Origin of the sequence: Geminicoccus sp. (genome assembly GCF_035556675.1) — a bacterium.
Classification (GTDB): Bacteria; Pseudomonadota; Alphaproteobacteria; order Geminicoccales; family Geminicoccaceae; genus Geminicoccus.
This window is the reverse complement of the sequence record NZ_DATMFZ010000009.1, coordinates 1-42030: the sequence shown is the minus strand read 5'-3', so window position 1 is coordinate 42030 and position 42030 is coordinate 1. Positions and strand designations below refer to the sequence as shown.

45 protein-coding genes, 2 pseudogenes and 1 riboswitch are annotated in these 42030 nt (G+C 68.9%); of the genes and pseudogenes, 22 read left to right on the top strand and 25 right to left on the bottom strand.

What is annotated here, in order from left to right; genetic code table 11:
• The 7 genes from VNS22_RS00675 to VNS22_RS00645 form a co-directional block, all read left to right on the top strand.
• The coding region (locus tag VNS22_RS00675) for a glucan biosynthesis protein (RefSeq protein WP_325728632.1) at positions 1-255 on the top strand (255 nt) is incomplete at its 5' end.
• Positions 256-397: 142 nt separating this feature from the next.
• Positions 398-1000: an ABC transporter substrate-binding protein gene (locus VNS22_RS00670; RefSeq protein ID WP_325728631.1), complete on the top strand. Its 603-nt coding sequence runs from the start codon at positions 398-400 to the stop codon at positions 998-1000.
• A 116-nt stretch (positions 1001-1116) separates the two neighbouring features.
• The gene (locus tag VNS22_RS00665; RefSeq protein WP_325728630.1) at positions 1117-1284 is read left to right on the top strand and encodes a hypothetical protein; all 168 of its coding nucleotides are present in this window, start codon (positions 1117-1119) and stop codon (positions 1282-1284) included.
• Between the two features lie 215 nt (positions 1285-1499).
• Positions 1500-2522 carry a sugar ABC transporter substrate-binding protein gene (locus VNS22_RS00660; RefSeq protein ID WP_325728629.1) on the top strand — a complete coding sequence of 341 codons (1023 nt, stop codon included), beginning with the start codon at positions 1500-1502 and terminating at the stop codon, positions 2520-2522.
• Between the two features lie 198 nt (positions 2523-2720).
• Positions 2721-4253: a sugar ABC transporter ATP-binding protein gene (locus tag VNS22_RS00655; RefSeq protein ID WP_325728628.1), complete on the top strand. Its 1533-nt coding sequence runs from the start codon at positions 2721-2723 to the stop codon at positions 4251-4253.
• Positions 4250-5248: an ABC transporter permease gene (locus VNS22_RS00650; RefSeq protein WP_325728627.1), complete on the top strand. Its 999-nt coding sequence runs from the start codon at positions 4250-4252 to the stop codon at positions 5246-5248. The genes VNS22_RS00655 and VNS22_RS00650 overlap by 4 nt, the downstream gene beginning before the upstream one ends.
• A 3-nt stretch (positions 5249-5251) precedes the next feature.
• Complete coding sequence (locus VNS22_RS00645) at positions 5252-6247, top strand: ABC transporter permease (protein WP_325728626.1); 996 nt, start codon at positions 5252-5254, stop codon at positions 6245-6247.
• A gap of 218 nt (positions 6248-6465) precedes the next feature.
• Here the strand turns inward: VNS22_RS00645 and VNS22_RS00640 are convergent, their stop codons facing one another.
• The 8 genes from VNS22_RS00640 to VNS22_RS00605 all read right to left on the bottom strand — a co-directional run bounded on the left by VNS22_RS00640 (position 6466) and on the right by VNS22_RS00605 (position 13967).
• The gene (locus VNS22_RS00640; protein WP_325728625.1) at positions 6466-6600 is read right to left on the bottom strand and encodes a hypothetical protein; all 135 of its coding nucleotides are present in this window, start codon (positions 6598-6600) and stop codon (positions 6466-6468) included.
• A gap of 125 nt (positions 6601-6725) precedes the next feature.
• The gene (locus VNS22_RS00635; RefSeq protein ID WP_325728624.1) at positions 6726-7691 is read right to left on the bottom strand and encodes a HesA/MoeB/ThiF family protein; all 966 of its coding nucleotides are present in this window, start codon (positions 7689-7691) and stop codon (positions 6726-6728) included.
• Positions 7688-8290: a thiamine phosphate synthase gene (locus tag VNS22_RS00630; protein WP_325728623.1), complete on the bottom strand. Its 603-nt coding sequence runs from the start codon at positions 8288-8290 to the stop codon at positions 7688-7690. Before VNS22_RS00630 ends, VNS22_RS00635 begins: the two co-directional genes overlap by 4 nt.
• A 4-nt stretch (positions 8291-8294) precedes the next feature.
• Positions 8295-9068: a thiazole synthase gene (locus VNS22_RS00625; protein ID WP_349261670.1), complete on the bottom strand. Its 774-nt coding sequence runs from the start codon at positions 9066-9068 to the stop codon at positions 8295-8297.
• A 3-nt stretch (positions 9069-9071) separates the two neighbouring features.
• The gene (gene thiS / locus VNS22_RS00620) at positions 9072-9269 is read right to left on the bottom strand and encodes a sulfur carrier protein ThiS (protein WP_325728621.1); all 198 of its coding nucleotides are present in this window, start codon (positions 9267-9269) and stop codon (positions 9072-9074) included.
• Complete coding sequence (thiO, locus tag VNS22_RS00615) at positions 9266-10267, bottom strand: glycine oxidase ThiO (protein WP_325728620.1); 1002 nt, start codon at positions 10265-10267, stop codon at positions 9266-9268. Before thiO ends, thiS begins: the two co-directional genes overlap by 4 nt.
• A gap of 48 nt (positions 10268-10315) precedes the next feature.
• Positions 10316-10445: riboswitch (TPP riboswitch) on the bottom strand.
• 60 nt (positions 10446-10505) lie between these two features.
• Complete coding sequence (gene ligD / locus VNS22_RS00610) at positions 10506-13046, bottom strand: DNA ligase D (protein ID WP_325728619.1); 2541 nt, start codon at positions 13044-13046, stop codon at positions 10506-10508.
• Between the two features lie 12 nt (positions 13047-13058).
• The gene (locus VNS22_RS00605; protein WP_325728618.1) at positions 13059-13967 is read right to left on the bottom strand and encodes a Ku protein; all 909 of its coding nucleotides are present in this window, start codon (positions 13965-13967) and stop codon (positions 13059-13061) included.
• A gap of 143 nt (positions 13968-14110) precedes the next feature.
• Here VNS22_RS00605 and VNS22_RS00600 point away from each other — a divergent pair, with 143 nt between their 5' ends.
• The gene (locus tag VNS22_RS00600; RefSeq protein WP_325728617.1) at positions 14111-14881 is read left to right on the top strand and encodes a cytochrome c oxidase assembly protein; all 771 of its coding nucleotides are present in this window, start codon (positions 14111-14113) and stop codon (positions 14879-14881) included.
• Positions 14875-15372, top strand: a complete 498-nt coding sequence (locus tag VNS22_RS00595) for a CopD family protein (protein ID WP_325728616.1) — start codon at positions 14875-14877, stop codon at positions 15370-15372. The genes VNS22_RS00600 and VNS22_RS00595 overlap by 7 nt, the downstream gene beginning before the upstream one ends.
• Here VNS22_RS00595 and VNS22_RS00590 read toward each other — a convergent pair.
• Positions 15336-15836 (bottom strand): DUF2231 domain-containing protein, encoded by a 501-nt coding sequence (locus VNS22_RS00590; protein ID WP_349261668.1) that lies wholly within the window; start codon positions 15834-15836, stop codon positions 15336-15338. The genes VNS22_RS00595 and VNS22_RS00590 overlap by 37 nt on opposite strands.
• Between VNS22_RS00590 and coxB the strand changes: the two genes are divergently transcribed.
• From coxB to VNS22_RS00575, 3 genes are read left to right on the top strand one after another with little or no spacing between them, the layout of a single operon-like run.
• Positions 15765-16523: a cytochrome c oxidase subunit II gene (coxB, locus tag VNS22_RS00585; RefSeq protein WP_325728614.1), complete on the top strand. Its 759-nt coding sequence runs from the start codon at positions 15765-15767 to the stop codon at positions 16521-16523. The genes VNS22_RS00590 and coxB overlap by 72 nt on opposite strands.
• Positions 16520-19048, top strand: a complete 2529-nt coding sequence (gene ctaD / locus VNS22_RS00580; RefSeq protein WP_325728613.1) for a cytochrome c oxidase subunit I — start codon at positions 16520-16522, stop codon at positions 19046-19048. Before coxB ends, ctaD begins: the two co-directional genes overlap by 4 nt.
• The gene (locus tag VNS22_RS00575) at positions 19045-19407 is read left to right on the top strand and encodes a hypothetical protein (RefSeq protein WP_325728612.1); all 363 of its coding nucleotides are present in this window, start codon (positions 19045-19047) and stop codon (positions 19405-19407) included. The genes ctaD and VNS22_RS00575 overlap by 4 nt, the downstream gene beginning before the upstream one ends.
• 11 nt (positions 19408-19418) lie before the next feature.
• Here the strand turns inward: VNS22_RS00575 and VNS22_RS00570 are convergent, their stop codons facing one another.
• Positions 19419-19862, bottom strand: a complete 444-nt coding sequence (locus VNS22_RS00570; RefSeq protein WP_325728611.1) for a MaoC family dehydratase — start codon at positions 19860-19862, stop codon at positions 19419-19421.
• Positions 19863-19935: 73 nt separating this feature from the next.
• On the opposite strand from VNS22_RS00570, the gene VNS22_RS00565 reads away from it, so the two are divergent.
• From VNS22_RS00565 to VNS22_RS00550, 4 genes are all read left to right on the top strand, one after another.
• Positions 19936-20391: a helix-turn-helix domain-containing protein gene (locus VNS22_RS00565; protein WP_325728610.1), complete on the top strand. Its 456-nt coding sequence runs from the start codon at positions 19936-19938 to the stop codon at positions 20389-20391.
• Positions 20392-20421: 30 nt separating this feature from the next.
• Complete coding sequence (locus tag VNS22_RS00560) at positions 20422-21618, top strand: MFS transporter (protein WP_325728609.1); 1197 nt, start codon at positions 20422-20424, stop codon at positions 21616-21618.
• A gap of 54 nt (positions 21619-21672) precedes the next feature.
• On the top strand, positions 21673-23007 hold the full coding sequence (locus VNS22_RS00555; RefSeq protein ID WP_325728608.1) for an LLM class flavin-dependent oxidoreductase: 1335 nt from the start codon (positions 21673-21675) through the stop codon (positions 23005-23007).
• Between the two features lie 116 nt (positions 23008-23123).
• Positions 23124-24458: an MFS transporter gene (locus tag VNS22_RS00550; protein WP_325728607.1), complete on the top strand. Its 1335-nt coding sequence runs from the start codon at positions 23124-23126 to the stop codon at positions 24456-24458.
• 28 nt (positions 24459-24486) lie between these two features.
• Here the strand turns inward: VNS22_RS00550 and VNS22_RS00545 are convergent, their stop codons facing one another.
• From VNS22_RS00545 to VNS22_RS00535, 3 genes and pseudogenes are all read right to left on the bottom strand, one after another.
• On the bottom strand, positions 24487-24942 hold the full coding sequence (locus VNS22_RS00545) for a carboxymuconolactone decarboxylase family protein (RefSeq protein ID WP_325728606.1): 456 nt from the start codon (positions 24940-24942) through the stop codon (positions 24487-24489).
• Positions 24943-25177: 235 nt separating this feature from the next.
• Positions 25178-25303, bottom strand: a pseudogene (locus VNS22_RS00540) (transposase); the annotation flags it as partial.
• 51 nt (positions 25304-25354) lie between these two features.
• Positions 25355-26086: a superoxide dismutase gene (locus tag VNS22_RS00535; protein WP_325728605.1), complete on the bottom strand. Its 732-nt coding sequence runs from the start codon at positions 26084-26086 to the stop codon at positions 25355-25357.
• 258 nt (positions 26087-26344) lie between these two features.
• Between VNS22_RS00535 and VNS22_RS00530 the strand changes: the two genes are divergently transcribed.
• Complete coding sequence (locus tag VNS22_RS00530; RefSeq protein WP_325728604.1) at positions 26345-27613, top strand: Glu/Leu/Phe/Val dehydrogenase; 1269 nt, start codon at positions 26345-26347, stop codon at positions 27611-27613.
• 25 nt (positions 27614-27638) lie between these two features.
• Here the strand turns inward: VNS22_RS00530 and VNS22_RS00525 are convergent, their stop codons facing one another.
• Genes VNS22_RS00525 through VNS22_RS00515 form a run of 3 tightly spaced genes read right to left on the bottom strand, consistent with a single transcriptional unit; the run spans position 27639 to position 30746 of the window.
• On the bottom strand, positions 27639-29351 hold the full coding sequence (locus VNS22_RS00525) for an IlvD/Edd family dehydratase (protein ID WP_349261669.1): 1713 nt from the start codon (positions 29349-29351) through the stop codon (positions 27639-27641).
• A complete protein-coding gene (locus VNS22_RS00520; protein ID WP_325728602.1) occupies positions 29351-30076 on the bottom strand; it encodes a FadR/GntR family transcriptional regulator in 726 nt (241 codons plus the stop codon). The genes VNS22_RS00525 and VNS22_RS00520 overlap by 1 nt, the downstream gene beginning before the upstream one ends.
• A 10-nt stretch (positions 30077-30086) precedes the next feature.
• Positions 30087-30746 (bottom strand): RraA family protein, encoded by a 660-nt coding sequence (locus VNS22_RS00515; RefSeq protein ID WP_325728601.1) that lies wholly within the window; start codon positions 30744-30746, stop codon positions 30087-30089.
• A 482-nt stretch (positions 30747-31228) separates the two neighbouring features.
• Between VNS22_RS00515 and VNS22_RS00510 the strand changes: the two genes are divergently transcribed.
• Complete coding sequence (locus VNS22_RS00510; protein ID WP_325728600.1) at positions 31229-31453, top strand: hypothetical protein; 225 nt, start codon at positions 31229-31231, stop codon at positions 31451-31453.
• A gap of 23 nt (positions 31454-31476) precedes the next feature.
• Here VNS22_RS00510 and VNS22_RS00505 read toward each other — a convergent pair whose 3' ends face one another.
• From VNS22_RS00505 to VNS22_RS00490, 4 genes are all read right to left on the bottom strand, one after another.
• Positions 31477-32187, bottom strand: a complete 711-nt coding sequence (locus tag VNS22_RS00505; protein ID WP_414653285.1) for a ribonuclease activity regulator RraA — start codon at positions 32185-32187, stop codon at positions 31477-31479.
• Between the two features lie 49 nt (positions 32188-32236).
• On the bottom strand, positions 32237-35605 hold the full coding sequence (locus tag VNS22_RS00500) for an ATP-binding protein (protein ID WP_325728598.1): 3369 nt from the start codon (positions 35603-35605) through the stop codon (positions 32237-32239).
• A 174-nt stretch (positions 35606-35779) separates the two neighbouring features.
• On the bottom strand, positions 35780-36259 hold the full coding sequence (locus VNS22_RS00495; RefSeq protein WP_325728597.1) for a flavin reductase family protein: 480 nt from the start codon (positions 36257-36259) through the stop codon (positions 35780-35782).
• Positions 36260-36597: 338 nt separating this feature from the next.
• Complete coding sequence (locus tag VNS22_RS00490) at positions 36598-37032, bottom strand: hypothetical protein (protein WP_325728596.1); 435 nt, start codon at positions 37030-37032, stop codon at positions 36598-36600.
• A gap of 47 nt (positions 37033-37079) precedes the next feature.
• Between VNS22_RS00490 and VNS22_RS00485 the strand changes: the two genes are divergently transcribed.
• From VNS22_RS00485 to VNS22_RS00475, 3 genes are all read left to right on the top strand, one after another.
• Positions 37080-37664 (top strand): 2'-5' RNA ligase family protein, encoded by a 585-nt coding sequence (locus tag VNS22_RS00485; protein WP_325728595.1) that lies wholly within the window; start codon positions 37080-37082, stop codon positions 37662-37664.
• A 2-nt stretch (positions 37665-37666) separates the two neighbouring features.
• Complete coding sequence (locus VNS22_RS00480; RefSeq protein WP_325728633.1) at positions 37667-38515, top strand: EcsC family protein; 849 nt, start codon at positions 37667-37669, stop codon at positions 38513-38515.
• A gap of 258 nt (positions 38516-38773) precedes the next feature.
• Complete coding sequence (locus VNS22_RS00475; protein ID WP_325728594.1) at positions 38774-39202, top strand: hypothetical protein; 429 nt, start codon at positions 38774-38776, stop codon at positions 39200-39202.
• A 130-nt stretch (positions 39203-39332) separates the two neighbouring features.
• Here VNS22_RS00475 and VNS22_RS00470 read toward each other — a convergent pair whose 3' ends face one another.
• Positions 39333-39476 (bottom strand): hypothetical protein, encoded by a 144-nt coding sequence (locus tag VNS22_RS00470; RefSeq protein WP_325728593.1) that lies wholly within the window; start codon positions 39474-39476, stop codon positions 39333-39335.
• An 11-nt stretch (positions 39477-39487) separates the two neighbouring features.
• On the opposite strand from VNS22_RS00470, the pseudogene VNS22_RS00465 reads away from it, so the two are divergent.
• Positions 39488-40153 (top strand): annotated as a pseudogene (locus VNS22_RS00465) (hypothetical protein); the annotation flags it as partial.
• 192 nt (positions 40154-40345) lie between these two features.
• On the opposite strand, the gene VNS22_RS00460 reads toward VNS22_RS00465, so the two are convergent.
• The 4 genes from VNS22_RS00460 to VNS22_RS00445 form a co-directional block, all read right to left on the bottom strand.
• Positions 40346-40666, bottom strand: a complete 321-nt coding sequence (locus VNS22_RS00460) for a hypothetical protein (RefSeq protein WP_325728592.1) — start codon at positions 40664-40666, stop codon at positions 40346-40348.
• Positions 40667-40739: 73 nt separating this feature from the next.
• Positions 40740-41186, bottom strand: coding sequence for a TadE/TadG family type IV pilus assembly protein (locus VNS22_RS00455; protein WP_325728591.1), 447 nt, complete (start codon positions 41184-41186; stop codon positions 40740-40742).
• 4 nt (positions 41187-41190) lie between these two features.
• Positions 41191-41517 carry a hypothetical protein gene (locus VNS22_RS00450; RefSeq protein ID WP_325728590.1) on the bottom strand — a complete coding sequence of 109 codons (327 nt, stop codon included), beginning with the start codon at positions 41515-41517 and terminating at the stop codon, positions 41191-41193.
• A complete protein-coding gene (locus tag VNS22_RS00445) occupies positions 41477-41809 on the bottom strand; it encodes a hypothetical protein (protein ID WP_325728589.1) in 333 nt (110 codons plus the stop codon). The genes VNS22_RS00450 and VNS22_RS00445 overlap by 41 nt, the downstream gene beginning before the upstream one ends.
• Between the last annotated feature and the right edge of the window lie 221 nt (positions 41810-42030).

Genomic DNA, 42030 nt, shown 5'->3' with positions numbered 1-42030 from the left:
GAGTGGGACGGCGAGATCCTGAAGTCGATCCCCTGGGGCGTGCGCCCGACCGTGGAGGCCTCCGCGTCCCGCGGCGAGCTCAGCCTCCAGCGCGCCGAGCCGATCTGGTACACCGACCGCTGGCGTTCCGAGTTCGACCTGAAGTTCGACGGCGAGGATCCGGTCGAGCTGCGCTGCTTCATGAGCTTGGAAGGCCAGCCGATCACAGAGACTTGGCTGTTCCAGCTCCACCCCCAGGTGCTGGCCCATCGCTAGCTGCTGGTGCGGCAGGCACATAGCCGGATGTGCTGTGACAAAGATCACCCCGGATTCCGCAGGACGTTCTTAACCAGCAGCGGTCATGAAGGTCGGCAGATCCTGTGAAGATCCTGTACGGCCTTGCTGGAGTAGTCGCTGCATGTCGTCCCGCCGTTCCCTTCTCGCTGCCCTGCTGGTCGCGGGCTCCCTCCTGACCGGCGGGCCTCTGCCGCTCGCAGCGGCACAAACCCAGGCACCGGAAGCCTTGGTCGACCGGTTCGGCGAGCAGGCCGTGGCAGCGCTCGCCGCCACCCGGGACGATCCGGCCGCCCGCCGGCAGCGGTTCGCTGAACTGATGGAGGGCGACGTCGACATGCCGAGGATCGCGGCCCTGGTGCTGGGCCGGGCTTGGCGCACTGCCAGCCCGGAGGAGCGGGCCCGGTTCACGCAAGTGTTCCAGGAGCACCTGATCACCACCTACAGCCGCCGGTTCGACAGCTATGCCGGCGAAAGGCTGGAAGTCGGCGGCCAGACCGAAGCGGGCGACGACGTCCTGGTGAGCAGCCGGGTCACGCCCAAGGGCGGCGAGCCGATCGACGTGGTCTGGCGGCTGCGCGAGAAGGATGGCCGCTGGCGGATCATCGACGCCTCGGTGGCCGGGGTCAGCATGGTGGTCACCTGGCGCAACGAGTTCGCCGCCGTGATCGAGCGCGAGGGGCTGGACGGGCTGATCCGCCGGCTGGAGGAGCAGGCGGCCAGCTAGCCCGGCCCTGGCGGACGGCAAATGCCGCCCGATTCGTTGCGGTGCTAACGATGCCTTAACCCGGACGGGTCCAGGATGAGCGGGCAAGTCCCCCGCTTCTTCCGGGAAGGTCCTCGATGGCCCGTCTGTTCCGCCTGTTCCTCTGCCGGCGTGGCAGCACCACGCTTGAGTACGGCCTGGTCGCCATTCTGCTGGCGATCGCCGTGATCGGTACCCTGTCGACCTTCGGCAGCGAGTTGCAGAACAGCCTGGGCGACCTGCACTGGGGCAGCGGTACCGGATAGCTGTGTCCGGCTGCCATGCCGGTGGCCATCCCGTCCCTATCCTGCAGCACTTGTCCCAGCCGTATGGTCCCGCCGCTATCGGCCCGTCCAGACGCGTTTCGGATCCAGACCCAATTCTTCGTTAAGCCACCCGTAGATTTATCTTGCTTGCCGGCCGGCACTCCCGTCGGCACAGACAGCGGCACGCAAGAATTCGGGGTGGGAGGAACAGGCCAATGGATCGTTTCAAGCTGCTGGAACTGGGGCGGCGCGGGCTGCTGGGCGGCGGCGCGCTGGCCGCGGCCGGGCTCATCGGCCTGAGTGGCGGCAGGGGCCTGGTGCGGCCGGCCGCGGCCGCCGAGGGTGACGACGTGCCTTCGCTGGAAGGCAAGACGATCGCGATCAGCATCGTCGGCACCGACCATCACTGGGATCTCGAGGCCTACAAGGCGCAGATCGCCGAGGTCGAGCGGCTGGGCGGCACCGCCGTGGGCCTGGATGCCGGACGCAACGACCAGAAGCTGGTGGCACAGCTGCAGACCGTGATCGGGCAGAAGCCGGACGCGGTGGTGCAGACGCTGGGCACGCTCAGCGTGATCGAGCCCTGGCTGATCCGGATCAAGGAGGCCGGCATCCCCTTGTTCACGGTCGACGTGCCCACTCCGCACTCGATCAACAACACCACCTCCGACAATTTCATGATCGGCTCGTCGCTGGCCCTGCAGCTCGTCTCCGACCTGGGCGGCAAGGGCAATGTCGTGGTGTTCAACGGCTTTTACGGCGTGCCGGTCTGCGCCATCCGCTATGACCAGCTGAGGGCGGTGCTGAAATATTTCCCGGACGTGAAGATCCTGGAGCCCGAGCTGCGCGACGTGATCCCCAACACGGTGCAGGACGCCTACACCCAGATCACCGCGGTGCTGAACAAGTACCCGGAGAAAGGCTCGGTTGACGCGGTTTGGTCGGCCTGGGACGTGCCGCAGCTGGGCGCCACCCAGGCGATTGCCGCAGCCGGCCGCAACGAGGTGCGCACCTATGGCGTGGACGGCAGCCCGGAGGTGGTCGAGCTGGTGAAGGACCCGGATTCGCCGGCAGCGGCGGTGGCGGCCCAGCAGCCGGCCGCGATCGGCAAGACCTCGATCCAGAACGTCGCGCGCCACCTGGCCGGCCAGCCGGTGCCGAGCTTCACCTTCCTACCCTCGATCCTGGTCACCAAGGCGAACGCCGCGGAGGCACAGAAGCAGCTGGGCCAGGGCTGACGGCGGCCCAGCGGCCGGTTGGGCAAGCCCTCTCCGGCCGCAAGGCCGCAACGGAACCTGGGGCAGACGGGCACTGCCCGGTCCTGCCCCGCCCGGCCGATGAAGGGGTTGTGACAGGGCACGTCGCCCCCGGCCCAGTCCCGTCAGCCGGCCGGCCGGTACCCGATCCGGCGCTGATTTTTGGACATCGTCTACTTCATGCGGACCCAGATGCCCTCGACCGACCATTCTGCCGCGCCGCCAGCGCTCGCGATGCACGGCCTGATCAAGGACTTCGGCGGGGTGCGCGCCCTGGACGGAGCCGAGTTCGAGGTCGGGCCCGGCGAGATCCACGGGCTGGTCGGCCAGAATGGCGCCGGCAAGTCGACCCTGATCAAGGTCCTGGCCGGGATCTACCGCCCGGACGAGGGCCGGATCGCGATCGACGGCCAGCCGGTCACCGACCTCACCCCGCACCAGGTCGACCAGCTGGGCATCCAGTTCATCCACCAGGACCGCCTGCTGGTGCCGAGCTTCACCGTGGGCGAGGCCGTGTTCCTCGGCCGCGAGCACACGGCCGCCGGCCTGCTCGCCCGGCGGCGGATGGAGCGGGAAGCGCGAGCGCTGATCACCGAGCAGTTCGGCGTTGAACTGCCTAAGGGCGCGCTCATCTCCGAGCTGACCACCGCCCAGCAGCAGCTAGTCCAGATCGTGCGGGCGCTGGCGCAGAAGCCGCGCATCCTGGTGTTCGACGAACCCACCGCCGCCCTGGTCAAGCGCGAAGTGGACCGGCTGTTCGCCATCATCGAGCGGCTGCGCGGCCAGGGGATCACGATCGTCTACATCTCCCACTATCTCCAGGAGATCGAGCGGCTTTGCGACCGGGTCACCGTGCTGCGCAACGGCCGCCATGTCGGCACGGTCAGCCCCGCAGCCACGCCGGCGCGCGAGATCGCCCGGATGATGGTGGCGCGCGACCTCGGCGAGCTGTTCCCCAAGCGGCAGGTGGCACCGGGCGCCCCGGCGCTGGCCGTCCGCAACTTGGCCCGGCGCCCGCACCTCCAGGAAGTGTCCTTCACCCTGCGCCGGGGCGAGATCCTGGGTGTGACCGGCCTGCTGGGCTCCGGCGTGAAGGAGCTGGTCCGCCTGCTGTTCGGCCTGGACAGGCCCGATGCCGGCCAGATCGAGTTCGGCGGCCAGGTCGCGACGCTCGGCAACCCGGCAGCCGCGGTGGCACGGGGCATGGCCCTGGTGCCGGAGGACCGGCGCGGCCAGGGAGTGGCACTGGATGCCAGCGTGCGGGACAATACCACGCTCGCCAGCCTCGACCGCTTCGTCCGCGGCGGCCTGGTGCGCCGCGCCGAGGAGGACGGGGAGACCCGCCGGCTGATCGAGGAGCTGCGCATCCGCACGCCCGGGCCCGACACCGCCGTGCGCGACCTGTCGGGCGGCAACCAGCAGAAGGTCGTGATCGCCAAGTGGCTGGCCAGGCGCTCGGAGGTCTATCTGCTCGACGAGCCGACCGTGGGCGTGGACATCGCCGCCAAGGTCGAGATCTACCGGCTGATCGGCGAGCTGGTCGAGCGGGGCGCCGCCGTGCTGCTCGTGTCCAGCGACCTGGACGAGCTGGCCGGCATCGCTGATCGGATCCTGGTGCTCTATCGCGGTGCGGTCGTGCGCGAGCTGCCAGCCGAGAACGCGAGCTCGGATGCCCTGCTCGCCTGGTCGACCGGCGCGATGGAGGCGGCATGAGCACGGTCATCGAACAGGCGGGCGGCGAGCGTGCCGACCTGCGTCGCCTGGGCGCGCTGGCGCTGCGCGCCGGCTCGCTCCTGGCGTTCGTCGCCGTGCTGGTGTTCTTCTCGGCGACCGCACCCTTCTTCCTGAGCTTCTTCAACTTCACCAACGTGATCGCCCAGTCCGCCATCCTGGCGATCCTGGCCTTCGGCATGACGGTCGTGATCATCGGCGGTGGCGGCAACGTGGTGACCGGCGGGATCGACCTGTCGGTCGCTGCCAATCTCGGCCTGTGCGCCGCCGTCTACGCCGCGCTGATCCAGGCTGGCCAGGGCGACGCCACGGCGATCCTGACTACGATGGCCACCGGGCTGGCCGTGGGCGCCGCCAACGCCTTCGCTGTGGTGGCAGTCGGCATCCTGCCGCTGCTCGCCACGCTCGCGGTCATGAACGTCGCCGCCGGCCTGGAGCTGGTGCTGACCGAGAACACCGTGCTTTCGGCCTCCACCCCGTTCCTCATGGCGATCAACAATGTCGGCCCGTTCGGCGTGCCCAACCTCGCCTGGATCCTGCTGGTCGTGGCCGTCGTTCTGATCCTGCTGGTCCAGTTCACGCCGGTGGGCCTGCGCCTGCAGGCGGTGGGCGAGCATCGCGAGGCGGCGCGCGCCGCCGGCCTGCCGGTCGCACGTTATGTCGCCGCGACCTATCTGGTGAGTGGGCTGTTCGCCGCCTTGGGCGCGATCCTCTCGGTCGCCTACCTGAGCGGCAGCAGCACAGGCTCGGCCGAGCTGCTGCTGGGCGTGGTGGTGACGGCACTGCTGGGCGTGGTGTTCTCGCGCCGCCTGGTGCCGACGATCGGCGGCACCCTCCTGGCGGCCCTGTTCATCGGCTTTCTCGGCAACGGCTTCCAGCTCCTCAACATCTCCAGCTACTGGGTGAGCGGCGTCCAGGGCGCCCTCATCCTCCTGGTGGTCGCGGCCACCTCGGTCCTGCGACGCAAGGAGAGCTGAGCCATGGCCCAGGCAACCCTCCCCACGGCACAGCACCGGCGCCGCCTGCCGGACCTCGTCTTCCAGATGGGCCTGCCGCTGGCGCTGCTCCTGGTGGTGCTGTTCTTCGCCTGGTCCAGCCCGGCCTTCCTGGTGCCGAGCAACCTGGAAAGCGTGCTGGTCAACAACTTCACCCTGCTGGCGATCGTGTCGATCGCGATGACGCTGGCCGTGGCGTCGGGCGGCATCGACCTGTCGGTGGGCACCGCACTGGACTTCGCCAGCCTCCTGTTCGTCAGCCTGATCGCCGCCGGCCAGCCGTTCGGGATCGCACTGCTGGCGGGCCTGCTGGGCGGCCTGGCTGCCGGCCTGTTCAATGCCTTCCTGATCGTGGCGCTCGGCATCACGCCCTTCCTCGCCACGCTCGGCACGCTGTTCATTGGCCGCAGCGTCCAGCAGCTCACCACCGGCGGCGGCATCCCGATCTACCTGTCCAAGGCCAAGGTGCCCGAGGCCGCGACCTTCCTGGCCCATGGCGACATCCTCGGCATCGCCACGCCGCTCTGGGTGGTGGCGAGCCTGATCATCCTGTTCACGGTCCTGCTGCGCGCCACGCCGTTCGGCCGGCGGGTGACCGCGATCGGCGTTCAGCCGGCGGTGGCCTGGTATTCGGGCCTGCCGGTGCGCCGCGACCTGGTCCTGGTCTATCTCTTGAGCGCGCTCGTCGCCGCGGTGGCCGGCCTGATGCTGTCGGCCACGGTCAATGCCTATGTGCCCTCCTCGGGCAATGCCTTCCTCCTGAACGCGATCGGCGCCACCTTCATCGGCACCACGCTCGACCGACGCGGTCGGCCGAACGTGCCGGGCACCGTGCTGGGCGTGCTGCTGCTGGCCGTGGTCGCCAACGGCCTGCTCCTGATCGGCTGGAACTTCTACTGGCAGCAGGTCGGCACCGGCGTGCTGATCTTCCTGGTCCTGGTGGCGAGCTTCGCGAGCCGGCGCTGGCGCAAGGCCGCCTAGTCCGGCTCAAGGCGGCATTCGTGACAAAACGCCACGCGGCCCATCCTGCGGTGGAGCGCTGCCCGGCCGATCCCGGGCAGCCGAGGTGAACCTGCCACCGGTCTGACGCAGGCACCCTCGCCCGCTCGGCCGGTGTCACGGTGCCGGACTGCTCGGCGCAGCGCAGGCAGACATGCTGGTCACGATGCATCACCGCGGACCGCCAGTCGATCTCGGCCTCAGCCGCGCAGGAGCCGGGCCGAGCGGTTCCAGCCCCGGCGCACCACCAGCCCATCTCCGACCTGTGGCGGCCTGGCGCGCTCCGGATCGAGCCGGTGTCGATCGGACAGCGCCGCCACGATGTAGTCAGCCACGACCGGGCGTCGACCATTGCAAGCCAGCCTCGGCGGCCGAACTGATCGAGGAGGGCAGCCACTTCATGCCGGTCGAGGACCCGGCTGGATCAACCAGCGGATCCTTGCTTCCCCGACCGGAACCTCTAGCCGGCCGCCACCACCGCCAGGTCCCGCCAGCCGCGCTCCGCCAGGATCCGGGCCGCCCGGTGCGCCCGGATGCCGGCAGCGCAGGCCAGCACCACCCGGCGGTCGCGCGGCAGTTCGGCTGTGCCGATCTCCGCCGGCAGGATGCGCCGGGCGCCCGCGTGGACGGGCTCCGGCGCCTCCGCGGCGTCGCGCAGTTCGACCACGCAGTCGTCGCCTCGGATCGCGTCGGCCTCCACGAACGGGATGGCCGGCCCGTCGGGCTCGGGCGTGCCGAGGAAGGAGAAGCCGCCGAAGCCGAACCGGCGCAGGTCGACGGAGACCAGCCGGCCGGACGGCGACGGCTCCAGGCCCAAGACCAGTTGCAGGACCATGTGCGCCTGGAGCGCTCCCATGGTTGCCACCACCGAGCCCAGCACGCCATTGGCCGCACAGGAGCCGACGGTGGTCGGCATGTCGGGGAACACCGCACGATAGCTGGGTGCGGTCCCGCAGAACGTGCCGACATAGCCGCCAAGCCCGAGTACCGCGGCGGAAACCAGCGGCTTCCCAGCTGCTTGGCAGGCATCGCTCAGGATATAGGTGACCGCCAGACTGTCCGCCGCATCGACCACGATGTCCACCTGCCCCACCAGTTCCGGTGCCAGGCGCGGCGTGAGCTTCTGCACGAGCGGCTCGACGGAGATCTCCGGATTGTAGGCCAGAATGGCGTCCCGTGCGGCCTGGGCCTTGGGTCGGCCGACATCCTCCATCCGGAAGAGCGGCTGGCGGTGCAGGTTGGAGGTCTCGACATGGTCATGGTCGACCACGACGAGCCGCCCGATCCCGGCACCTGCCAGCGCCAGCAGCACCGGCGAGCCCAGCCCGCCGGCACCCAGCACCAGCACGCTGGCCGCCGTCAGCCGTGCCTGCCCTTCCGGGCCCACCTCTGGCAGCACCATCTGCCGGGCATAACGGTCGCTCATGCCGGCTGCCTCGTCACGTCCAGCCATTCCCGGCAGCGGGCCTCGGGATCGGCGTTGAGCAGCACGTCGGTGACCACGGCCACGCTGTCCGCCCCGGCCGCCAGCGCCGCGGTGCCGCGCTCCGGGGTGAGCCCGCCGATCGCGACCAGGGGCACTTGGCCGATCCGCCGCTTCCAGGCGCCGATCCGTTCCAGCCCCTGTGGCGCCCAGCGCATCTGCTTCAGGATGGTCGGGAAGATCGGGCCCAGGGCCACATAGTCGGGCTCGGTCGCGAGCGCGCGGTCCAGCTCGGCATCGTCATGGGTGCTGATCCCCAGCTTCAGCCCAGCCGCCCGGATCGCCGCCAGGTCCGCCTCCGCCAAGTCCTCCTGGCCCAGATGGACGAAGTCGCAGCCTTCCTCCAGCGCCAGCCGCCAGTAGTCGTTCACGATCAGCTGGGCGCCATGCGCCTGGGCGAGGTCGCGGCCCTGGCGAACCAAGGCACGCAGCTCCGCTTGCGGCAGGTCCTTCATGCGCAGCTGGACCAGGCGCACGCCCACCGGCAGGAGCCGCTCCAGCCAGCGCGGATGGTCGACGATCAGGTAGAAGGGATCGAGCATCGGATCAGCTCCGGAACGCCGTGCCGAGCACGGGCGTGGAGGGTGCCGCCATGTCGCGCGGCTCCATGGGATCGGCCTCGAACGCCAAGCGCCCGGCCTCGACCGCATGGCGGAAGGCTTTTGCCATCCGCACCGGATCGCCGGCCTTGGCGACCGCGGTGTTGAGCAGGATCGCGTCGTAGCCCAGTTCCATGGCGTCGGCGGCATGGGAGGGCAGGCCGATCCCGGCATCGACCACCAGCGGCACGTCTGGGAAATGGGCGCGCATGCTGCGCAGGGCGAAGCGGTTGTTCAGCCCCTTGCCCGAGCCGATCGGCGCACCCCAGGGCATCAGCACCTGGCAGCCCGCCTCCACCAGCTTCTCGGCCACGATCAGGTCGTCGGTGGTGTAAGGGAACACCTGGAAGCCGTCGCGTGACAGGATGCCGGCCGCCTCCACCAGCGCGAACGGGTCGGGCTGCAGCGTGTCGTGGTTGCCGATCACCTCGAGCTTGATCCAGGGCGTGCCGAATACCTCGCGCGCCATCTGCGCGGTGGCGACCGCCTCCTTGGCCGTGTGGCAGCCGGCCGTGTTCGGCAGGACCTTCACGCCCAGCGAGCGGATCAGCGACCAGAAGCCCTGCCCGGCACGCTCCACCCCGGATTCGCGCCGCAGTGATACCGTCACCACGTCGGAACCCGCCGCCTTCACCGCATCCGCCAGGATCGCCGGCGAGGGGTACTGCGACGTTCCGAGCAGGAGTCGCGAGGTGAGCTTCGTCCCGTAAACTTCCATGATCGCTCAACCTCCCTGCATCGGGGCCAGCACTTCGATCTGGTCGCCGTCCTTCAGCTCGGTCTCGGCGCGCCGTGCTGCCGGGGTGAAGTCGCCATTCACCGCCGTGGCCACCACGATCCCGCCATAGCCCAGCTCCTCCAGCAGGGCGGCCAGTGACCGGGCACCGGTCTCTACCGGCTGGCCATTGACGATGATCTTCATGTCCTTCCTCCGCTGATTTCGGTAATGCCTTCCACACGCTTGCCTTCCAGGGCGAAGTCCGCCGCGATCCGGGCCAGTGCCGGGGACAGGAGGAAGCCGTGGCGGTAGAGGCCGTTCAGAAGCAGGCGGCCGCCGTCCCGGCGCACCCGGGGCAGGTTGTCCGGGAAGGCCGGCCGGGCATCCGCGCCGATCTCGACCAGCTCGGCCTCGCCGAAGGCCGGATGCAGCGTGTAGGCGGCGTTCAGCAATTCCACCACGGAGCGGGCGGTGACGCGGGCACGCTCGGCGCTCTCGATCATGGTGGCGCCCACCATGAACAGCCCGTCCCCGCGCGGCACGATGTAGAGCGGGAAGCGGGGGTGGAGCATGCGCACCGGCCGGCTGAGCTGCACATCAGGGCAGCGCAGGATCAGCATCTCGCCCTTCACCCCGCGCAGGTCGGGCAGAAGGTCGGCGGCGGCGAGGCCGCGGCAATCCACCGTCAGGTCGACATCGGGCGGCGGCTCCGCCACCTCGGCGCCGAACCGGATCGGGACGCCCATGGCATCCAGCCGGCCGGCCAGCGACGGCAGGGCCGCGCGCGGGTCGAGATGGGCCTCGTCCGCAAAGTACAGCGCCCGGCCGAACCGGCCGGCAAGGTCCGGCTCAAGCTCGGCCAGGCCGTCGGCGTCGAGCAGGCGGTGGCAGACAGTTCTTCGCGCGAAGCGGTCGAGTTCCCGCTCATCACGACGCGGCGCCACCACCAGGCTGCCATGGCGCAAGGTGGCGGGATGCACCTTCGGCCAGTAGGCCAACGCTTCCTGGCCGAGTTCGACCACCGTCTCCTCGGCACTCTCGCGCTCGCACCAGGGCGCCAGCATGCCGCCGGCAAAGCGCGAGCAGGAGGCAGCCCCCAGGGCATCGCCCCGCTCGACGATACGGACGGTGCAGCCCCGCTCCGCAAAGGCATGGGCGGCGGTAAGACCCGCGACACCCGCACCGATCACCAGGACGCGCATGGAAGGCCACTCTCCCGGGCCGGCGCCGGGAGGGCGATTTGCTGCGTTTCGTGCAGGCACCACCATCCCTACGCCAGCATGAACTGGATCAGGTTCGAAGGGTCGTCATGCTGCGCCGGGCAGTCGCCCTTTGCCGATGACCTCTCAGCCCCCTCACGGGGCTCCCCTAGGTGCCTCATTAAGTGGGCGTGGTGGCCGCTTCTGTCAAACGCCTTCCGGAAGTCCGGCAGCTCGCTGTTCAGGAGCGCTTGCGCATTCGGCCGTTCGTGCGCGCCGTCGGCAGGGCCTGCTTCAGCCGGAAGAAGCCTGCCCAGGGGTTAGCGTCCAGATGGGCGAGCCGTCCCGGCAGGTTGGCGAGGGTGAAATGCCGGCCGCGCACGTCCAGGTTCAGCTCGTCCCAGCCGATCGGGGTGGACACAGGGGCGCCCGTCCTGGCCCTGGTCGAGTAGGCCGAGACCGCCGTGTTGCCCCGGCCATTGCGCAGCCAGTCGACGAAGATGCGGCCCTTGCGCTTCTGCTTGGACATGGTCGCGGTGAAGCGCTGCGGGCTGTCCACGGCCATCGCCTCGGCCAGGCCCTTGCAGAACGCCTTGGCGTCCTCCCAGCCGGCCTTGGGCTGGAGCGGTACGACCACGTGCAGCCCCTTGCCGCCGGTGGTCTTGAGGAAGCTCTCCAGGCCGTGGTCGCTCAGGCGCTGGCGGACCTCCAGTGCTGCCTCCTTCACCGCGTCCCAACCGATTCCCTCGTCCGGGTCGAGGTCGAAGGTGAGCTGGTCCGGCCGGTCCAGGTCGTCGACCCTGGCACCCCAGGCATGGACTTCCAGCACACCGCCCTGCACCAGCGCCACCATGCCGTCCAGGCTCTCGATCGCCAGCACGGTGTCGCCACCCTCGCCGGGGTTGTCGAGCACCGCCACGGCCTTGTCGATCCCGCGCCAGGGCGCCTTCTGGAAGAAGCACTTGCCGCCGACCCCATCCGGGCAGCGCAGCAGCGAGAGCGGCCGCGCCACCACATGCGGGGCCAGCCACTTCCAAACATCGGCATAATAGTCGGCCAGGCCCTGCTTGGTGATGCCGTCCTCGGGCCAGTAGATCCGGTCCGGATGGCTCAGCCGTACGGCGGGTGCGCCGTTCTGCCTGCGTCTTGCCGGCTTCTTCGGCGGCTCCAGCGGGACCGGCTCGGACGAGGTTGGCTCCGCAGCCTCCTCCCCGTCCGGCACCTCGCGCACGATCTGCCCGGCCGGCTTGTCGTCGCGCAGCCCGCGGAAGGAGGCATGGCGCAGCAGCAGGTCGCCGGTCCAGCCGCGGAACTCGACCTCTGCCACCAGTTCGGGCTCGACCCAGCGGACGTCCTTGTCGCTGCGCTCGGGACTGCTGGCGAACGGCATCTTGGTGCGCTCCAGCGCGTTCAGCCGGTCCCACAACTCGCGTGCGGTCGCCCGGCTGAAGCCGGTGCCGACCCTGCCGGCATGCACCAGCCGGCCGTTCTCGTGATAGGCCAGCACCAGCGAACCGATCGACTTGGGTGCTGCGCTGGACGGCACCCAGCCGGCGATCACGAATTCCTGCCGGTCCGAGCATTTCGACTTGATCCAGTCGCCGCTGCGGCCGGAGCGGTAGGGTGCGTCGCTCCGCTTGGAGACGATCCCCTCCAGGCTGAGCCGGCAGGCATGCTGCAGCACCAGTTCACCCTTCTCCGGGAAATCCTCGCTGAAGCGCAGGGGCTGGTCTGCAGCCGGGCGGCCGATCAGCTGCTTCAGCCGTGCCTTGCGTTCCACCAGCGGCAGGCCGCGCAGGTCCTGCCCGTCCAGGTGCAGGAGGTCGAAGGCGTAATAGCGGAACCGGTCGGTGCGGCCGGCCGACAGGTCCTCGCGCAGCGCCACGTAGTCCGAGGCACCGGCCTCGCTCTCGACCACCACCTCGCCGTCGATCACCAAGCTGCCTGCCGCCAGCGCGGCGATGGCATCGGGGATCGCCTGGCCGAACGTGTCGGTCCAGTCCTGCCCGGTGCGGGTCCAGAGCGTGACCTTGCCATCGGCGAGGACCGCCTGGATCCGGTAGCCATCGAACTTGATCTCGTGCAGCCAGCGATCGCCCGCAGGCGGGCTCGCCTCCAGTCGCGCCAGGCAGGGCGGCACGAACACCGGCTCGCCTCGCTTTGGCGCCCTGGCCTTCTTCACCGGCCGTTTCGCCGGCTTGGCTTGCTCGGCCGGCACGCCGCTGGCGACGTCGGCATTGGAACGCCCGCTCAGCACCGAATCCGGCCGTTCCTCGGTGATGTCGGGCGCGTCTTCCGGCCGTGCCGCCGCGTCGTCCTGCTTGATGAGCAGCCAGTTGTCGCGCTTCTCGCCCCGGCGCTTGTGCATGCGCACCAGGTGCCAGCCGCCCGCCAGCTTCTCGCCTTGCAGGGTGAAGGTGAGCCGGCCCTTCTTCAGCCCGTCCGCGGGATCGCCCTCCGGCCGCCAGCTGCCCCGGTCCCAGACGATCACCGAGCCGCCGCCATATTCGCCCTTGGGGATGTTCCCCTCGAAGTCGCCATAGTCGAGCGGATGGTCCTCGACCTGCACCGCCAGGCGCTTCTCGCCGGCCAGCAGGCTCGGGCCTCGCGTCACCGCCCAGCTCTTGAAGACCCCGTCCAGTTCCAGGCGCAGGTCGTAATGCAGTCGCCGCGCGTCGTGCTTCTGGATGACGAAGCGCTGCCCACCGGCCTTGCCCGGCCTGCCCTTCGGCTCGGCGGTGCGGGTGAAGTCGCGCTTGGCGACATATTCCTCGAGCGCCATTCAGCCGGGCCTTCAGCTGGCCTTGCGCCGCGGTTTCGCCGCGCTCTTGCGCTTGGTGCCGGCAGCGGACCCGGCCTTGGTGCTGCGGTTCTTGCGGGCAGGCTTGGCCGGCGCTTCGTCCTCCGAGCCCTCGCCCTCATTATCGTTGGAGGTGCCCAGGCTCTGACGCAATGCATCCATCAGGCTCACCACGTTGGGCGGCTTGCGCGCCGGCGGCGTCGGGATCTTCTTGCCCTTGGCCTTGGCCTGCACCAGGGCCTTGAGCGCTTCCTCGTAGCGGTCCTTGAACTGCCGAGGATCGAAGCGGCTCATCTTCGTGTCGATGATGTGGCCGGCCAGGTCCAGCATCTCCTTGGACAGACGCGTGTCCGGGATCTCGTCGAAATAGTCCTCCTGCGGCCGGACCTCGTTCGCATAGTGCAGCGTGGTCAGCAGCATGCCCTTGTCGCGCGGCTCCAGCAGCACGATGCGCTCGCGCCGGTACAGGACCAGCCGTGCGACCCCGGCCATCTTGCGGCTGCGCATCGCCTCGCGGATCACCGCGAACGCCTCCTCGCCGACTTCGTCGGTCGGGATCAGGTAGTAGGGCGCATCCACGTAGATCTCGTCGACCTGGGAGCGCGGCACGAACTTGTCGATGTCGATCGTGTGCGTGCTTTCCAGCGCTACCGCGTCGTACTCCTCGTCCTCGATCTCGACGAAGCCCTCGCCCTTCAGGTCGTAGCCGCGCACCTGCTCGTCCTGGTCGACCACCTCGCCGGTCTCGGCATCGATGAACTGCCGGCGCACCCGGTGCCCGGTCTCGCGGTTGTAGGTGTGGAACGAGATCCGCTCGGCGGTCGAGGCGGCGGTGAACAGGGCGACCGGGCAGGTCACCAGCGCCAGCTTCAGATAGCCCTTCCACAACGGACGCGGCGCCATGCCCGGCACTCCGTAAACTACACCGCCGCAGGAACATCAGGCGCCGGCACCGGGTTCCCTCCGGTCACCATCGGCGGGTGCTGCCGGCCAGTCCGCTTGCCAAGGCACCGGCACCGAACCAGTTCCGCATGGGAGATCCTCTCGTGCGCCAGGAATCCTCCGCCTTGCTTCCCGATGCCATTCCCTATTGCGGTCCAGCCCCGCTTCCGGCGGATCTCTGGTTCCGCTGGAACCTGGATCCCTGGCTGCTCCTGGTATTGATCCTGGTGGCACTGGCCTACCTGCTGGGGCCGGCCCGGCGGACAGACGGGCGCGGGCGCAGCTGCTTCGCGCTCGGCTGGGTGCTCCTGGCCCTGATCTTCGTCAGCCCGCTCTGCGCGCTCACCTCGGCCCTGTTTGCGGCACGGGTCGCCCATCACCTCGCAATGATCGGCGTCGCTGTGCCCCTGCTCCTGCTGGGCCTGCCCCGCCGCAACGAACTCCTCCCGGCAGGTCCGGCGGCACTCCTGCATGCGCTGGCCCTCTGGTTCTGGCACGCACCGGCACCCTATGCCGCGGCGCTGGCGAGCGACCTCCTGTTCTGGGCGATGCAGGCCAGCCTGTTCGGCACTGCCTGGTTGTTCTGGCAGGCGGTCCTGGCGGCACGCTCGCCCGGGCCTGCGGGACTTCTGGCACTGCTCGGCACGGTCGTGCAGATGGGCCTGCTGGGTGCCCTGATCACCTTTGCACCGGAGCCGCTCTACCCGCCGCATCTCCTCGTCACCGCGCCGTTCGGGCTGAGCGCGCTCGAGGACCAGCAGCTGGGCGGGCTGATCATGTGGGTGCCCTCGATCCTTCCTTATCTCATCGCGGCGCTGGCGCTGATGGCGCACGCGATGCGGCGCCGGGTCGAGGGCGGCAGCGCGTCGTGGTGACCTGGCTGAAGTTCATCCACATCATCGGGCTCACCGTCTGGACGGCCGGGCTGATCGCCATGCCCGGCATCTACCTGCAGCGTACCGGCCTGCCGGGCGACCGGCAGCTGTTCCGCCTGCACCGCCTGGCCCTGTTCACCTATGTCGCGGTCACCTGCCCGGCCGCCTTCGTCGCGGTCGGCAGCGGCACGGTCCTGGTCTTCGCCAACGACGTGTACACGCCCTGGTTCGCGCTCAAGCTCGCGGCGGTCGGCGGGATGGTGCTCCTGCACATGTACACGGGCTACCTCCTGCCCCGCCTGTTCGTGCGCGAGGCTCGGCTCACGCGCTGGCGCGGGGTTCTGGTGCTCCTGGGCACCCTCGCCATGATCGGCACGATCCTCTGGCTGGTCCTGGCCAAGCCCAGCCTGACGTTCGGCGGCCTGCCGCACTGGCTCACCGAGCCCGGCGGGCTTCAATCGCGGTTCGATATCCGCATCCCGATCCCATGATCGAACACCAGCTTGCCGCCATGCCAGCCGGCCACGCCCACGAACAGGCTGGCCAGGAACGACAGGAACAGGCCGACCGGCAGGACCACGCCCTCGTGGTCGCCGACCCGCACCCCCCAGTTGGTGCCCGCGATCGCAATCAGCGTCATTGCCGCCACGGCATGGCTCCAGCTCGCGGACCGGGACCTGATACCCTTGACCAGCAGGAGCTCGGCCGTGCCCGAGATCCCCGCGACGACGCCCATGGCGAACGCGAAGAAGCTCGACCACAGGGCGGCCCGTGCCCAGAACGGGTCGCCCGACCACCAGAAGAACAGATCGGCGCCCAGCGTCGAGATCACCAGGGCGATCGGGAAGGAGACGGTCATCGCATGGATCGGATGACCCGCGACATGGACCTGCGAACTGACATCGTGCTGCTCGATCTCGGCCACGACCGGGCTGTCGAAGTCGGCTTCCTGCATGGTGCGCGGCTCTTCCGTCGGCTGGCGGGGGCAATTGCCTGCTTAACTGTGCCGCTGCTGGCCGGTTGCACAGGCCCCCTGTCCACGCTGGACCCGGCCGGCCCCAATGCCGCCGCGGTGGCGCGGCTGTGGTGGGTCATGCTGGCGGGTGCCGGCCTGATCTTCGCCCTGGTGATGATCTGCCTGCTGCTGGCCTATCGCCGCCGTACCCGGGCACGCGGCTCGGTGGGCACTTGGGTGGTGGGCCTGGGCCTGGTGTTCCCGACCACGACCCTCACCCTGCTGCTGGGCTACGCGATCGTCACCGGCGAGCGACTCCTGCCCCATCCGGGCCAGGAGGTCCTGCGCCTGGACGGCACCGCTCGCCAGTGGACCTGGAACTTCGTCTATCCGGACGGCGGCCCGGCCATTCCCGATGGCGGCCCGCTGGTCATCCCGGTCGGGCGGCCGGTCGACATCCATGTCACCAGCGAGGACGTCATCCATTCCTTCTGGATCCCCAGGCTGGGCGGCAAGATCGACGCCCTGCCCGGCCATGTGAACGTGATCCGCCTTCAGGCGAGCGAGCCCGGCCGGTTCGGCGCGCAATGCGCCGAGTTCTGCGGCCTGGGCCACACGCAGATGTTCTTCTGGGTGGATGCCGTGCCGGAGGAGAATTTCCGGCAGCGCGCGGAGGCCCGGCGATGAACGAGCCCGTCCGCTCCGCTTCGCCCGTCGAGCTGCACCACGAGCTGACCCGGATCTGGGGGGCCAACCCCGGCCTCGGCCAGCTGGCCGCAGTCAACCACACGGCACTCGGCCGCCGCTTCATCGTCACCGCCTTCCTGTTCTTCGCGATCGGCGGGATCCTGGCGATGCTGGTGCGCGCCCAGATCGCGACCTCGCACAGCGCCTTCGTCGGGCCGGAGATCTACAACCAGGTCTTCACCATGCACGGCACGGTGATGATGTTCCTGTTCGCGATCCCGATGTTCGAGGGTTTCGCGATCTATCTCCTGCCCAAGATGCTGGGCACCCGCGACCTGGCATTCCCGCGCTCGGGCGCCTACGGCTACTGGTGCTACCTGTTCGGCGGCTCGATCCTGCTGCTGGCGCTGGCCATGGGTGCGGCGCCGGATGCGGGGTGGTTCATGTACACGCCGCTCAGCTCCAAGCCGTTCAGCCCCGGCATCAACGCCGATGTCTGGCTGATCGGCATCACTTTCGTCGAGATCTCCGCGATCAGCGCCGCGATCGAGGTGCTGGTCAGCATCCTGCTGATCCGAGCACCCGGCATGTCGCTCGACCGGATGCCGATCTTTGCCTGGTACATGCTGGTGGTGGCGGTGATGATCCTGGTGGGCTTCCCGCCGCTCATCCTGGGCAGCATCCTGCTGGAAGCCGAGCGCGCCTTCGGCTGGGCGCTGTTCGATCCCACCCGCGGCGGCGACTCCCTGCTCTGGCAGCACCTGTTCTGGATCTTCGGCCATCCGGAGGTCTACATCATCTTCCTGCCCGCCGCCGGGATGGTCTCGACCATCATCCCGGTCATGGCCGGGCGCGAGCTGCTGGGCTACCGCTGGGTGGTGCTGGCCGCGATCTCCGTGGGTTTCCTGAGCTTCGGCCTGTGGGTCCACCACATGTTCGCGGTGGGCATCCCTCACCTGGCGCTGGGTTTCTTCTCGGCGGCAAGCATGCTGGTGGCGATCCCCACGGGCGTGCAGATCTTCGCCTGGCTCGGCACGCTGATGAGCGGGCGGCCGCGCTTCAACGTGCCGATGCTGTTCCTGTGCGGCTTCTTCTTCATCTTCGTGCTGGGCGGGCTCACCGGCGTGATGGTAGCGGTGGTGCCGTTCGACCTGCAGGTCCACGACACCTATTTCGTGGTCGCCCATTTCCACTACGTGCTGGTCGGCGGCTTCGTCTTCCCGATCATGGCCGCGGCCTATTACTGGCTGCCGCACCTGACCGGCCGGCAGCCGATGTTCCAGCTGGGCCATGCCGTGTTCTGGCTGGTGTTCATCGGCTTCAACCTGACCTTCTTCCTGATGCATCTGACCGGCCTGCTCGGCATGCCCCGGCGGATCTGGACCTATGCCGAGAGCTATGGCTGGGACTGGCTGAACCTCCTGTCCTCGATCGGCGGATTCGTCATGACGATCGGCTTCGCCCTGTTCGTCCTGGACATCCTGCTCCAGGCGCGGTTCGGGCCGAAGACGGGGCGCAATCCCTGGGGCGCCGCCTCGCTGGAATGGGCGACGCCGATACCCCCTACCGACTACGGCTTCGCCTCCATCCCGACCGTCACCAGCCACCGCCAGCTGGCAGACGACCCCGACCTGCCGCGCAAGCTCGCCGCGGGCGACGGGCTTTTGGGCTTCGCCCGGCGCAACTGGCTGGAAACCATCGCCGTCGACATGATCACGGGCGAGCCACGCCAGATCGTGCTCCTGCCCGGCCGGACCTTCCTGCCGCTCCTGACGGCACTCGCGACCGGCCTGTTCTTCGTGTCCCTGCTCCTCCAGGTCTATCCGCTGGCGATCGCCGGCCTCGTGATCACGATCGCAATGTTCTGGCTCTGGACCAGGCACCCGGCACGCACCGCGGATCTCGGGCGCTTGCCAGTGGGCGACGGCACGACGCTGCCGGTTCATACCGAGAGCGGCCAGGCACCCAGCTGGTGGGCGGTCGTGTTCCTCCTGCTGGCCGATGCCGCGCTGTTCGGCTCGCTCCTGTTCGGGCTGGTCTTCCTCTGGGTGGTGGCGCCCGGCTGGCCGCCCCCGGAGGTCCTCTCCGACAGCACCGCCTTCGCCCTGATCGCCATGGCCTGCCTCGTGGCTGCCGCCGGCCTCGGGCGGCTCGCCTTGCGCGCGGCACGCCGGGGTGCCGTCGGGTGGGCGCTGGTCTGGAACCGTTTCCTCGCCGCCGCCCACGTGGCAACGGTCCTCCTGCTGGCAGCGATCCTGACCACGGCACCCGACCCCACCGCCCATGCCTATGCCGGCGTTACGGCCGCCATCCTCGTCTATGTCCTGGTCCATGCCGCCGTCGGCCTGATCCTGGCCCTGCATGTCTGGCAGGCCTGCCGGCGCGGCCATGTCTCGGCGGCGCGCAGCCTGGACCTGATGATCGGCCGGCTATGGCACGACTATACCGCGGTCGCCGGGGTGATCGGCCTCGGCACGATCCTGGGCGTCGCGGCCATGATCGGCCAGCCGGGAGCCGGGGGATGACGCTCGCCACCCGCCCCGTCATCCTGCTGGTGATCGCTCTCGGCTACACGCTCTGGGCCGGCGCCCTGGTGGCGCTCTACGGGGTCCTGTCGCTCGGCTGCGTGTTCGGCTGGGAAGAGGTGATGCTGGGCCCGCTCAACCTGCAGCGCGGCCTGCTCCTGCTGCTCTGGCTCCTGAGCGTGCTGGTGATCGCCTTGCTGGCCTGGCAGACCTGGAGCTGGCTGCAGTCCGCCAGGGGCGACAGGCCGCCGCCCCTGCCCCGGTTCACGCTCTGGCTGGCCGCCGCCTGCAGCATCGCCGCGGCAGGTGCCACCTTCTTCATGGGCCTGCCGATCCTGGGCGCCTCCGCCTGCATCTGAGCAGCCTCCACTCAAGGCCGCCGCGGCACCACCAGCTTCGCCACGAGGGTCTGCACCACCTCATCGTCCTGGTTGCGCGTTTCGCTGCGCAGCGTGACCATGCCGCGGTCGGGCCGTGAGCGCGACGGCCGGATCTCGATCACCTCGCTGGTCACGGTGAGCAGGTCGCCCGGCCGGGTGGGCCTGGGCCAGGCGACCTCCGCCCCGGCACCGATCAGGCCGCCGGCCAGCGGCGCGCCACCTTCCACCAGCAGCCGCATGGTCACCGCGGCCGTGTGCCAGCCGCTCGCCGCCAGCCCGCCGAACAGGCTGTCCGCCGCTGCCGCCTCGTCCAGGTGGAAGGGCTGCGGGTCGAATTCCCGGGCGAACGCCTTGATGTCATGGGTCTCGACCCGCCTTGAACCGCTCACGAAGCGCTGGCCCACCGTCAGGTCGTCGAGAAACCACTCCGCCATCACGCCGCTCCTTCCTACGTCAGCGTCTTCTAGTTACTTGCATCATGAAAGTCACTCCGGTAGGATGCGGATCATGCAGCGCAAGAGTCTCGCCACCATGACCTGCCCGGTCGCCCAGAGCCTGGAACGGGTGGGCGAGTGGTGGAGCATGCTGATCATGCGCGATGCGCTCGCCGGCATCACCCGGTTCGACGCCTTGCAGAAGAGCCTGGGCATCGCGCCGAACATGCTGACCCGCCGCCTGAACGGGCTGGTCGAGGCCGGGCTGCTGGAGAGACGCCGCTACCAGGACCGCCCGCCCCGCTACGAGTACGTTCCGACCGCCTGCGGCCAGGACTTCCGCCCGGTGCTGCTGGCGCTGCTGGACTGGGGCAGCCGCCACTTCGCCGCAGACGGCCGCCGCGCGGTGATCCGCGACCGGATCACCGGCGAGATCGCCGAGCCATTGTTGATCGACCGCCGCTCCGGCCGGCCACTGACCGACCCGGCCTTCGAGCGCGTTTACCAGAACGAACCCGGGCAGGACTGAGCCGCCCGCCCTCCTTCCGGAGCCTCCACCATGCCGCCTGTCCAGGCGCGCCGCCTCCACCTCCTCTTGGCACTCGCCAACGCGATGGTCGGCATCGCCGCCTTCATGGTGATCGGCATGCTGCCGGAGATCGGCGCGTCCTATGCCGTTCCCCATTGGCAGGCCGGCTGGCTGATGACCATCTACGCCCTGGTCTATGCCCTGACCTCGCCGCTCCTGGTCGCCGCCACCGGCAGGGTGGCGCGACGCGACGTACTGAGCCTGGGCCTGGGCCTGCTGGGGCTGGGTGCCCTGCTCAGCGCGCTGGCCCCGAGCTTCAGCCTGATCCTGGCGGCCCGCTCGCTGATGGCGGTGGGTGCTGGCCTGATCACCCCGGTCACCACCGCGATCGCGGTCGCCACCGTCGTGCCCGAGCAGCGTGGCCGGGCCCTGGCCACCGTGTTCGGGGGCTTCACGATCGCGCAGACCTTCGGCGTGCCGGCCGGCGTGTGGCTGAGCTACCAGTTCGGCTGGCGGACGACGTTCGGCATCGTCGCCGCGCTGACGCTGCTCGCGATCCTGGTGCTGCGGCGGCTGGTGCCGCGCCAGGTCACGGTCCAGCCGGCCTCGCTCGCCATCCTGGGAAGCGTGCTCGCCACGCCGGTCCTGCTGCTGGCGGTGCTGTTCACCGTGTTCAGCATGGCCGCGGCGTTCACCTTCTACACCTATCTCGCCCCGTTCCTGGTGGAACGCCACGGGCTGGGCCAGACCGGGGTCACCGTCATGCTGGTGATCTTCGGCCTGGGCGGAGTCGCCGGCAACCATCTGGGCGGGGTGCTCACCGACCGGCTGGGTTCGGTCCGCAGCCTGGTCGGGCTCGGCATGGTGACGGCGATCTCGTTGCCGGTCCTCACCCTCCTCGATCTGCCGCTGGCGGTCATGGGTGCCATGGTGCTGGTCTGGAGCATCGCCGGCTGGTCGGCCAATGTCGCCCAGCAGGCCCGGCTGGCCGGCCTCGACCCGAAGCGCGCCCCGGTGCTGCTCGCCCTGAACGCCTCGGCGATCTACGTCGGCAGCTCGGTGGGTGCTGCGTTCGGCGGCCAGGTGATCAGCCATGCCGGCTACGACCTGCTGGGGCCGGCCGGTGCCGCCCTGGTGGTCCTGGCCCTTGCCACCCTGCCGGTCGTGGCGGCCATGCGCCGCGACCGGCCGCTGCCCTGCCATACGCCCGGCCTCGGCCGGGGCTGATCCTTTCGCAACCGGCCGTCCCCGCCTTTGGGGCGCGCCCGATCGGAGCGACCCATGACCAGAAAGCTGCGCCTTGGCGCCTTCATGCGGCCGATCAGCATCCACACCGCCGCCTGGCGCTATCCCGGCGCCAACCCCGCCGCGAACTTCGACCTCGAAGCCATCGTCGGCTACGCCCGCACGCTGGAGCGCGGCCGGTTCGATGCCTTCTTCATGGCGGACCATCTGGCGGTGCTGAACATGCCGATGGAGGCGCTCAAGCGCAGCGCCACCGTCACCTCGTTCGAGCCGTTCACCCTGCTCTCGGCGCTCGCGATGGTGACCGAGCGCCTGGGCCTGATCGCGACCGCATCGACCACCTATAACGAGCCGTTCCACGTCGCCCGCCGCTTCGCCTCGCTGGATCATATCAGCAAGGGCCGGGCCGGCTGGAACCTCGTCACCTCCGGCAACCCGCACGAGGCGATGAATTTTGGCCGGGACGAGCATGTCGAGCATGCCACCCGCTACCGGCGCGCCCGCGAGTTCTACGATGTGGTCACGGGCCTGTGGGACAGTTTTGCCGACGACGCCTTCCTGCGCGATGTCGAGAACGGCGTCTTCTTCGATCCGGAGAAGCTGCACGTCCTGAACCATGCGGGCGAGCATCTGAAGGTGCGCGGCCCGCTCAACATCGCGCGGCCCGTCCAGGGCTGGCCGGTGGTGGTCCAGGCCGGCGCCTCGGAGGCCGGCCGCCAGCTCGCCGCCGAGACCGCCGAGGTCGTGTTCGGCAGCGCCAACAACTTGGGCGACGGCCAGCGCTTCTATGCCGACGTGAAGGGCCGGATGAAGGCGATCGGCCGCGACCCCGACCATCTGAAGATCCTGCCCGGCGCCTTCATCGTGGTGGGCGACACGGTGGCGGCGGCCAAGGCCAAGAAGCGTCACCTGGATTCGCTGGTGAATCCCGCCAGCGGCATCGCCTCCCTTTCGGTCCAGCTCGGCACCGATGTGTCGCAGTTCGACCTGGACGGCCCGCTGCCGCCGATCCCGGAGACCAATGCCAGCAAGAGCGCCCGGCAGAAGCTGATCGACCTCGCTGAGCGCGAGCAGATGACGGTGCGCGAGCTGGCCCAGTATGTCGGCGGCGCCTATGGCACGCTGGAGCTGATCGGCACGCCCGGGACGATTGCCGATCAGATGGAGGAATGGCTCACGACCGAGGCCTGCGATGGCTTCAACGTGATGTTCCCCTATCTGCCCGGCGGCCTGGACGAGGTGGTCGACCGCGTGGTGCCCGAACTGCAGCGCCGCGGCCTGTTCCGCACCGAGTATGAGGGCCGGACCCTGCGGGAGAACCTGGGCCTGCCGCGCCCGAAGAACCGTTTCTTCGAGGATGGACCCGCCTGAGCGGCGAGCTGCAGAATTTTCACATCTCAAGGCAGGGATTTCAGGTGATCCCGGCTTGCGGCGAGCCTCCCCCAGCGGGCATCAATCCCGCGGCCATCTTTGGGGGAGGAGCGGCGTTGGCTGCGCGCAAGAAATCGAACGAGACTACCGTCGAGGCCGTTCTGTCCGATGCCGGCGTTGGGCCATTCCAGTACCGGCTGCTCGGCGTGTTCGGCCTGGTCTGGACCGCCGATGCCATGCAGGTGCTGGCGGTAGGCTTCACCGCTCCCTCGATCGCCGCGAGCTTCGGCCTGGGCCTGCCTGATGCCCTGCAGACCGGCACCGTCTTCTTCCTCGGCATGCTGATCGGCGCTGCACTGTTCGGCCGCCTGGCCGACCGCTACGGCCGGCGCCGGATCCTGCTCGGCACGGTGGCGCTGGACGCGGTGTTCGGCCTCCTTTCCGTATTCGCGCCGAGCTTCGAGATCCTGCTGGTGCTGCGCTTCGTCACTGGCCTCGCGGTCGGCGGCACCCTGCCGGTCGATTATGCCATGATGGCCGAGTTCCTCCCGGCCCGGCAGCGCGGACGCTGGCTGGTCGCCCTGGAAGGCTTCTGGGCGGTGGGCACGCTGATCGTGGCGCTGACCGCCTGGGCGGCGAGCTCGGCCGGGGCGGTCGAGACCTGGCGCTGGATCTTCGCAGTGACCGCAGCACCGGCCATCGTCGGCATTCTCCTGCGCTTCTGGGTGCCGGAATCGCCGCTCTACCTGCTCAAGAGCAAGCGGCCCGAGGAAGCGCGCAGCGTGCTCAACCGGGTGCTGACCGCCAATGGCCGCCCGGCCACGCAGATGCGGATCACCGCCGGGCCGACCGCACCGGCGCGCGACGCCGGCGGCATCCTGGCCGGGCCGCTCATGCGCCGCACCCTGCTGATCCTCACCGTCTGGCTGCTGGTCTCGGCCAGCTATTACGGCGTGTTCGTCTGGCTGCCGGGCAAGCTCGCCGGCGATGGCTTCGGCTTCGTGCGCGGCTACGGCTTCCTGGTGCTGGTGGCCCTGGCCCAGATCCCCGGCTACGCACTGGCCGCCTGGGGCGTGGAGCGGCTGGGCCGCCGCCCCACCCTGATCGCCTTCCTGGGCCTGAGCGCGCTCGGCTGCTTCCTGTTCACGATCGCGACCACGGCAGCATGGATCACCACCTCGATCCTGCTGATGAGCTTCGCCCTGCTCGGCACCTGGGGCGCACTCTACGCCTTCACGCCCGAACTCTATCCCACCCGCTCGCGCGCCACCGGCATGGGGGCCGCCGGTGCGATGGCACGCTTTGGCGGCCTGCTGGCGCCCACCGTCATGGCGCCGGTGATGGCGATCGGCTTCAATGTCGCGATCGGCCTGTTCGCCGGCCTGCTGGTGCTGGCGATGCTCGCCACCGCCATGATCGACGTGGAGACCCGTAGCGTGCCGCTCGACTGAGCGGCACGAAACGATACGAAGAAGCGGATCAGGCGTTTGCCTTGACGGGGAGCCGAAAGGGCGCGCCGAGCCGGTTGAACGCGTTCATCGCCGCGATGGTGATCGTGAGGTCCACGAGATCCTTGGGCGCGAAGGCCGCGCTTGCGGCCGCATAGGCTTCGTCGGAAGCATGCGTCTCGCTGACGAGCGTGACTTCCTCCGCCCAGGCGAGCGCGGCGCGGTACTGGTCAGAAAACAGGTGGGGCACCTCGGCCCAGACCGGAACCAGGGCGACCTTCTCGAACGGCATCGTCTTGAGGAGGTCCCGGGTGTGCAGGTCGATGCAGTGCGCGCAGCCGTTGATCTGCGACACGCGCAGGAAGACGAGGTGGATCAGTTCGTGGGGTAGGTCGGTGCCCGTGGTGATGTAGTGGTGGATGCCGAAGAGCGCCTTCGCACCCTGCGGCGCCACCTCGTTCCAGGCCAGTCGTTGGTTATCGCTCATGACGAATCTCTATGCTCGGAACGCCGGAAATCGACGTTCGAAGCCATGACGGGCCGATCGGTCGGGGTGTGACATGCCGCGCATGTACTTCCGCTCGACGCGGCCGATGTCACACTCCTGGTTGGATCCCTGGAACCGGATGACCTGACTTCCCAAGGCTGGCCAAGGCCAGGACAGCGCGGATCATTCAACAGCGGCCAATTCCGCCGTTCCTGTTACCCCAGCCGCTTGCCGGCAACCTGCGCCGGCAGGTCATGCCCGACCCACAGCGCATCTCCTTGGGCAGGCAGGCCCACTCCATGCCCGTGCGCAGCACGAACTCGGTGCCTTCCAGCACCTTGCGGTCGTCTGCCGGCGGACGACTGCAAGGTACTGTTATGCCCTCTAAGCGGCACGACGTGAGGGAATGCCGTCAGATCGTGAGCGTGCCGGCCCTGGCCGCGGCGTAGCGCTCGGCGACCATCTCCCAGTTCACCACGTTCCACCACGCATCGAGATAGGCGGCGCGGCGGTTCTGGTACTTCAGGTAATAGGCGTGCTCCCACACGTCGTTGCCGAACAGGACCAGCTGGCCGTCCATGAGCGGCGTGTCCTGGTTCGGCCGGCTGGTGAGCGCCAGGGCGCCGTCGCCGGTGACGGTGACGAACACCCAGCCCGAGCCGAACTGGTCGGCGCCGGCCTGGTTGAATGCTGTCTTGAACGCCTCGAAACCGCCGAGATCCCGGTCGATCGCGGCGGCCAGGTCACCGGACGGTGTCCCGCCGTTGCCGCCCATCACCTGCCAGAACATGGTGTGGTTGGCATGGCCGCCGCCATTGTTGCGCACCGCCTTGCGCACGTCCTCGGGCACGCTGTCCAGATTCGCCAGGATCTCCTGGAGCGGCTTGCTGGCCAGCTCGCCATGGCCGCTCACCGCCTGGTTCAGCTTCTCGACATAGCTGGCATGGTGCTTGTCGTGGTGCAGCTCCATGGTCTGCGCGTCGATGTGGGGCTCGTTCTTGTCGTACCCGTAGGGCAACGGATCGAGCTTGAACGGTCCCTCGGCTGCCTGGGCGAAGGCGGGTCGCCTGCCGGTCAGGCCAGCGCCGATCAGGCTGGCGCCAGCCAATCCGGCAAGCGCGAAGCGACGGGTCAGCTTGGTCATGATCTCGCTTTCTTGCTGCGGTCCGTGGTTCAGACGGGCGATTGCTCGGGGTCGGTGCCAGGGCGTTCGTGACGCAACGGTAGGCACTGGCCGGGGCTCCCGGTCCGATGCTCCGCGCATCTGCCCAAAACTGAGGCCACTTGATCCAATTTTCACCAGTTCGTTGGACAAGTGCATTGAAATCAGGCAGCCAGCCGTGCCATGCGCGGCCCTGCCCCGGCACCGCCGTCGGCTCAGTTACTTTAACCTGGATTCATGATGTCCGAGGACAACCTGCTCGACCTCGCGCTCGTCCGCCTCGACGAGGCCGCCCGTCATCTCGCGATCGATCCCGACGTGATCGAGAAGCTGAAATACCCGCGCGAGACGACCAAGGCCCGGCTGATGATCCGCATGGACGACGGGTCGCGGAAGTCCTTCATCGCCTGGCGCTGCCGCTACGACGACACGCGCGGCCCGACCAAGGGCGGCATCCGCTACCATCCGGACGCCAGCGAGGAGGAAGCCGAGGCCCTGGCCTTCTGGATGACCTTCAAGTGCGCGGTGATGAACCTGCCTTATGGCGGCGGCAAGGGCGCCGTGCGGGTCGATCCCAGGTCCTTGTCCCGTAGCGAGCTGGAGCGGCTGTCCCGCGCCTATATCCAGGCCTTCGCCCGGATCCTCGGCCCCGACCGCGACATCCCGGCGCCGGACGTCTACACCAACTCGATGATCATGGGCTGGATGGCGGACGAGTACGCCCAGATCGTGGGCCAGGCCGCCCCCGCCGTGATCACCGGCAAGCCTTTGGCACTGGGCGGCTCGGTCGGGCGTGACGACGCCACCGCCCGGGGCGGCTACTACCTCACCTGCCATCTGGCCGCCGAGATGGGCCTGGGCGAGCAGATGCGGGTAGCGATCCAGGGCTTCGGCAATGCCGGCCGGCACATCGCCCGCCTGCTCGCGGCGGACGGCCACAAGATCGTCGCAGTTTCGGATTCCGCCGGCGCCGTGTTCGCGCATGACGGGCTGAACGTGGAGCGGCTGGAGGCGGCCAAGGCTGCCGGTCGGCCGGTCACCAGCACGGTGGGCCTGGACGGCCATCAGGAATGCCCGGCGGACGAGCTGATCGCCACGGCCTGTGATCTCCTGGTGCCGGCGGCACTGGAGAACATGATCCACGAGCGCAACGTGTCCAAGGTCCAGGCGCGGGTCGTGCTGGAGCTCGCCAACGGCCCGGTGACGCCCGAGGCCGACCGGATCCTGGAGCGCAACGGCGTGATTGTGCTCCCGGACATCCTGGCCAATGCCGGCGGGGTGACCGTGTCCTATTTCGAGTGGGTGCAGAACCGGCAGGGCTATTACTGGGAGCTGGCCGAGGTCCATTCCCGGTTGCGCACCATCATGGAGCGCGAGGGCCGCGAGATCTGGCGCACCGCCCAGGAGAAGAAGGTCCCGATGCGCACCGCGGCTTATGTCCACGCGCTGCGCCGGCTGGCCGCCGCCATCGAGGCGCACGGCACCCAGAACTTCTTCTCGGCCGAGTGAGCGCCTGAAGGCCGCATGGGGGCCCTCAATGGCTCTCGCGCGGCACGGCAGCTCCCCGGCAGCCCACCAGGAAGTCCAGGTCGGCCCCCCGGTCGGCCTGGAGCACATGGTCGACATAGAGCTTCTGGTAGCCTGAGCCCATCGCGGGCTCAGGCGCGGCCCAGGCGGCACGGCGCCTCGTCAGCTCGGCCTCGTCCACCGCGAGATGCAGGCGCCGGCCGGCCACGTCCAGCTCGATCAGGTCGCCGTCCCGGACCAAGGCGATCGGCCCGCCGGCCGCCGCCTCTGGCGCGGTATGCAGCACCACCGTGCCGAACGCCGTGCCGCTCATCCGGGCATCCGAGATCCGCACCATGTCGCGGATCCCCTGCTGCAGGAGCTTCTTCGGCAGCGCCATGTTGCCGACCTCGGCCATGCCCGGATAGCCCTTGGGCCCGCAGTTCTTCAGCACCATGACCGAGCTGGGATCGATCGCGAGTGCCGGATCGTCGACCCGGCGCTTGTAGTCGTCGATGTCCTCGAACACGACCGCCCGGCCACGATGCTGCATCAACTCGGGGGTTGCCGCGGACGGCTTGATGATTGCCCCGCCCGGCGCAAGGTTGCCGCGCAGGACGGCGATGCCGCCCTGGGCCGCCAGCGGCCGGTCGCGCGGGCGGATCACCTCGTCGTCGAACACCTGGGCAGCCGCGATGTTCTGTCCGACCGTCTGGCCGCTGACCGTGAGAGCATCCAGGTCCAAGAGGTCGGCGATCCGGCTCATCAGCGCCGGCAGCCCGCCCGCATAGCAGAAATCCTCCATCAGGAACCGTCCGGATGGCATCAGGTCGAGCAGGCAGGGCACGTCCCGGCCCAGACGGTCCCAGTCCTCCAGGGTGAGGTCCACCCCGATCCGCCCGGCGATCGCCAGCAGATGCACCACCGCATTGGTCGAGCCGCCGATGGCGCCGTTGACCCGGATCGCATTGGCAAACGCGGCGGGAGTGAGGATCTTCGACAGGCGCAGATCGTCCACCACCATCTGCACGGCCCGCCGGCCGGTCAGATGGGCCAGCCGCGCCCGCCTGGCATCCACCGCCGGATAGGCCGCGTTCTCGCTGAGTGTCACGCCCAGCGCCTCGGCCATGCTCGCCATGGTGGATGCGGTGCCCATGGTCATGCAGTGGCCGGGCGAGCGGGACATAGCATTCTCGGCGGCCATGAACTCGCCAAGCGTAATCACGCCCGCGCGCACATCCTCGGACAGCTTCCAGACATCGGTGCCGGAGCCGATCGTGCGGCCGCGATAATGGCCGTTCAGCATCGGTCCGCCCGAGAGCAGGATGGTGGGCAGGTCGCAGCTGGCAGCGCCCATCAGCAAAGCCGGCGTGGTCTTGTCGCAGCCGGCCAGCAGCACCACGCCGTCGATCGGATTGCCGCGGATCGCTTCCTCCACGTCCATGGACGCCAGGTTGCGGAACAGCATCGCGGTCGGCCGCAGGTTGGATTCGCCGCAGGAGAAGACCGGGAACTCGACCGGGAAGCCGCCCGCCTCGTACACCCCGCGCTTCACGTGCTCGACCAGGCCGCGGAAATGGGTGTTGCAGGGAGTGAGGTCGGAGGCGGTGTTGCAGATGCCGATCACCGGCCTTCCGTCGAACATCTCGTCCGGATGGCCCTGGTTCTTCATCCAGCTCCGGTGGATGAAGCCGTCCTTGTCGAGCCCGCCGAACCAGGCGTGCGAGCGCAGCTTGCGCATCATCGTCCCTTCCCTGCCCCTTCACCCTGGGCTGCCATGATCCGGGCGAGGTCGTCCTCGTTGTTGGCGAGCAGCCGGCGCATGGCCGCCCGCGCCCTGTCCGGCTCGCGCGCGCCGATCGCCAGGGCCACCGCGCGATGCTCCGCGAGATTGCGGTCGAACGCGCCCTGCGCCTGGATCGCCAGATCGAAATTGGCCTGCAGCAGCACGGTGAACGCCGGCAGCAGGCTCATCGCCAAGCGGTGCCCGGAAGCGGTGAACAGGCAGCGGTGGAAGCCGATATCGGCGGCCACCGCGCTCGTCGGGTCGTCCCGGTGCCGCTCCATGGCTTCCAGTGCCTCCATCAGGCGCAGGATCTCGACCGTGCTGGCCCGGCTGGCCGCCAGTGCTGCGACCTCCGGCTCGATCATGCTGCGCAAGGAAGCGATCTCGGCCAGCAGGTGGTCGCGCAGCGCCGGGGCGGCCAGCGTCCAGGCCAGCACATCCGGGTCCAGCAGGTTCCATGCAGCGGACGGCTGCACGATCGTGCCGGCCCGCCTGCCGGTGCGCAGCAGCCCCTTGCCCACCAGCGTCTTGACCGCCTCGCGCACGAGGTTGCGGCTGACGCCGAGTGCCGCAGCGATGGCGGGCTCGACCGGCAGGGCCGTGTCCGGCGGATGGTCGCCCCGGACGATGGCCGTGCCGATCTGCCGGACCACCCGCTCGGTCAGGCTCTCGCGGGCCACGTTCCCGCTTTCAGAACTTCCCGTAGCGCAGATAGGCCTCCTTGGGGTCGACCCCTTCCAGGATCGCCTTGCGCACCAGGTTCTCGGTCTGCACCACCTGCTCGACCCGGCCGACCACCTCCTCGGCCAGGTCGCCCGGGATCACCACGATGCCGTCGATGTCGGCCAGGATGTAGTCGCCGGTGGCGATCAGGACGCCGCCGATGGTGATGGGCTCGCCGAATGCCTCCGGCCGCCAAGCGGCGACGATGTCCCGCGGGCTCTGGAAGCTGGAGAAGACCGGGAAGCCGAACTTGCGGATGAAGGCATTGTCCCGGCTGCCGCCGTCCACGATGTAGCCGCGGATCCCGCGGTGCTGCAGGGTCTCGGCCGAAAGCTCGCCCATGAGCGCCCGCCCCTTGTCCTGCGGCTGGCAGACCACGACATGACCCTTGGGGGCCACGCTCAGGAACTCGGTCCAGGCGAGCAAGCTCTCATGGGCGCCGATCCGATCGTCGGCCCGGCCCCGCACCGTGAACACCCGGCCGGCCACCCGCGTGTCGGGATCGATCGCCCGGATCTCCGCCGGAAGCACGCAGTTCGGCCGCCCCATGTCGCGGAGCACGTCGTAGATGGCGCCGGAATAGCAGGCGTCCAGGCGCCGGGTCAGTTCGTCGATTGCGTCGGTCACGTGCATCCTCCCTGCGGGCCCATGCCGGGCCGCGTCTGCACCGGTTCTAGCAACCATTCATCGGGTCAAACAAGCCTTATCATCGGATGATTAATTTTCCTGGCTGCGTCGACATCCATGGGAACGCGTCAGCGGCTCGTCAGTTGTGGCGCCGGGGGTCTGCGCATTGGGGCCAAGCATTCATAACGATCTGCCGGCAGCTCGTCTGCCCGAGCCGCAACATTCAGTTACAACGCGTTACGTATAACTTTGGTTATACACCAGCCCGGAGAATATGTTGTTCGGTTGCATTTTTCCGGAAATTCATTCGAACCTGGCTTGTGCAGCTCCAGCAGTTCACTATGTGCTAGCCGCATCGGCTCTGGCAGGTGACGGCGGGTCGTACATCGCCCGCTGGCCGCGCCTGTGCATGTTCTGCCGACCCATATGTTTGGATCGGACCCTTCGCCACGGCGCGGAGGGTATTTCTTGGAGAAGCTAGGATGAGTCAATCGGTCCAGGAACATCGCCGCCGACTGGCGGAGCGTGGTCTCAAGCGGGTGGAGCTCGCCGTGCCGGCGAGCGATGCGGAACTGGTCCGGCGCATCGCCAAGGTCCTCGTGAAGAACGATGCATCGGCCCAGGAGCTGCGGGGCGCCATCCAGCAGTCGGTACCGGAGCAACCGCGCTTGAGCTTCAAGGAGTGGCTCGACTCCGACGACGAGTGACCAGGGCTTCGCGCCCCCGCTTGTCAGCCACGGCCACGGGCGTTCCGCCAGTGCTCGAACTCGGCACGGCTTTCGGGCGTGGCGGGATAGAGGCCCGGCAACGGCCGGCCGAGCTTCACCTGCGCTTCCACGAAATCCTCATAGGCAGTGGCCGCCGCGGCTTCCTCGGCGACCGCTGCCGCCAGTGCCCGCGGGATGCACACCACGCCCTCGCCGTCGCCCACCATGATGTCGCCCGGATAGACCGCGACATCCCCGCAAGCGATCGGCAGGCCGGTGTCGGCGGCGTGATGCCAGATCGGACCAGTCGGCGCCGACGGGCGCTGGTGGTAGGCCGGGAAGCCCAGCGCCGCCACCGCCGGGCTGTCGCGGAAGCCGCCATCGGTCACCACGCCGGCACAGCCGCGCACCATGAGGCGGCGCAGCAGGATGTCGCCGGCCGAGGCTCCCCGCGCGTCCTTGCGGCTGTCGATCACCAGGACATGGCCCCGGGGGCAGTGCTCCACCGCGTGGCGCTGCGGGTGGCTGGGGTCGGCATAGGCGTCGAGCACGTCCAGGTCCTCACGCGCCGGGATCATCCGCAGCGTATAGGCCGGGCCCACCATGTGCGGCAGACCGCTCGCGACCGGCTGGACGTTCTGCAGGAAGACGTTGCGCAGGCCGCGCTTGAACAGGATCGTCGTCAGCGTGGCGGTGCTCACCGTGCGCAGCAATGCGCGGGTGGGCTCGTCCAGGTCGTTCATGGCGTCACCTCTGCAGCGGTAACCGGATGCCGGGGCGATCCTAGCCGGCCGGATCGGCCTTGGCTGCCGCGGGATCGTTCCACGTGGCCGCCGCCTTCCCGCTGCTGGCACAGGCCTCGGCCAGCGCGTCCACCAGCAGGCCCGGATCGCCTCCTGCCATGGCCAGCACCTCGATCGCCTCCGCCAGCGCCGCCACCCGGCGCAGCCCGAACGTCCCCGCAGTGCCGCGCAGCCGGTGCGCCTCCCTGGCCAGCGCATCCCGATCGTCCACCAGGGCCCGCAGCCGCGCGCAGGCGGCCTCCGCACCGGCGATGCCGCGCGCCAGCATGCGCTCGAAGGTCTCCGCCGACATGCCGGCTGCCATCGCATCGAGCCGGACGGTGTCGAGCAGCGCCACCTCGCCCATCCCCGCCGGCAGGGATTCCGGCAGGGCCGTCGGGCCGGCCGGCGCCAGGCTGCCGGACGCGACCGCGGCCAGTGCTGCGAACAGCTCGGGCCACACCACCGGCTTGGTCAGGCAGCGGTTCATGCCGGTGCTGAGATAGTGCTTCCGTTCACTGGCCATCACGTTGGCGGTGAGCGCCAGGATCGGTACGCCGGCCGCGGGCCCGTCCAGGCGGCGGATCCGCCGGGTCGCCTCCATCCCGTCCATCACCGGCATCTGCACGTCCATCAGGACCAGGTCGTAGCCGCCGCGCGTCACCATGCCCACGGCCTGCGCGCCGTTCTCCGCCTGGTCCACCTGGTGGCCCTGCCGGCCGAGCATCTCGACCAGCAGCTCCCGGTTGACCGCGACATCGTCGACCACCAGCACGCGCAGCGGACGCACCTGGCCAAGCGCGGCATTTTCCCGGATCGCCCCGGCCGAGCTCCGGCCGAGCGTCAGCGGCAGCTCGAACCAGAAGGTGCTGCCCTCGCCCGGCTGGCTCACCACGCCGATCCGGCCGTTCATGGCGCCGACCAGTCGCTTGCAGATCGCCAGCCCCAGGCCGCTGCCGCCATAATGGCGGGCGGTCGAGCTGTCCGCCTGGGTGAACGGCTCGAACAGGGCCGCTTGGCGCGCGGCCGGGATGCCGATCCCGCGGTCCTCGACGGAGAAATGCAGCCAGTCCTGGTCGTCGAGCCGGCGCTGCTCGACCCCGACCCGGACATGGCCGCTCGCGGTGAACTTGAGCGCGTTGGCGACCAGGTTGACCAGGACCTGGCGCAGCCGGGTCGGATCGCCCTGAATCACCAGGTCCGCCGGCACCCGCACGTCCAGCTCCAGGTGCAATCCGCGCTCCATGGCCTGGGGCATCATCAAGGAGCGGACCTGCTCCAGTGTGTCGACCAGGGGCAGGTCGATCCGCTCCAGCTCCAGCCGCCCGGACTCGATCCGCGAGAAGTCCAGGATGTCGTTGATGATGCTGAGCAGATGGCTGCCGGAGTTGCGGATCGTCGCCACGTAGTGGCGCTGCAGCGGAGGTAGGTCCTCCGCGGCCAGCAGATCAGCCATGCCGAGCACGGCGGTCATCGGCGTGCGGATCTCGTGGCTCATCGCCGCCAGGAACTGCGACTTCGACTGGCTGGCGGCCTCGGCCGTGGCGCGCGCCGCGCGCAGTTCCTCGTTCTGCGCCCTAAGCTGCTGCTTGATGGTGCGCAGCGCCTCCTCGCGCTGGCGCTGCTCGGTAACGTCGATGACATAGGCGTAGATGTGACGGCGGCCGGGCTCCACGCCGTCCACCGCCCAGCTGACCCGGTGGGCCCAGCGCTCGGCTCCGGTCGCCGGATTGATGAAGCGCAGGTCCATCTGATAGGCCTGACCATCCACGATCAGCCGCTGCTCGCGATAACGGTAGAGGTCGAGATCGTCGGGGTGGATCGCCGCCTGCCAGGCGACGAGGTCCAGTCGCGAGCGGCCGTCGCGCGGCAGGGCCAGCGTGTCCTCGCCGGCACCCAGGAGTTCGACGCCGTGCTCGTTATAGCCGAACGGGCCATCGCCAGCCACGCCACGGCAGAAGACGATCCCGCGCAGGTTCTGCACCAGCGTGCCCAGCTGGCCTTCGGTCTCGCGCAGCCGCTGCGCCGCCCGCCATTCCCTGGTAATGTCGCGACCGACCCCTCGGTAGCAGAGGAGTTGCCCGTCCGGGCGCAGCACCGGCCGGCCGCTCACCTGCAAGATCCAGGTCCGGTCCGCGCGATCGCGAATCGCGTAGCGCAGGTCACGGAACGGCCGCCGCCGGTCGAACGCGTCGCGCAGCCGCTCCCAGTCGTCCGGCACGGGGCCGCCCTGCGCGATTCCGTCCAGCCGTCGGCCGATCTGCTCGGTCCAGTCCAGACCGGTGGTGGCGGCATAGCTTGGCGAGATCCAGGCAATCCTGCCGGCCGCGTCGGTCTCCCACAGCCAGTCGGAGGACACCTCCAGGAAGTGGTGGAGACGGGTCTCGCTGTCTTTCAGCGCGCGCGAGAACTGGAGGCTGCCGAACGCCATGACCATCAGCAGTGCGATCGGCGCCGCGACCCCGCCCAGGGTCGGGATCAGCCAGAGCAGTTGCTGGCGTCCCATCTGCCGTGGCTCCCAGGCCAGCCGGGCGACGACCTGGCTGTCCGGGCCATGCAGTGCGATGCTGCTGCGCCCCTCCATCCGCGTATCGACGCCCACCAGGGTCAGCCTGTCCAGGCCCAGGTCATCCGCCATCTCCTGGAGCATCGCCTCGTCCAGCCGCGTGGCGAACAGGAGCACCGCGGGTGGGCCGGGCGGCAGGACCAGGCCCGCCGCTTCGTCCGGGACGAATGCCTTGGCCGCGGCGATCAACGGCCCGTCCTGGCCCAGGACCACCCCCACGACCGCCGGCGCAGCACGGGTACGGTTCCGCCGGGCCAAGTCGATCAATTGGGCGGCTCCATCGCCCAGGGCGCCGGCGACTGCAGGAGCGTCGAACCTGCCCTCCAGCTGACCAAAGCGTGGGCGGCCTGCCTCATCCACCAGCAGGCTCATCGGGTAGCCGAGGCTGGTCCACACGTTGGTCCCGATATTGGCCTCGGCCCAGGCGCGATCAGGCGCAAGGATCAACCTGACAAAGGCGTCATCCCAGGTCGCATAGTCGTGGACAACAGAAGCGAGCTGCGCCTGCACATAGTCCAGCCGGGCGGCGGCAGTCCGTTCCTCGCGCTGCCGCTCGGCCACATCCTGGCGAAGGTTGCCCAGCAGCAGGGTGACCGCCAGCACGATCAGCAGGGCCAGCACCAGGACCGAGACGCCCAGCATCAGGACAGCGCCGCGCGAGACGCGACGATGCCAGTTCCGCAGCGGCAGGAACACGGTCGCAGTGGCCGAGGGCCCGGCCCCAGCCTCGCTCAGTACCTCGGACTGTTCCGGCACGTCAGCCGCTTTGCCCGGCGTGGCGTCCAGTCCCGCCACCAGCAGCACGCCAGTTCGTCTCCGCCACTTTCCGGCAATCCCCAGAACGCCGCCCCGCCACCGGTGCCAATATACGGGCACCTAGCGGTCGATGTACTGTGATATCTGTCGGTTGATGGTGGAAGGCATCGCGTGCCGCAGAAGAAGCGCCCGGTGTCGTCGGAAAAGCGCAGGGCCGGCGGCTCAGCTCAGGGTGGTGCCCCGGAACAGGATCAACGGCTCGCCGTCGCCCCGGCTGGTCGCGGCCACCACTAGGCCCAATACGATCGCGACCTGACCCCGGTCGATCACCTCGGTCACCTGGCAGTCGAAGGCGCCCAGCGCCGTCGCCAGCACGGGCGCGCCCGTGCTGAGCGTGGTCCATTCGCCCGTGGCGAACCGCGCGGCTCCCTTGATGCCGCCGCGACCGGCGAATGCGTCGGCGATCGCCTGCGCGTCGGCGGGCAGGAAGTTCACCGCGAACCGGCCCCGCTCGATCACCTCCGCGCAGGCGCTGGTCCGCCGGTCGATCGACACCAGCAGCGTCGGCGGATCGGCGCTCACATGGGTGGCCGAGAGGCCCAGGAACCCCGCGGGCCCGTCCTGGCCATCGACCGTCACCACCGTAGCGCCGATCGCGCGCTCGCTCAGGCAGCGCCAGAAGGTCTTGGCATCGATCGTCATGCGTGGGCTCCTCCCTCCTGGGGCCGGCCGAAGCCTAGCCGGCGGTCCAGCACGGCGGCCAGCCGGACGGCGGCGACGCCCCAAAAAAAGTGGCCGGATCGAGACGATCCGGCCGAGTAGATCAGGGAGGTAAACGCCTGGAACGGACCGAAGCCCGTCGAGGAGCCGGGTATGACCGGATCCAGCGGAGGAGAGCATGCTCGACCCTCCGGGCCGTCGGCGCATCCAGGAAGTGCGCCGGCGACAGGCTCCATGTGGGCAGGCAGTGAAACTTTTCACCACGCACCAACGAGGAGGACCCATGCACTAAGCGCATGTACCGCACTTGGGTTCCCACCTCATTTTGCCCTGCTTGTCGCAGGCGGCTGCGGGTTATTGGCCGGGTTGGTGTCATAGCGCGCGATCCGCAGAATCGGTCCCGCCTCTTCCAGCAGGCGCAGCTCCGCCAGCAGAGCTTCCGCCACCGCCGCCGGATAGGTCTCCTCGCCGCGCACATGGATCGAGAACGAGCGGAGGAACTTTTCGCGCTTGGCCGGGTCATTCAGGGTGGCCTCGGTCCAGGCCAGGAGTGGATAGCCCTGCCCGCCATGCGCCCGCGCCTCCTCCACATAGCCGACGAACGCGTCGAACTGGCAGCAGAGCCGCGCGTCGTGGCGGCGGAGGATCTCCGGCAGGGGTGCGAGCACGGCATCCTCCGGATCCACCCGCGCCTGTTTGGCCAGGTCGTCGGGCAGGTCGAGGCGGAGTTGCTGGCGCCAGGGGGGCTGGGACATGGCATGCCTTCTCCCGTGTATCCTGCCGAGCCGGTCGGGTGCACTCCATGCTGACCGATCTGCCGCTGATCGTCACGCTCGCGATGGACGAGATGTCCTTCCTGGTGCTGGACAGGCTGCGCCGGCGGCACTTCCCGCCCCTGCGCAACCTGGTGCCGGCCCATGTCACCCTGTTCCAGCGGTTGCCCGGCACTGCGGAACCAGCGATCCGCGCCGAGCTTGCCGCCGCTTGCCGTGACCGGCCGCCCTTCTGCGTGGCGTGCGGCCGGCCGCGCCTGCTGGGCCGCGGCGTGGCGCTGGCCATGGCGTCGCCCGAGCTGCTCGACCTGCGGAGCCGCCTCGCGGAGAACTTCCAGCCGCTGCTGGCAGCCCAGGACCGACAGCCCTACCGGCCGCACGTCACCATCCAGAACAAGGTCGCACCGGACGTGGCCAGATCGTTGGCCGAGGAACTGGAAGCCCACCCGCAGCAGCTTCGCCTCACCACGGCCGGCCTGTTGCTGTGGCGCTATCTGGCCGGGCCATGGCAGCCGGTAGAAGCCTACCCGTTCGCCGGTGCTGCCGGTGCGCTGAGGTTTCCCCCGGCCCCGCCGCGCCCTACATCTGCTCCTGGCAACGGGGAGCCCATGTGAGCATGCAGGAAGTGGTGATCGCCGCGGACGAGCGGGTGCTGGTGGGCAGCGAGCTGCCGCATGCCGACCGCGAGGCGCTGCGCCTGGCGGTGCGCAGCCTGGAAGGCCCGAGCTTCGCCGCGAAACTGTCGGATCTGGCGGGCCGGCCGATCGAGCTGCTCGGCCGCGCCCTGCCCGAGCGCGTGGCGGGGATGGTCTCGGAAGCCACCGCCTCGGCCCTGCGCCAGGCACTGCGCCTGGTGCTGCTCACTGTGCCCAAGGACCGACTGGACCCGCAGACCCATACCCATCGGGCGCTGGCGACCCTCACCGGCGCCCTGGGCGGGGCGTTCGGCGTGGCGGCCCTGCCGGTCGAGCTGCCGGTCTCGACCACCATCATGCTGCGGGCGATCGCGCGGATCGCACAGAGCGAGGGCGAGGACCTGCGCGATCCGGAGGCGGCGCTGGCCTGCCTGCAGGTGTTCGCGCTGGCCGGCCGCACCGGGCATCTGCACGAGAGCGGCTATTTCGCGGCCCGCGCCGCCATGGCCCGCTCGGTAGTCCATGCGGTGCGCCAGGTGGCCGAGCGCGGCCTGATCGACGAGACCAGCTCCGCGATGATCCGCCTGCTCGCCCAGATCGGCACGCGGTTCGGCGTCACCGTATCGCAGAAAGCCGCAGCTCAGGCGGTGCCGGTGCTGGGTGCCGTGAGCGGGGCCGCGATCAACGCCGCCTTCACCCATTATTTTCAGTCGCTCGCCAAGGGCCATTTCACCGTGCGCCGGCTGGAGCGCCAGCATGGCAAGGCCGCGGTGCGCCGGGCCTATGACCAGATCATGCGCGAGGAAGGTCTGGCAGGCCGGCCCAGCTAGGCGGCATTTGCCCAAACGGGCGTAACGCTGCCTGGCTCGGCCTCTTGCCGGTTTTTCTCGGGCGTACCGGATCCAATCGTGATATCCTGATCCGCGGCGCGACGCGCCCGGTGAGGGCGATGCCACGTCTACTAGAAAGACCAGGTCATACGAACCTGCGGCAGCAGGATCAGCTACAGATCACTGTTTGACCTCACGACATGAAACTCGACGATCAGATCCCGGAGGCATGCTGAACATGTGATTTGGAGAAATGTCATGAAGATTCATTCCATGATCTTTGGCGCTGTCGGCGCCCTGTCGATACAATTGTACGGCCTGCCGGCCAGCGCACAGGCGCTGCAGCCCTACCAGGCGATGGCCGCCATCGGGAATTCGGCGACCTGCCCCAATCGGCAATGCATCATCGAGTTTCCGCCAGTGCCGGCCGGCAAGCGGCTGGTGCTCACCAGCGTGTCGGCCCAGCTTGGCGCAGCCGCGGACCAGCTCGTCCTGGAAGGCAACGGCGTCAGCTATTTCGTGCCGGTGTCCCATCCGGACCTGGGCTATCTCGCTGCTCCGGTGACCGTCTATTTCGACGCCATGACCACGCCCACGGCGCGCATCTTCGTGCCCAATCCCGCCCTGACCGTTTCCCTGATCGTCACGCTCGTCGGCCAGCTGCTCGACTTGGAGCAACCGGAGTAGCGCGCGGCTGCCTCATGGCTGTGCCGCCGATGGTGATAGCCACCTCGGCGGCCCGCTGCGGCGGATGGAGAACGGACATCATCTCCGGTCGCCGGTCCGGCCTGGCCGCGGCCCGTGCCCCGGCCTCTGCTCAGGTGCCGGCCGCCAGCTCGTAGGCGACCTCGACCATGTTCTTCCTGGCCTTGACGTAGCGGATGGTGACCGGCCCCACCTCGCCGATGTCGGCCACGTGGGTCCCGCCGCAGGGCAGCCCCCGGTCGCCCCAGACCGTCACCAGGCGGACCGGTGCCGGAGATCGAAGGCGACAAGCCCGCCAAGAAGCGCTTCGCCAACTACCGGATCGGCTATTTCCACATCGACATCGCCGAGGTGCAGACCGAAGAAGGCAAGCTGCGCCTGTTCGTGGCGATCGGCCGTCAGCAGACGGCTGATCCGATCTCCCAAGGAGACTGGGCCAGTAGGCCCGGGAGGCGACCGCACCAGCAAGTTCGCCTTCGTCCGCCTTGTCGAAAGCGCGGGCAAGTTGGAGGCGGCGCAGTTCCTGCGCGACCTGATCCTGGCCGGGCCCTACCGCATCCACACGGTGCCGACCGACCACGGCATCCGGTTCGCCAATCGGACCGGTGACCAGTACGCCTTCGTCCACATCTTCGACCGGGTTTGCGCAGAGCACAGCATCGAGCACCGCCAAGGTGAACCACCCCCTCCGCAGGCTCCTGCCTGCGGTCCTTGCAGGAGACGGAGCGATGGCCTGCCCGTCCGGTTCTTCTGAACCGGACAGCGCTGCTGATGGATGATCGGCCTGCTGGCCGATCATGGCCATCGATGGACCAATGGCCAAGTCGAGCGCATGCACCGCACGCTCGAGAGCCTGCCCTCGGGCTTGACCCGGGGGACGCCTCCGTCAAGCGCTACCACTACGACAGCCACCACCAGCTCAGAACGCACCTGCCGCTGTGCGTCGATGCGGACAACCAGGCCCGCCGGCTCAAGACCCTGCGCGGTCTCACCCCCTACGCGTTCATCTGCCAAACCTGGGGAAAAGAGCCCAACCGGTTCAGGCTCGACCCATCACACCACATCACGGGACCGTACAGGTTTGCTAGGTCTCCCGGGACAGACCACAGGATCTTGATGCTGTGGTCACTGCCCAGTGAAAGTCATCGTACTGCGATCAGTCAACTCGTCATCTCGAATGCGAAGCACCGACAGCACGCTTGTATAACGATAGCCGGCCTCGACTATGATCGTGACGCGGCCAGCCGAGACGCCACGTGTGACGCAGAGGTTCAGGGAGGCAGGGCGAAGGAATGGTGTCATGGAAGCGACTTCCGCGGCGGGCTGGGCGCAGCCGCTCAGCGACGCGTCGATCATGGCGTGCCGGGCGGCGGCGGCGGTCACTTCGCGCAGCGACTGCATGGTGAAGTAGAGCCGGCCGACTTCGATTGTGCCGATCAGCATCATGAAGAAGACGGAACCACGATCGCGAATTCGAGGGAGATTGCGCCCTTGCGGCAGCGCATGTCCTGCTCCCCCGCTAGCGGATGCGCAGGGTCATGTCGCCCTGCAGGGTCGTCAGGTCGGTCAGGAGGAGTCCGTCGAAGGTGCGGGTGACGACGATCGAGACATAGCGTTCCAGCGCTACGGAACAGGTCGTGGCCGTGCAGCTGACGGCGCCGACACCAGGGCAGACGCAACTCGTCGTGGGGGGCTGGATCGTGATGTCGTTCCATCCCGGAACGGCGCCCAGCTCCGCGCTCTGGATGCCGGCCTGATCGGAAGGAGCGAACATCGCGTACTGGGCGCCGGCCCGCGCCGCCGCTTCCAGGCGAAGGTTCTGCTGGATGGTGTCCCCGAGATCGATGACCGCCATCAGCGTGATGGCGAGCACCGGCAGGATCGAGGCGAGTTCCAGCGCCGCAACGCCGCGCCTGTCGCGGAACAGGCGGTAAAACTGGCGGAAAGGGCGCGGCACGCCATTCATGACGCTACTCCACCAGCCGCAGGGCCTGCTGCGCGGGCACGCGCGTGCCGTAGGCAGCGCAGTTGGAGACCGAGATCCGGAACGAGCTCAGGTTGCCGACGTCCGGCGCGCCGCCGACGATGGGCAGGCAGCCCGCACTATTGGAGCTGCTCAGATTGCCGATCCGGAACATAGGCCTGCTGGAAATAGATCCCCCGGCAAGGTCGAACGAGCTGATGCTCTGCAGGTTGAGCACGGGTGATGCGGAACTGCCGGTGGTGCCAGATGGGTGGCGATAGAACAGCATGCCGTCATAGTCCGGATCGATCGTATTGGTGGCCGGCGCCGTCATCCCGATGAAAGATGGAGATGCTGAGCGTGCCCGGATTGGACCCGATGAACAGGAAGGTGCAGTTCAGGCAAGTGAAGCTCGAGATGCTGCCGATCGTCAGCGAGGCATTGCGGAACACGTAGGTTCCAGAAGGAAAGGTGACGCTCGACGTGTTCGAGACCGTCACGTTGCCGCAGTAGGCTTTGCGCTGCGAGGCATTGTAGGGAGTGAGAGGGCCGCTGACATTGAGCTGGCCCGTGTTGTGGCACGAAGTCACGCTCGGTGCCGGCTTGCTGTCGAGGGATGCGTACACGTTGCGGCTGGGAGGGGCGTATTCTTGATAGCCCTGAGCGAGACGAACCGTCGATCGGCTGCAACCGCTGCAGCCGCCCGGGGAGTGTCAGGAATTCCGTGTATCGGTGGGCGGTTGCCCATGATCAGGCCATGGCTCTGGTGAAGCGCTCGCCGAACAGGATGGCGAACTGGGCCTTGGCCATGCACCACTGACGGGGTGGCATCTTCCACTCCCGCTCG

Bases quoted from the DNA above. Each gene is read 5' to 3' on its own strand.
- VNS22_RS00670 (WP_325728631.1), top strand. From the start codon at position 398: ATGTCGTCCCGCCGTTCCCTTCTCGCTGCCCTGCTGGTCGCGGGCTCC.
- VNS22_RS00665 (WP_325728630.1), top strand. From the start codon at position 1,117: ATGGCCCGTCTGTTCCGCCTGTTCCTCTGCCGGCGTGGCAGCACCACG.
- VNS22_RS00660 (WP_325728629.1), top strand. From the start codon at position 1,500: ATGGATCGTTTCAAGCTGCTGGAACTGGGGCGGCGCGGGCTGCTGGGC.
- VNS22_RS00655 (WP_325728628.1), top strand. From the start codon at position 2,721: ATGCGGACCCAGATGCCCTCGACCGACCATTCTGCCGCGCCGCCAGCG.
- VNS22_RS00650 (WP_325728627.1), top strand. From the start codon at position 4,250: ATGAGCACGGTCATCGAACAGGCGGGCGGCGAGCGTGCCGACCTGCGT.
- VNS22_RS00645 (WP_325728626.1), top strand. From the start codon at position 5,252: ATGGCCCAGGCAACCCTCCCCACGGCACAGCACCGGCGCCGCCTGCCG.
- VNS22_RS00635 (WP_325728624.1), bottom strand. From the start codon at position 7,691: ATGAGCGACCGTTATGCCCGGCAGATGGTGCTGCCAGAGGTGGGCCCG.
- VNS22_RS00630 (WP_325728623.1), bottom strand. From the start codon at position 8,290: ATGCTCGATCCCTTCTACCTGATCGTCGACCATCCGCGCTGGCTGGAG.
- thiS (WP_325728621.1), bottom strand. From the start codon at position 9,269: ATGAAGATCATCGTCAATGGCCAGCCGGTAGAGACCGGTGCCCGGTCA.
- thiO (WP_325728620.1), bottom strand. From the start codon at position 10,267: ATGCGCGTCCTGGTGATCGGTGCGGGTGTCGCGGGTCTTACCGCCGCC.
- ligD (WP_325728619.1), bottom strand. From the start codon at position 13,046: ATGGCGCTCGAGGAATATGTCGCCAAGCGCGACTTCACCCGCACCGCC.
- VNS22_RS00605 (WP_325728618.1), bottom strand. From the start codon at position 13,967: ATGGCGCCGCGTCCGTTGTGGAAGGGCTATCTGAAGCTGGCGCTGGTG.
- coxB (WP_325728614.1), top strand. From the start codon at position 15,765: ATGGACCTGCGAACTGACATCGTGCTGCTCGATCTCGGCCACGACCGG.
- VNS22_RS00590 (WP_349261668.1), bottom strand. From the start codon at position 15,836: ATGCAGGAAGCCGACTTCGACAGCCCGGTCGTGGCCGAGATCGAGCAG.
- ctaD (WP_325728613.1), top strand. From the start codon at position 16,520: ATGAACGAGCCCGTCCGCTCCGCTTCGCCCGTCGAGCTGCACCACGAG.
- VNS22_RS00575 (WP_325728612.1), top strand. From the start codon at position 19,045: ATGACGCTCGCCACCCGCCCCGTCATCCTGCTGGTGATCGCTCTCGGC.
- VNS22_RS00570 (WP_325728611.1), bottom strand. From the start codon at position 19,862: ATGGCGGAGTGGTTTCTCGACGACCTGACGGTGGGCCAGCGCTTCGTG.
- VNS22_RS00565 (WP_325728610.1), top strand. From the start codon at position 19,936: ATGCAGCGCAAGAGTCTCGCCACCATGACCTGCCCGGTCGCCCAGAGC.
- VNS22_RS00560 (WP_325728609.1), top strand. From the start codon at position 20,422: ATGCCGCCTGTCCAGGCGCGCCGCCTCCACCTCCTCTTGGCACTCGCC.
- VNS22_RS00555 (WP_325728608.1), top strand. From the start codon at position 21,673: ATGACCAGAAAGCTGCGCCTTGGCGCCTTCATGCGGCCGATCAGCATC.
- VNS22_RS00545 (WP_325728606.1), bottom strand. From the start codon at position 24,942: ATGAGCGATAACCAACGACTGGCCTGGAACGAGGTGGCGCCGCAGGGT.
- VNS22_RS00535 (WP_325728605.1), bottom strand. From the start codon at position 26,086: ATGACCAAGCTGACCCGTCGCTTCGCGCTTGCCGGATTGGCTGGCGCC.
- VNS22_RS00530 (WP_325728604.1), top strand. From the start codon at position 26,345: ATGTCCGAGGACAACCTGCTCGACCTCGCGCTCGTCCGCCTCGACGAG.
- VNS22_RS00525 (WP_349261669.1), bottom strand. From the start codon at position 29,351: ATGCGCAAGCTGCGCTCGCACGCCTGGTTCGGCGGGCTCGACAAGGAC.
- VNS22_RS00510 (WP_325728600.1), top strand. From the start codon at position 31,229: ATGAGTCAATCGGTCCAGGAACATCGCCGCCGACTGGCGGAGCGTGGT.
- VNS22_RS00495 (WP_325728597.1), bottom strand. From the start codon at position 36,259: ATGACGATCGATGCCAAGACCTTCTGGCGCTGCCTGAGCGAGCGCGCG.
- VNS22_RS00490 (WP_325728596.1), bottom strand. From the start codon at position 37,032: ATGTCCCAGCCCCCCTGGCGCCAGCAACTCCGCCTCGACCTGCCCGAC.
- VNS22_RS00485 (WP_325728595.1), top strand. From the start codon at position 37,080: ATGCTGACCGATCTGCCGCTGATCGTCACGCTCGCGATGGACGAGATG.
- VNS22_RS00480 (WP_325728633.1), top strand. From the start codon at position 37,667: ATGCAGGAAGTGGTGATCGCCGCGGACGAGCGGGTGCTGGTGGGCAGC.
- VNS22_RS00475 (WP_325728594.1), top strand. From the start codon at position 38,774: ATGAAGATTCATTCCATGATCTTTGGCGCTGTCGGCGCCCTGTCGATA.
- VNS22_RS00460 (WP_325728592.1), bottom strand. From the start codon at position 40,666: ATGATGCTGATCGGCACAATCGAAGTCGGCCGGCTCTACTTCACCATG.
- VNS22_RS00455 (WP_325728591.1), bottom strand. From the start codon at position 41,186: ATGAATGGCGTGCCGCGCCCTTTCCGCCAGTTTTACCGCCTGTTCCGC.
- VNS22_RS00450 (WP_325728590.1), bottom strand. From the start codon at position 41,517: ATGACGGCGCCGGCCACCAATACGATCGATCCGGACTATGACGGCATG.